Raw genomic sequence first — 57,671 nt, forward strand, 5'->3', positions numbered from 1 at the left:
GGAGTATACTGTTCATTTTTGCAACATAATAAAATATGAGAAAAATAAAAATATTGGGAATCGCTCCCTATGAAGGACTAAAAAATGTAATGGATACGATTGCATCCCAGAGAAATGATATAGTCATGACCACTTATCACGCTGACCTTGACTATGCTCCTACACTACTGTCCGGTCTCGATCTGGAAACTTATGATGCCATCCTCTCCCGGGGCGGGACAGCCTTGACTCTTCAAAAACTGACAACACTTCCTGTTTTTGATATGGAGTTGTCTTATTATGATGTGCTGAATGCAATCACACTGGCAGAAGGCATTACTGAAAACTTTGCAATTGTATGTTATCCCAGCATTGCTGCACTCGCAGAACAGCTCGGAGATATATTAAATTATGACCTGAATATTCTGATTACGTATTCATGGGAAGATACAGTAAAACATATTGATACTCTGAGAAAACAAGGATGTGAGCTGGTCATCGGCGACATGAGTGCCTGCAGATATGCGAGAGAGTGTAATATTCCAAACATGCTTTTTAATTCCGGGAGTGAAACCATCAAAAAAGCACTGAACCAGATTGTAGAATTTTCAAAATATTATCTGAACTATCAGATTGAAAACCGTCTGATTAAGACAAAGATGATTGCAAGAGATGAAATGTATCTGATCTATGACGAAACCGGAATATTGTCTTATTCCTCCGTCAAAGGTCCTTCTCATTTCCTTACAACAGAAACCAAAAGATTAATATCAGATGTAAAAAAATACGGACATACTGTGTCAATCAAAAAAAGCAAAGGAAATACCTACAAATTCACCGGTGAAAAAGCTGTTTTGTCCGATACCCACTACTATCACTTTTTCATTGAAGTAAATAAGAAAGCAGAACTGGAGCTGACCGGAAGCATAATCAAATCAGAAACCACCGAATCTTCTTCCCAGTTTTTCTCTTTCCTCTATCATCACGAAGCATACCATGCAATCCGCCGGAAAATCGAAGATATCAGTAAGACCAGTCTTCCGGTATTCCTGGAAGGAGAGGGAGGCACCGGCAAAGACAGGCTCGCACAGATCATTCATAAAAGCAGCCGCCTCCAGTCATATCCGCTTTTTACAATCAACTGCGAATCCCTTACCGACGCCGAGATGAAAGAACTGGCAGGCAATACCAATTCTCCATTTTATGATAATGACTATACATTTTATTTTAAAAACTGTAACTATCTCAGCACTACTCTGATTGAACAGCTGATCACATTCATCACATCTACAAATATGTCAAGGCGAAACCGTCTGATTCTGTCCTGGCGGGCCGACGCCAGCAGATCGGACACTTCGACCACCCGTGAATATCTGATCAACAAGCTGTCCTGCATTCATATCGTGCTGCCAAACCTGTCTCATTTTATCGATGAGATACCAAAACTTGTAAATATGTATATTCATCAGCTGAACACCAGCCACGGCATGCAGCTGGCCGGTATCGAACCGGAAGCAATGAGTCTTCTCCAGGGATATCGATGGACAAACAATCTGGATCAGCTGAAGCGAGTGATCAACGAAGCGTTCTCCGGCACACATGGAGCTTATATCAAGGCTTCTCTGATCGCAGATATTCTCCGAAGAGAGACTGTTCTAAGTTGTAGGAATGGAACCGGCGCCATCGATTTTGACATTCATCGTCCCCTGAAAGACATCACATACGACATCATCATGCGCGTCCTCCAGGAAGAAAACTATAACCAGAGTGCCACCGCCGCAAGACTCGGAATCAGCCGAACCACTCTGTGGAGACTTCTGAAGCAATTCTGACATAAAAAAATTTCCACAAGGTAAACGCCGAAGCGTTCTTGTGGAAATTTATTTATACAGTTATATACAGTATTGAATATTATGAATTCGATTTATTGGTTATGTATCCTGCTGCCATAATGACGACTGTCACTGCAATTCCCAAAAACAGTGGATCAAACGGAAGATTCACAAAATTTCCTCCCAATACCGCTATCGGTCCTGCCGCCATAGAAACCAGTGTTACTCCAGATGAAACTTTTCCTTTTGCAAACAATGCGCAGGTAAGAGGGATAAACACAACGGTTCCCCTGATTCCCATAGATAAGAAACCAAAATCATTGATCACGCCGCCAGGAACTACCAACGCGATAATTGCTGCCAACACCAGAACAGCCACAATGGTAAATCTGATTGCATATAATTTCTTCTTAGTATCTGAAAATTTCTCAGATATCTTACATACGATATCATTTACCAGGATAGACGCAACTCCCATGGACAGACCTGCTCCGCCTCCGATTACCGTGATCAGCAGAGTTCCAAGCACGATTCCGCCTATAAACTGAGGCATATAATAGAGTACAAATGAAGGAAATACCTGTGAAGAATTCGCAATTTCCATCATTCCTTCCGGAATCTTTTTTCCTGCTTCCGTAAGTGCTGCAATCTCAGCTTCTGTCAGACAGTGATTTCGCATAAACATACCAATGAAAATACACGCAATTCCAATAGGCGGGATAAGAAGAGCACTTAACAGCGCCCCTTTTCTTGCCTCGCTGTCACTCTTAGCGGACCAGATTGCCTGTGCATAGGTCTGTGTTGCCAACACACCTAAAAGCAGTGAGATTCCGGATCCCATATCCTTAAGAAATCCTCTGGCAAACAGATTCACATATCTGCCGCTGATATCGCCTTCTGTCACTAATCCACTGATATTGCCCAGATCCGTACCTGCAAGCAAGTTATTTAATCCACCCAGGATTCCGGATAAACCGCCGCTTCCGGTAAGTACAATCACAAGCCCCAAGATAGATGCCACATAGAGTAATACCAGCTTCACTACTCCGCCCATCCCGGCTCCCCATGCACCGCCGAATACTACGTAAAATGCCATGATAATAATAGATATCGCTGCCGCAAGCCAGAATTGCATATGAAAAATAGTTGTAAGCAACGCACAGCTTGATAAAACCTGCGCAATGACACTGATAAATATACCAATGGAACATAATACTGACCCCGCATACTCTGCTTTTGGTCCATATTCTTTGCCAATTACTTCTAACAGCGTTACACTTCCACTATGCCTTAAAGGAATGGCATAACCAACCGCCAGTACCAGACAGCCGATTCCTGCCCCTAATGTGAACCACCATGCCGACAGTCCAAAATCAAACGCAAGCTGTGCTGTTCCGATTGTCGCCTGTCCGCTTACCAGACTTCCCATAATCGCGCCACAGACCATCAATTTTCCGCCTTTACCGCCGCCGGTATCAAAGTCACTTGCATCCGCCACCATCCGGCCGGAGTATATTCCTACTCCCATAATAAGAAGAATAACTAATATGATTCCAACTATATTCCATACGCCTATATCCATGACTCTCTCCTCTTTTTATAATCTGTTATACAGAACATCAAATCCCGGGAATACTGGTTCTCCAGTATAGGATTTTGGTTCCTCTTTTCCGTCAAGCACACGGATTGCGCCTGCTGCCAGCGCATCCATCTCATATTCACCCGGATACAATTTCACAGGTGCGATAAATTCGACACGCTCTCTGATCATTTCATCCATAATGTCAGAATATGCAACTCCTCCTGTAAGAATAATCGCATCCACTTTTCCTTTCATTACGGATGCCATTGCCGCAATATCTTTTGCAATCTGATAAGCTGTAACACGATATACCAATGCAGCAAACTGATCGCCTTCTTCTATCCTGCGTTCTACCTCGATGGCATCTGAAGTTCCAAGATGAGCTACCCATCCTCCGGTCTTCATGATCTTGGTAAACATTTCCTGCTTTGTGTATTTTCCTGAATAGCAAAGTTCTACAACATCTGCAAGCGGTGCCGTTCCGCTTCTGGTCGGTGCCATACGTCCTTCCCCGCGTGTACTGTCGACCGTATCGATCATCTTTCCCTGACAGTGTGCGCTGACAGAGATTCCACCTCCAAGATGTGCTACAATCAGATTTAATTCTTCATATGGTTTCCCGCAGTCAGCAGCATATTTTCTTGCAGCTGCTCTCTGGTTCAGCGGATGACCACGGCTGGTACGTATAACTTCAGCAAATCCCGTCATACGGGCTTCTTCTTCAAATTCATCCACACTGCTCGCGTCTACAATAAATGCACGTCCTTCAAATTCCTCCGCAAAATCCTTCGCAAGCAGAGGGCCAAGGTTTCCAGGGTGCTTGCTTCCCGGACCAATCTGACCGTCAGCATACATCCTGTCATTCACCTCATATACACCGCCATCCATCGGCAACAGACCGGTACAGATTGCTGAAAATGCATCTGCTGTCCCCGGATCTACTCCCTTTTCCTTCAGTGTCTTGATAATAATCTCCTTACGATAAGGAAGCTGATCTACGATATTGGGAAATACCGCCAGATCACTTGCAGGATGCGCAATATTTTCCGAAAAAATCTTCTTATCTCCCTCATACAGTGCTACTTTTGTTGAGGTTGAGCCGGGATTTAATACAATCACTCGATACATACATACTGCTCCTTAATTCTTATTCATTTCCTGTGCTGCAAGAACCGCAAGTGCAATCGAATTCATCTTAGACTCATCGGAGCTTGCACGTGAGGTAAGTACCATTGGTTTCGCAGCGCCCATAATACATCCGGCTTTTCTGCATTTCGCAAAATATTCCATAGATTTATTGAGAATATTTCCGGCTTCAATGTCCGGTGTGATCAGAACATCTGCATTTCCGGCTACCGGATGATCGATTCCCTTATGGTGTGCAGCCTCAGGAGAAACTGCATTATCCATTGCGAGCGGTCCTTTTACCATACATCCGGTAATCTCACCTTCTTCATTCATTCTGGTAAGCTCTGCCGCATCCAGTGTTGCCGGCATCTTCGGATTAACTTTTTCTACGGCACAAAGAACAGCAACCTTCGGATTCTCATTGCCCATTGCGTGTGCAATCTGTGTGCATGCTTTGATCAGATCTACCTTCTGCTCCAGTGTCGGTGCGATCGTCATAGCAGAATCGCTGAGCAGGAACATACGGTCAAATCCCTGTACTTCCATCAGACCCACATGGCAGATCAGATTTCCTGTACGAAGTCCGTATTCTTTATTCAGCAAAGCTTTCAATGCAACAGACGTATCCACAAATCCCTTCATTGGAAGAGATGCTTTTCCTTCTTTTACCAGCTTGATCGCTGTTGCACATGCTTCCGGTTTTTCTTCTTCATTTACGACTTCAAATTTTGACAGATCAATCTCATGCTCTGCCGCGATTTCCCGGATTTCTTTTTCATTCCCCACCAGATATGCACCCTTAATGATGCGATTCTGGTATGCATTCCAGACGGACATAAGAACGTCTGCATCCTGGGCAACAGCCACAGACAATGTCTGTGGCTCCCCATTTTGTACTTTTTCAATCAATTCTTCAAAACTACGAATCATAACCCAGTCTCCTGTAGTGCCTATTCTGCCCAGATCTCTTCGTCTGTCGGAATCGGTCTGTCTGGTAATCTATATGCGACTCTTGCAATGTTAACAAGATTATGCCACCATAAGTTCTCAGAGATTGAGTTGTTGCCCCATGTTCCGCATCCAAGTGTAGCTGTCGGATTCAGACCATTATCAAGTCCTCCTCCAAGTCCGGATGATCCGATCATGTTAACACCAACACGAGATACCGGGAGTAACTCTGCTGCATATTCTACATGTTCTTTTGTATTGGAATGTACTACTGCACTGTGTCCTGCACCTTCGTTCTTCAGGTTCGTAACAGCTACATCTACGGCTTCTTCCCATGTATCGTATGGTCTGATTGCAAGTACCGGACAAAGTTTCTCTTTTGCAAGATATTCATCTGCACCATATTTTTCAATCTTAACAAGGAGCAGTTTTGCATCTTCCGGGCACTCAAGACCTGCTGTCTTTGCGATAAATGCCGGTGAAGCACCAACAACATCTTTGTTGATTGCACCTGTCGGGAACATTCCCTTTCTTAAAGCATCTACATCTGCAGGCTCACTGATATAATGAGCTCCACGTTTTACGATCTCGCCTACCAGTTCATCAAACTTCTCAGCCGGAACGTGCACACACTGTTCACAAGTACACAGAACACCATTGTCATAGATACGGCTAACCACAACCTTGTCAGCTACATCTGCAATATCAGCGTCTCTGTCAACCAGTGTCTGAACGTTACCAGCGCCTACTCCAAATGCCGGTTTTCCGCTGGAATATGCAGCCTTAACCATTCCAGGACCACCAGTAGAGATACATGCGTCACATTCTGACATGAGCAGTCCGGAGATCTCAACAGTTGGTTCCGGTACGATCTGGATCAGATCTTCAGGAGCTCCAACTTCTTTCAATGCCTGTCTCATCAAATTAACAGTCTCAACACCTGTCTTCTTTGCACGTGGATGTGGTCCAACGATGATTGCGTTTCCACCTTTTAATGCGATCATTGCATTCTGCATTGGTGTCATGGTCGGGTTGGTTGTCGGAGACACAACACCGATCACTCCGATCGGTTTTGCAACCTTTACAATACCCTCTGCATCATCATATTCGATGATTCCACGGCTCTTAACACCTTTTAATTTTGCCCATACAGCTTTTGCTTTTCCTTTGTTTTTCTTGATCTTGTCTTCATAGACACCCATACGTGTCTCTTCTACCGCCATCTTTGCAAGCATTTCGCCGTTGTCATAGATAATCTTTCCGATTGCACGTACTGCTTTATCGACGTCTTCCTGCGAAAACTTTTCAAATACCTGCTGTGCAGCTCTACCTTTCTGAATCAGATCTAATACATATTCCTTTGCTTCCATTTCTACTCCTCCTTAAGCATAAGCTCTAAACGTTATATGTACAATGTACTACATTGTACATATCATTTCAATCGGCATTACATAAAAAAATAGTCTCGGTAAATTGTGCAAATTGTACAATTTACCGAGACTATTTATGTCTATTTTTTAACACTTTTGCTATTTTTTTATCAATTCGTGTCCTTGTTACATTCTTCAAAAGCTCTATAATAACAATTCCTGCCACAATTTCAGGCGTTCGTCCATGAAGTCTGCAATTGCTTTTTTATCTCTTGCCTCCAGAATATCCACCTCTTTCAGATAATTATCCGGAAGTGCATTCAGCATATTTCTCTCCACAGACACCTCGATTGCCTTATGCCTGGTAAACGACGCAATCTTCCGCACAATACTGTCCAGCTGATACAGCATACGGTTCTTGGATATCTCACTCAGATATTCGTTAAATCTTTTACTTGCCTGATACATTCTTTCAATGTCCGCAGGTTCTTCATTCATAATCTTCTGAAATTCCAGTCCGTACCCTCGAAGCTTACGTATCTCTTCGTCGGAGGCATTTAGAATTGCCAGATACAGCACCGAATTTGCGACTGCAATCTTCACTTCCAGAAGTTCTTCCATCGAATGCTCTGACAGAATCAATCCGTACAACAGAGGATCCAGGAGCTTATTATTATACTCTTCCACAACAAAGGTACCTTCCGAACGCCGGATCTCAAGAACACCAAAAGCAACCAGAACCTTCAGCGCCTCTCTGACTGCGTTACGACTTACCCCCAGCTTTTCACTGAATTCCACTTCTGTCGGGATCTTGTCGCCCGGCTTCAGTTCTCCGCTGATCAGCGCATCCGTAATTCTCTTCACGAGGATCTCTGAAATGGATCCCTTCGGAAGCTCCGCAAACAAATTATTATTTCCCATGTTTCATCACTTTCCATACCATATTCTCATTCATGTCCCCGCCCGGAACATGCAACATTGAGTCTATTATAGCAGACTGTTCAGACGATTTACAAGTAATATCCGAAATTATCTTAATATCCATACTCATCATTGAGTTAAGAACCCTGACTTTTATTCACCATACAGATGCCGACACAGACCAGAATCAGAGCCGTAACTCCCCGAACAGTAAATGCCTGATTCTTTTCTCCCAGCAATATTGCAGACAAAATCACTCCAAACATCGGATTACTGAACCCGAAGATCGCAACTCTTCCCACCGGATTACAGGAAAGCAACAGACTCCAGAGCGAGTATGCAACCGCAGATATCAGCCCCATATATACAAGGAGCATTGCAGACGCAGCTGTAAAACCACTCACTCTTCCGCCGCCGACAAGTCCGATTGCAGAAAGCACAACACCTCCAAACAAAAACTGATAACCACACAGGGTAAATGTATCTTCTTTCGCCGAATACCTTTTGATCAATACTGAAGATAACGCGGATGCAAACGCCGACAGCATAATGGCTCCTTCTCCTGCTAATGACAGATTCAGATCGATTCCGGCACCTGTAAGATTGATCAGCACAACCCCTGCGAATCCGATGATACACCCTGCCATTTTGCCGGGAGTAATCTTTTCACGAAAGGCCACTGCTGACAAAAAAATAGCAAAAAACACATTGGAAGCTGTGATGATCGAAGATTTCACCCCTGTTGTATGTGCCAGTCCCATATAGAAAAAGACATATTGAAAGATTGTCTGCACCGCTCCAAGCCTGATCACCATAGACCAGGAAGAACGCTTCGGACAAAGAATACGTCCGCTCATAAGGCTGCCAATCACGATCACCATGATTCCTGCCAGCGAAAACCGGTATCCGGCGAACAAAAGCTGTGACATCGAATCCCCTTCTGCAATCTCAAAAAGCCTGTACCCTATTTTGATGCTTGGGAAAGCACTTCCCCAGAGCAGGCAGCACAGCAGAGCTACAGCACAGACCATACCCGGTTTTGTAATCGTTAATGTATCTTTTTTCATAAGCTGAACATCCTTATCATTTTCGTCTCTATTTCGTCCCATAAAAAATATATATGGAAAACAGTGTTTTTTCAACATCTTTCTTGCAACAAAATTCTTTCCCTGTACATTTTTACTGCCGATGTAGTACAATAAAGTGGAAAAGGAGTGAAAAAATATGAACCAAACATTATTAACAGATAAAAAAATCGCCGTTGTCGGCATCGGCGGAGTCGGCGGATATCTTGCGGGAATGCTTGCCAAACACTATCCGCATGTCACATTTGCCGCAAGGGGAAAACGAAAGGAAGCCCTCCTGAAACACGGACTAATCCTTCACAGTGATTATAACGGAGAGATTACTGCATTTCCGGAAAAAATAGTCACGGTAGAAGATATGGAAGAACAGGATTACATTTTTGTATGTGTGAAAAATTACTCTCTGGAAGAAGTATGCCGGAGCATGGCCCATGCTATCACAGATCATACTGTGATCATTCCTGTTATGAACGGAACCGATCCGGGAGACCGGATCCGAAACATCCTGCCCCAGGGAACAGTCGTGGACTCTCTGATCTATATCGTTGCATTTGCCAATGCCGACTATTCCATTACTCAGCAGGGCAAGTTCGCCAATCTGTACATCGGAATCAAAAATGCCGACGCTTTACAGGCGCAGGCAGTCTCCGAAGTTTCCGGTGTTCTTACGGGTGCAGGTATCGACCACAAATGTGCTCCTGACATTGAACAGGCCATCTGGAGAAAGTATATCTTAAACTGTGCATACAACGTTGCAACCGCTGCCTATGACAACACTATCGGTGAATTGCGCTCAGACCCAGAAAAAACGTCCGAATATGAAGCTCTCGTGCAGGAAGCCTACCAGATTGCCCTTGCAAAACAGGTAGACATCCGGCCAAAACACATCGAGATCATCATCGACAAATTTCACAATGACTATTCCGACGATGCTACCAGTTCTCTCCAGCGGGATATCCGTACGGGGCTGCAGGCAGAGCTGGATACCTTCAGCGGATATATTGTACGAGAGGCAGAAAAGTATGGAATATCCGTACCGGTTTCCAGAAAAATGTACGAGATACTGAAAGAAAAAACAGGACTTTTGTAAATATCAGAAACTCGGCAACTGATTATTCATTGGGTATGTCGGGGAAAACGCTGACTTCATGGTTCGATACCAGGATATGTATTTTGGGCGTATTGAGAAAAATTGAACGATTCCCCCAAAAAATCTTGGGAACAATTAAAAGTAAGTCTATAATTGGGCATTGATATGATATTATGCAAAGATTGCCCAATTATAGCGCAAACAACTTGAAACATTCTAAATAAAATCGAAAAAAGAGGATGTAAGAAGAAAAATATATTGTATATGCCCATCAGAGCACTCTATTAAGAAAGATGCAACGAGACAGATTCTCCGGAGTCTGTCTTTTCATTTTGTATAAAAAGGCGCCTCCCAAGCTATCTTATCTTGAGAAACGCCTCATAATTTTAACTTTCGATTCAGTTTAGTTTGCAAGCATCATACGGTCATTTGCGAATTCTCCGCCACTTACTTCTTCAAATTTCCGAAGAAGATCTGCCACCTTCAGATTCTTCTTTTCTTCTCCGCAGACATCGTAGATGATCTTTCCTTCATGCATCATGATCAGACGATTGCCGTGTGCAATCGCATCTTTCATGTTATGTGTGACCATCATAGCGGTCAGATGATGTTCTTCAATGATCTTGTCAGAAAGCTCCAGTACCTTTGCCGCCGTCTTTGGATCAAGTGCCGCTGTATGTTCATCCAGAAGAAGGAGCTTTGGCTCTTTGATGGCCGCCATAAGAAGAGTAATCGCCTGTCTCTGTCCACCGGACAACAATCCGACTTTACTGCTCATACGGTCTTCCAGACCAAGATCCAATTCTCTCAACTGCGCTTTGAAATCTTCTCTCTCTTTTTTTGTGATTCCCCATCCCAGGCCACGTTTCTGCCCGCGCCTTGCGGCAATCGCCATATTTTCTTCGATTGACATGGTCGCTGCTGTTCCGGTCATCGGATCCTGAAATACACGTCCAAGACAGGAGGCTCTTTTATGTTCCGGAAGATCTGTAATATCTACTCCGTCTACGATAATATTACCCTGATCTACCGGCCATACTCCTGCAATCGCATTCAACGTCGTGGATTTTCCCGCGCCGTTTCCACCAATGATCGTAACAAAATCTCCCGGATTCAGCTGAAGATCCACTCCGTCCAATGCAACTTTTTCATTAATTGTACCTTTATTAAATGTCTTATGAAGATCTTTGATTTCCAACATATATGCCATGCCTTATGCCCTCCTGCGTTTCGTAGAATATTTTTCCTTCAGATACGGAATTGCAAGGAAAACTGCCACAACGATTGCAGAGAATAACTTCATGTAATCAGACGGCATCTTCAGCCATAATACAAGTGTATATGCTATGTAATACAGAATTGCACCCACAAATAAAGAAGCAAGTGTATATGCAAAAGCAATCTTTTTGCCTGCACACAGCTTTCCAAATATGACTTCGCTGATAATCACGGCTGCAAGACCGATGACAATTGCTCCACGTCCGGAGTTTACGTCAGCAGATCCCTGATACTGTGCATAGATTCCTCCGCACAGACCCACCAGTCCATTTGAAATCATAAGTGCAATTACTTTTGTAAAGTTGGTATTGATGCCCTGTGCACGGGCCATCTGCTCATTACATCCGGTCGCACGGATCGCAGACCCAATCTCTGTACCGAAGATCCAGTACACCACTGCCACCAGTGCAAGGCAGATCACGATCAAACGAATAAAGAACAGATAATTGTCTTGTGCAGACACAAATCTCAGGGAAGCTACCAGTCCTTTCTGTCCGATTCCGATACTCTGGTTTGCCTTCCCCATAATTCCCAGATTCACCGAGTACAATGAAATCTGAGTCAATATACTTGCCAGAATTCCCGGAATTCCAAGAGCGGTATGCAGAAGTCCTGTAGCAAGTCCTCCGAGCATTCCTGCCAGCGTTGAAAATATCAGAGCCAGTGCCGGATGCATTCCTCCCTGTATCAACATAACTGCCACAGCGCCTCCTGTAGCAAGGGTACCATCAACTGTCAGATCCGGAAAATCCAGAATACGATACGTGATGTACACACCCAATGCCATGATTCCCCATATCAGACCCTGTGCCACATTACCCGGCAGTGCACGGACCAGCGTCATCGGATCTAATGCTGCAAAATAAGCCACCATTTTATCTTGTTCCTTTCTTTTTATCTTATTTTTATAACCTTAAGTACGCCGAAGCAGATCTGCCGCGGCGTACTCAATATTATCTCTGTTCTTTTTGACTATTCAGCTTCAATTGCTTCGTAATCATCCGGTACTGTGATTCCGAGTTCATCACAGATTTCTTTATTGTACATCTTTGTTACTTCAGGTGCAAATTCAATTTCCATTGTAGAAATATCAGCACCATTTGCCAATACTTCATAAGCCATTTCCCCGGCTCTGTATCCGATATCATAGTAGCTGATGGATAATGTAGCAATACCACATCCGGTACAGATTCCCTGCTCACCTGCGATTACAGGAATTCCTGCAGGCACACATACGTTCTTAACGATCTCTGTATTTGCTGCCATTGTATTGTCTGTCGGAATGTAGATCGCATCTACTTCTGATACAGCGCTTGTAACAACGGACTGAATCTCATTGGAATCAGCTGCTGTATATTCTTTGTATGCAATGCCGTCCTTATCAAGAGCTTCCTCAAACTTCTCTGCCTGATATTTAGAGTTTGGCTCTGCTGAACAGTACAGGATACCCACTGTCTTGGCATCCGGAAGAAGTTCTTTTAACATTGCTTCCTGCTCATCAATCGGAGCCAGATCACTTGTTCCAGATACGTTAATTCCGGTTGCTCCTGTCCAGTCTTCAATCTGAAGAGCAGTTGCATAATCGGTGATGGAAGTTCCGATAATCGGAATATCTGCTGTTGCAGTCGCTGCTGTTGTAAGTGGATCCGTTGCATTTGCAAGAATCAGATCAACATTATCAGATACAAACTGATTAATAATGGTCGCACACATATTGTGCTCGCCCTGTGCATTCTGCTCATCAAATGTTACATTACCTTCGCCGCACAGTTCTGTGAGCGCATCTTCAAAGCCCTGTGTTGCCGCATCCAGTGCATCATGCTGAACCAGCTGGCAGATACCGATGTTATATGCCTCGCCGGATGATTCTTCTTCAGATGAACCTCCTTCGCTGCTGTCTGAGTTACCTCCGCATGCTGTCATGGAAAGCACCATTGCAGCTACCATTAAAATTGATACTAATTTCTTTTTCATTGTCTTTCCTCCTCAACGATCTTACTCTTTCTCAGTTTAAAGCGTCAAGTTTTTACACTTCAACTCGCGAAAGTGTTTTTCGATATTCCCTATTATATTCTTGTGCCTCGTATTCGTCAAGAGTAATTTATTTTTCTTTTCCTCTTTCAAACTCATCTTTCTTATCTTATAATATTTCCAGAAAAACTTACGAAAAGGAGATTTGAATTACCTATGAACCCAACTGCAACCATATATATGGCAAATAAATCTTGCATCGTGATTGAACTCTTTCCGGAAATTGCACCAAACACAGTCGCCAGCTTTATCTACGCCGCCAGCCATGGTATCTTTGACGGTCACCCGATCGAACGAATCGTTCCAGGTCACTGGGTTGACATGAGCTACACCGGATTTCGCAAAAAAGAAGGACAATATCTGATTCCGTTTGAATATGAACTTCATCCTGAAATTACGCCTCTGGACTCTGAAGTCGGATGTGTATGTATGGGTGGATACGATGATCTCGGAGAAGCCGGCTGTGAATTCTTCTTTCCACTGCGTCCGTGCCCGGAACACAAAGGCCATTATCCGGTATTTGGGAAAGTGATATCCGGAATCGAGGAGATCCTTCGTCTGGAACACGTCGATATCCGACCTGTAGACGACTTCCCGATTCCCGGCCTCGTGGTAAATACCCCCGTAGAACCGGAGATCATAGATTATGTGGAACTCGACCTGAAGGGACAGACTTATCCGGAACCAATCCGTATACATGAGGGTGTTCTGACTCCTTCCTGGGCTCAGTTCTGGGAAAGATAGCAGGAACTATACCCCCTCCATTCGTCAAAGTTTTCTATAATTCTTGACGAACAGTTTTATTGCCTATATAATAATTGTGTATTAGGCAGTGCCTTGATCCACGTTTGTTAGGGAAAATCTCTCTGACAGACGTGTTTTTTATTTCACAAAACCCTCAGGAGGTCTTTTCATGAAACAAAAACAAGATTTTTTTCAAACGTTATCCTCTTTGTTCTTTGTAATTGCCGGTAATTTTCTGTATGCTCTGACGGTAAAATTATTCCTGCTTCCATCCGGTCTTGTGACAGGAGGGACCACCGGAATCGCGCTCACGATCCAGCATTTCTTCGGGGTTTCCGTCACACAGTTTGTGCTTGCTTTTAATGTCATTATGCTAATTGCAGGCTATCTGATCCTTGGTCGGCAATTTGCTGCCACAACTCTGGCCAGCACTTTTCTCTATCCATTCGCACTGGAGATCTTTGACCGTGTATTTGGAAACTACATCATAACGGACGATCTGCTGTTGTGCACCATTTTTTCCGGACTTGGAATCGGAATTGCTCTCGGAATTGTCATTCGTTCAGGTGCATCTACCGGAGGTATGGATATTCCTCCGCTGATTCTGCATAAGACTTTTCGCATTCCCGTCTCCGGCAGTATGTATGCCTTTGATGTTCTCATACTGTTAGGGCAGGCTCTGTTTCGCCCGGCAGAAAATATACTGTACGGTATCGTATTAGTTATGATATACACGATTGTACTGGATAAGCTGCTGCTGATTGGCACAACAAGAACCGAACTTAAGATTGTCAGTCAGAAATCTGACGAAATTCGAAACGCAATTCTGGAACAGATCGACCGAGGAGTTACTTTACTGGATGGCGAAAGCGGTTACTTTCGTGATAAAACTCAGGTAATACTCAGCGTAATATCCAAACGTGAACTTCCAAAAGTCGAAAAACTTGTCCGCTCTATTGATCCGGAAAGCTTTATGGTAGTCAGCCGTGTCAATGAAGTCAGTGGGCGCGGATTCTCCATGAAAAAGAAATACAGATAAAAGTCGGGAGGTCAGCTGACCTCCCGTCTCTCTAATTCCAGTTCATTCGTCCATAGATTTTTGTAGTCTTAAGTATCTCTTCCCGAAGTTCCTCCGACAGATTTTCCTCGGTCAGTCTCCAGCGCCAGTTTGTTCCTATCGTAGACGGCTGATTGATTCTGCTTTTATTATTCATTCCCAGGTAATCCTGTATCGGAATGATGCAGGTTCTGGCATTACTCCTCATAGCCAGAGCAACAAATGATCTGTGCAGCCATTTCTTCGGTGTATAATGGTCACAGAGATAATCTCTTGCGGATGCCAGTTCTTCCTTCGTAATACTGTCCAGCCATCCATTAATCGTCTCATTGTCATGCGTTCCCGTATAAGCTACGCAATTTTCCGGATAATTATGCGGAAGATAGTCATTCGCCGAACTTGAATCACGGGAATCAAAAGCAAATTCCAGCACCTTCATTCCCGGGAAACCACTTTCTCTTACGAGCTGCCGTACAGAATCTGTCATATATCCAAGATCTTCCGCGATGACTTCATGCCATCCGAGGCTTTGCTCCACCTGGCGGAACAACTCAATTCCGGGCCCCTTCTCCCAATGTCCACCTGCAGCAGTCTTCGCTCCAAACGGAATCGAAAAATACTCATCAAATCCACGGAAATGATCAATTCTTACCACATCATAAAGCTTAAAACAATACCACAGTCTAGTAACCCACCACTGATATCCCGTATTTTTATGATAATCCCAGCGATACAACGGATTTCCCCAGAGCTGTCCGTCTGCGGAGAATCCATCCGGCGGACAGCCCGCTACTGCTGTCGGCATGTTATTCTCATCCAGTTGAAACAGTTCCGGATGAGACCATATATCTGCACTGTCCATTGCGACATAAATCGGAATGTCTCCGATAATCCGGATTCCCTTACTGTTCGCATAACTCTTTAACTGGTACCACTGTTCAAAAAACTTAAACTGAAGATACTGATGAAATTCAATATCAAAATACAGCTGTTCCCGATAGTAATCGAGAGAATATCCATATCTCAGACGGATATCCTCCGGCCACTCTGTCCATGCTTTTCCGCCAAACCAGTCTTTCAGAGCCATAAATAACGCATAATCAGATAACCACCACTGATTCTCTTTTACAAACTTCTGATACTCGGAATTCTCACTGATATTACTTCTTTCATACGATTTTCGTAAAAGTGGAAAACGATGATCATACATTTTTTTATAGTTAATATCATCTGCTTTCTCTCCGAAGTCTGCCTCATCACATTCTTCTTTTGTTAAAACCCCTTCTTCAACCAGCGTTTCCAGACAGATAAAATACGGATTGCCCGCATATGTAGAAAAAGACTGATAAGGAGAATCCCCGTAACTGGTAGGTCCCAGGGGGAGAATCTGCCAATAAGTCTGTCCGGCCTCTTTGATCCAATCCACAAAACGATACGCACTTTCTGAAAAACAGCCAATTCCATACTTTGATGGCAGGCTGGATATCGGTAATAATATACCTGCTGCTCTGTTCATAACATACTCCTTATCACGCCGGACATCATCCGTCGGCTCTTTGCTTATTTTTTGTATTATACTATTACCATAAACTAATTTTCTCCATTTTTCTTGTAATATCTTATTCAATTATAATACAATAATACGATTTTATAATCCCTCTTCCCTTTTTCTTTTATAAACTGCAAGAACACGCGTCCCTACTACCAATGCCAATCCTATGAACGCAGTTGCGTACAGTACTTCGACACTTTCTCCTTGTTTTATCATATCCGCAATATCATTAATATAAAAAACGTAAAACACCATAATAAGAAATGCTATACCTGCATTCAATGCTTCAATCCAGATATTCGAGGAACGATATCTTCTAGCCGGAAGCTTTGCATCCAGATAAATCGTACAACCCATTAAAAGAACCACGGCAAGCCAGCAAAAAACATTCTCCACCGTCATATTCGGGATCCCTCCCTGAGCAAGGAAAAAAGGAACATAAAATGCCAGAAGTGCACTGATTTCCAACAAGTGAAGAACGACCTGAAATCCGTACAATTGATTTTCTCCGATCGTCCGAATTAACATCTGCTCCGTTTCTTTTTTGTAATCTTCTTCTTCTATTTTTCCTCCCGCGAGGAGTTCACTCACCTGCAGATCAAATAATTTGCAGATATCTTCTATCAGACATATATCCGGCAAAGAACGCCCCGTTTCCCATTTTGAAACAGCACGATCCGTTACCCCTAATTTTTCACCAAGCTGCTTCTGCGTCCAGTTTTTAGACTTTCTGCATTCGGCAATAAACAGTCCGACTTTTTTCACATCAATCATCGCCGTGACCTCCCTCCTCTGTTATATGTTAATTATGGCATATCTTTCTAAAAAATGCACCATACTGTCAGTAGAGTCGGAGTTTTCCCGTCATCGGATGCGAAAGTATTTTCTACAACTTTATTCTTCCAGACCTTTGATGACATTCCAGGCTTCTTCGTCGAATTTTCTGTCCCGGTAATAATATTCTTTATCTTCTTCTTTAATACTCCGAATCACCCTGCATGGATTACCTGCTGCCACCACCCAGTCCGGAATATCTCTGGTCACTACACTTCCGGCTCCGATCACCGTATTGCTCCCGATATGTACTCCCGGAAGGATCACAGTGCTTCCTCCGATCCATACATTATCTCCGATCGTAACTTCAATTCCATATTCGTACATGGAATTCCTGGATACCGGATGCACCGGATGCCCAGCCGTATAGATTGCAACATTCGGTGCCAGCTGGCAGTTATCTCCGATCTTTACCCTCGCAACATCTAAGATCGTGCAGTTATAGTTCGCATAGAAATTCTTTCCAACCTCGATATGAAATCCATAATCGCAGTGAAAAGGCGGATTGATAAATGCATTTTCCGATTTCCCCAGCAGTTCCTTTACAATTTCCGCAATTCCTTCAAAATCAGAACAATCTGCCGTATTTAATCTCTGCAGAATTTTTCTGCAGGCTTTCTGCTCTTCCATAATCTGTTCATCTGAGATGTATGCCATCCCCCGGTCTCTTCTTTCGGCCTGATTCATTGCACGCCTTCCTTTCCTCTGAACATTTGTCATATTAGCAACAAGACACATTTTATGATCATTATTTCTTATATCCGGTCGCAAAATCAACGACATTCCTAAGTGATCGGCCATTCAGGTATGCTTCCAGATTCTCAGCCGCAATATCAACAATCCGTTCAAATGTCTCCGGAAGATGATACTGTCCGGAAATATGAGGTGTGATCATCACATTGTCCTGCTTCCACAGCGGATGTTCTGCAGGAAGAGGTTCCGGATCCGTCACATCAATCCCTGCCGCCATGATCTGATGATTCTTAAGAACTTCATATAATAAATCCGTGTCAACGGCGCTTCCTCTTCCTCCATTCAAAAAGATTGCCTGCTTTTTCATCAGCGCAAACCTTTCTTTTGTATAGATATGATGCGTCGCCTTTGTTCCCGGCAAAAATGAGACAATTACATCTGCTCTCGGCAATACTTCATCCAGCTGCTCCATCGTATATAATTCATCCACTCCATCCGGGCATTCACATTTTCTGCGTTTTATGCCAAGTGTATAAGCTCCCAGTGCTTTTGCCATACGAGCAAAATGAAGTCCGATATCCCCCAGGCCGACAACCAGCACCGTTGCATCTGTAATAGATACTACTGTTCCCTCATCTGTCCATTCAGTTCTCGCCTGTGCATCCCGGTAAAGATGAAGCTTTTTCTGTAACATGAACATCATACCAAACATATGCTCCGCAACAGCTTTACTGTATGCTCCGGTTGCATTCGTCAAAATGGTTCTGTCACTTAAGATCCCAGGTATTACATATGGATCCGCTCCTGCAGAATTCAGCTGCAAAAACTCCAGTCGATTCGATGCCCTGATTTTTTCTGCCGGAACATTGCCGATGATGACCTCTGCATCGGCAATCACAGACTCTTCCACCTCCGTTGATGAAGAATAGATAAATCTGCATCCTTTTCCTGCTTTCTCCAGTTTTTCTTTATGTCTTTCCTGTACCGGTATTACAACCAAAACCTTTTTTTCCATTTCCCTTCTCCTCCTCATCATTCACTGTATCGCTCAAGCATCCTGCCAAGTTCCGTCTTCATTCTCTCCGCCACATGTTCCGGCCCGATGATCTTCACTCCATCTCCCAGCGCGAATACCCAGCTCAGGAACTGACTGCTCACCTGCACATCCACATTTACTGTAAAATGCTCTTCATCTGCCGGGATCATCATTATATCCTTACCAAACCGGTCAATCATAACTCCCGCAAAACTGTTTTTTACCAGAAGTCTGACACGTTCTTCCCTTCCTCCATACATTCCAAAACTCTTCTTCGCATAAGCCGCCATATCAAGCTTCTGAAAGAGTTCCTTTCCTTCCCGCATTTCCTTCGACATCCGGATATGAAGCATCTTATCCACCCGGTAATGTTTGATCATGCCTGCATCAGAATCATAGCCGATCAGGTAATAGTTCTCATTATCCCAGGACAGCCCCCACGGACTGATATGATAATAAGCTCCTCCATGCCGAAGTTCCATTTCTTTTTTTACATTCCACTGAAAATATTGAAAACGAATCTTTCTGTTTTCCGCAATTGCATTGTGAATCTCATCCACATTGTAATAGATACTCTCATTCATGGTCTTGATGCGACCGGATACGAATACCTGCCGCTGTAGCTTTGCCGCATCGAATCTGCTGACCAGCGCCTCCAGCTTTTTGATCAGTTCATTGGATTTTCTTGCAGTAATGAACTTCGAAGACTGAATGGCATCCACCAGCAGTTTCAGTTCCGGAAGTTCAAACTGACGATCCACCACATGATAATGATAGCGGTTGCCGATCGGCTCTCCTTCCACTTCAATTCCCAGTTTTTCCAGATCTTTCAGATCATTATAGATACTCTTTCGTCCGGCTGTCACCCCATAGTTTTCAAGACTATCTATAATCTCCGGCATCGTAATGTAATGCTCCTCATCTGTCTTTTCCGTCATGATTTTCGCCAGATAATATAATTTAAATTTCTGATTTGCTCCTTTAGCCATATCGCACTCCTGTTTACACATTACTTACACATTTTTTCTTAGTATAACACATGTGGACAGTTTTTGTGATACAATAAAAGGCACCGATAGAAAGGACGAAATCCGTATGAATTCTCAACAAATAGACTTTGGTGGCAGCAATGTCAGGCACAATATCCTTTCTGTAGCTGCCCCAATGCTGGTCGCTCAGATCCTAAACCTGCTTTACAATATTATTGACCGTATCTATATCGGAAAACTTCCGGGTGAAGGCACCGTTGCTCTTGCCGGGCTCGGTCTGTGTTTTCCTGTAATTACCATGGTAACTGCATTTGCCAATCTGTTTGGACAGGGCGGTGCTCCGCTGTGTTCCATCGCGAGAGGAAAACGAGACACAAAAGGAGCCCAGAAAATAATGAATCATGCATACTTTATGCTGATACTTACCGGAATCATAATTACAGTTCTGGGAATTTTGTTCCACAAACCCATTCTCTATCTGTTTGGTGCAAGTGATACTACTTATCCATATGCCGCCGGCTATATGGTGATCTATCTGCTGGGGACAGTTTTTGTCATGACCGCTCTGGGCCTCAACCCATATATCAACTGTCAGGGTTTTGCCAAAATCGGTATGAAGACAGTAACACTCGGTGCGATCAGCAATATCATCCTCGACCCGGTCTTTATCTTTTTACTGCATCTGGGTGTAAAAGGTGCGGCTCTCGCTACGATTATCTCTCAGCTTTTTTCCGCCCTATGGGTGCTCCGGTTTCTGACCGGGGCACAGACAGAACTAAAGTTAACTTTTCATGAATTCCATCCGGACTTTACCTGCATCTGTGAAATCACAAAACTGGGAACTTCTTCTTTCGTCATGTCCTTCACCAATGGACTGGTGCAGGTTGCTTGCAATTCCATGCTTCAGATCTTCGGAGGCGACATCTATATCAGTGTCATGACGGTAATCAATTCGATTCGCGAAATTGCACAGACTCCTGTCATGTCTCTTGCCGAAGGGTCTTCCCCTGTCATCAGCTATAATTACGGTGCCGGGCAGACAGATCTGATGAAAAAAGCAATCCGCTTCATGACTATTACCTGTTTTGGATATACTCTGTCTATCTGGGGAATGATATCCGCTTTTCCCGAATTGTTTATCAGAATCTTTAATCATGATGCGTTACTCATTGAAAAAGCGGTTCCGTCACTGCATATATATTTCTTCGGATTCTTTATGATGGCTTTTCAATTTACCGGACAATGTGTATTCAAAGCACTCAATAAGGCCAAGCAGGCTGTATTCTTTTCCATATTGCGAAAGGCGATCATCGTAGCACCGCTTACTTTCATACTCCCTCATATTGCAGATCTCGGTGTCGTCGGAGTATTTCTCGCAGAACCTGTCTCCAACTTTATCGGAGGACTGGCCTGCTACATTACCATGAAAAAAACTGTGCTGGCAAAATTATAATGCCAGCACAAATTTTTCTAATATTCTTAGCAGTCTGTTTTTCCCTTCTCATGACGAAGTGCATAGTCTGCCCGTATCTCATCCGCCCAGTTGTCATCTGCTTCAAATGCCATTGCAGCGGTCTTTGCCGCGCAGGAGCGCATCCTGGATACCGCTTCACTGAGCACCTTATAATTTAACTGAGTTCCCTCTCTGTCACACTCATACTTGACTGCTCGATTCGCCTGTATTCCAAACCTGCCTGCAACAGCAATTGCATCAATATTGGCTCCAAGAAACAGGAATTCCCAGCCATACTTTGCTTTCTGACGCTCTAACATATGCTTTACTTTCTCATAGGTATATCTTCGGCTTGCATTTTCCATACCATCTGTTGTAATAATAAATAATGTTTTTTCCGGGCAATCTTCTTCTCTCGCATATTTGTGAACATTTCCAATATGATGAATTGCTCCTCCGACTGCATCCAGAAGTGCTGTACATCCCCGCACATAATATTGTCTGTCATTCATTGGTTCTATTTTGTCAAGCGGCACTCTGTCATATAATACTTCTGTCGTATCATCAAATAATACAGCCGAAATAACAGCCTCTCCTTCTTCCTTTTTCTGCTTATCAATCAGAGAATTGAATCCTCCGATCGTGTCACTTTCCAGACCCCTCATGGATCCGCTCCTGTCTAATACAAATACTAATTCTGTTAATCCTTTTTTCATGTGTATGACTCCCTTCTGAAATACTGTTTTCCTATCTGATGTCAGAATCATAACATACACAGAAAAAAATAAGGTCGCCACACAGGCGACCTCAAAAATATCATCATGCGTTAAACTATGAAATCAGACAGGGAAGTCCATGTTCCTCCAGCTGTATATCCAGTTCAATCATGTCATAGATCTGATTTTCAATAAAATAGGAGAAGATCACATCCGTCTTATCACAGGGCGATAATGCATATCCTGCCCTGGCAAGAAGATCTCTTGTTTCATCCATATTAAGCTTTGCCCCGATACACAGACACATCGCTGTCATTTTCTGCGGGTGTGCATTCGGATTATTCTTAATCTTGGAAAATGTCTTCTTATCCACGATGGCACGTTTATAGACTTCTGCATTCGTCATTCCTTTGGATTTAATCAGGTACAGAAGATACTGCGAAAATGTATCCGTCAGATGCTTCATCCGTTCTTCCAGTGCGCTTTCATGTGCTTCACCGAAGGTATATTCATCAACGGATTCCCGGATCAGTCCCCCGCTTTCAGGCTCTGAAGCCCTTGCCGCCCTTTGTCTTGCCGCAGGATACATATTTCCCGGGAAGGAAGGATATACATATTCCTCTTCCCGCTTTTTCTGCACATAATTCCGGTCAATGTAGGATTCCAGATCCGGACAGATCTGCTTTCCAAGTCCGGTTGCCTTTCCATCAAATACAACCAGATAGATCATCATTTCCTGATGAAGCAGAAATGAATGAATCTCATCGACAGCAATCCGCATTCCCTCTTCTTTCGGATAGCCGAATCCACCGGTTGAAATCAGCGGAAATGCAATTGAACGAATCTGATTCTCTGCCGCAATCCGCAAGCTGTTCCGGTAACAGGATCTGAGTTTGCGTTCTTCTCCCAGAAATCCACCCCGATAAAGGGGACTGACCGCATGGATAATATACTTTGCCGGAAGCCGGAAGCCCGGAGTCAGAAATGCTTCCCCTTCTTTTACATAACCAATCTTTTTCCTGCATTCCAGAAGCTGTTCATATCCCGCAGCTTTATATACCGCATAATCACAGCCTGTTCCTACGGTCGGATGATCATTGGCCGTGTTCACAATTGCGTCCACTTCCATATTTACAATATCATTTCGAACGATTTTAAATGGCACTTTTTCACCTCATTTGCATATGCATTTTTCTCAGGAACAGGTACCTTTTCCGGATCCCGGTCGTGGAGGATTGCTTCTGCCTGAAGACGCCCGCTTTCTATAGCGTAGGAGATTCCTTCCCCACTTTCGAAACACGAAATATATGCACAGTCTCCGATCCGTGGAATCTTCGTTCCATCCGTCGGCATATGCCGGGTCGCACCGATCACCGCTCCTTTCGGCTTCCTCTCATAGCTGCAGTCTGAAAAATAAGTCTTTTTCATCTGCTCTTCAAACTCCGCAAATAACCGCTTCACCTCTTCCCGGCGGTCTGCACTCCACACTCCGTAGTTCCACAGACGTTCTCCCACCGGAAAGAGCCAGGCATAGCCTTCTCCATACTGCCAGTCATATTTGAAATAAAAGGTATCCGAAGGAAGGCGACAATCCCCATATACTCTGGCCGACATTCCCACCGGCACATCATCCGGTTTTGCAACACCAAGCTTCTGCCCTCCGATTGCCCCACAGGCAAGGACAACCCGGTCTGCCGTAAGACTTCCATCCACCAGATAACCGGATCCGTTCTTTCTTACAGATAAGACCGTCCTGTCCGTCATTACCTCACATCCGGCCTCCCTTGCAAGCCGCAGAAGATACCCATCGAATACATCTCTGGATAATCCATAGGCATAATCTTCATATCCTTCATTTCGGCAATAGCGCCTCTCCTCTATCTCTCCAAAGTTGGAAGTAACATTACGATATATTTTTTTCCCGCCAAGGGATATCAGGTCCTTTTCCTGAATATTGATGTTCTTCAGTACCTGCATACAGTGGCTTGACAGTCCGTCTCCGCAGACTTTCCCGGTCAACTCTCTTCGCCGTTCCAGAATCAGGCATTTTTTTCCTGCCCGCGCAAGCGTAAGTCCACATGCAAGTCCTGCAGGCCCGGCACCTATAATAATTATATCATAATTCATATCTCTGTCCCATTCAAGTGCATACACATCACGTTGCAATTCTTACCAAAACAGGCTGCCGCCTATATATTGATCACATGTGCCTTGATGCTTCCATAATATTTCCCGAGCAGATGCCAGGTCAGCTCCGTCAGATTCAGCCTTGCATTCGGCTTCTTCGTGAACAGACCACGGAAATTCTGTATCCACATTTTGTATATGTTCAGATCATAGTTAAACCAGGATCCGTACCGTTTCTGCAATTTACTGCTTGACACCCCGTTTCGGAAGCTTTTTTTCCGGATTCCGTTAAGCGTATTGACACTGTGTGCCCGGATAACAACCGACGGAATATACATCAGCTTCGCTTGCTGTTCCAGTGCACGCCAGCACAGATCCACATCTTCCGCATTATTGGCAAACCACAGGTCAAACCCTTTGATCTGCTTCAGAAGCTTTCTGGTATAGGCACAGTTTGCCGTGACAAATGCATCATTCAGTTTTTTTTCTTTTACCTGATAAGCCTCATCCCCAAAACTCATGATCAGTCTCCAGGCAAGTGTTCCCCAGTATTCCTCATATTTATTCTCAAAAGGAGCCGTTGTCACTTTTCCTCCCAGACCGTCCAGCTCGTATTTTACAAATGCTTTTTCTATCTCTTCCAGCCAGTTTTTCTCAACGATGCAGTCTCCGTCTGTAAATGCAATGATATCTCCTTTTGCACGTCTGATTCCGACATTTCTTCCCGCAGCTGCCGTCTTTTTCGGATTTTCCAGTATCGTCACCTCCGGAAATCTGGAGGCCAGCATACGGGTGCGATCTGAAGATCCCCCGTCTGCAAGCAGGATCTCATCTGGCTTGCGCGTATTGTGAACCAACGCATCTATACATGCTGTGATATGTTTTTCTTCATTATAAACCGGAATTACTACTGATATTTTCATCTCTGCTCTCTTTCCTTCAGTCTGTGCATCTGTTCCAGACATACGTCATAATTCTGTGCATACAGAAGATCCGGGGATTCTTCTGATTCCACATAGACATACTTCTTTCCCAGCATATATCCATCCACAGACATATCCAGACTGAACTTTTCATTTACCATGTGCTGCTTTTCGTCAAGACAGGCCCGTCTGCAGTCTGTTCCATACAGATTGTTCTCATAAGTATAATAACAGAGCCGGTTTACCGTTGCGTACGTAATTCTTCCATACATCAGCATCGCATCGATTCCCTGCTCCCGCAGAAGCCGGCAATGTCTTGGCTGATCCGTCGCAATCACTACCGGCGCCAGTGATTCAAGGAACTGATAATGCAACAGATTCACTGCACGATTTCTGGCTATCCCCATATAACTCCATACAAGCAAAAGCCCGGTATCCAGCTTGCCAAGCCTGCGCAGAAGTCCGATATCCTGAAGAAATACTCCATCGAGCAGACCCCGATGATTCCAGTAACAGATATGCTGAACCACCTGATCGAACACCGTATCCGTCAGATAACACGGGGTCTGGTAATAGATCTTTTTCCCGCTTTCTTTCAACTGTCTCATCCGGTCTTCCAGCTCTGCACTTCCTCCGGGGAACATCCGGTAATTACAGTACATATCTCCCAGAACGACACCATCAATCTCTATATTGGCACCAATTTTGGCCACCGTATTCTCATCATATGTTTCCAGCGCAATAATCATTGATTCCACCCCCTGTTTCCACGGGTAAAGAAATGCAGATAAGCATCCACGCTCTCTTCCTTCTGATATTTTTCAAGATTTTCTTTCAGAGCATGTACCATCGGCACTCTGAGTTTTCCCGGTACCGTCCGCCCTTCAATCTTATAAGAATAGATTCCGATCGCCAAAAACAGTCCCGCCACTTCCGCAGTACGTGTCGGAGGCTCCGAGATCGGCTTTGCCTCACCGGTCACTTTCCCATCTTCCTGCAGTACGAAAGGTTTTCTACAGAAAAGGATGTGCTCTCCATTCTGAACCCCGTGCGGAATCCTGCACTGCCTGATATCATTAAAGCAGGTACCGCCTTCCGCAACCAGTTCATATTCCAGATCCGGTTCCGCACTGATGATCCCGGCCATTTCTTCAAAGTACAGATTGGCATAAAAGATGATGCGGGTCACGCCTAACTCTTTCAAAAGTCTGACTGTCTCTATGTTGTAGACCCCCATCAGTGTACTCGCATGCATGTGGGCATGTTTGAGTCGTCCCGAAAAATACTGAACCAGACCGAATTCCGAGAATATCACTGCATCCACACCCATCCGGTCTAATTCAAAGATCTGCCCAATCAGACGCTCCATCTGATCCTGCCCCACATTTGCATTGATTGCAACATATAACAGAACGCCTTTTTCATGACAGAATGTCACTGCCTCCTGAATCTGTTCCAGGTTAAAGTCCGCGCTGTCCGGACGGGAACTGTATCCCTCAAGCCCGATATAAATGGCATCTGCGCCCTCCCGGATCATCAGTTTCAGATCCTCTAAGTTTCCTGCCGGAGCAAGTATTTCGTATCGTTTCATTCTTTCTCCTCCCTCACAGATCTACTGCGCATGGAAAATATTATAAGAACATCCCTCCGCTGTTTTGTACCGGTTTATCTGCTTCTACAAGATACTTTGGCTTCAGTCCCCGCAGATTCATGTGCTCCAACAGCATCGGTCGGGCAGAAACAGTATCGCAGGACAACAGTTCTTTCAGCTGGCACAATAACTCTTCTGTCGGCGAAACGCCCGCTTCATCATATATCAGACATACTCTTCCATCTTCATGAAGCTGTACCTGGCAATGTACAAGGCCTGCCGGCAGTGTAATCTCTTCCACCTGTTTCGGAGAGATCCATGTCCCGTCCGGCAATTGTACACAGTCATCCATTCTTCCAAAATATTCAAACCGTGGAAGCCTGCTGCCACACGGACATGGTTCCTGCATGATCCGAATCAGATCTCCGGACCAGTAACGAAGCAATGGGAACCCCTTGTCCCAGAGAGTTGTATACACACCGATGCCGACCTTTCCCGGCTCTACCGGTTCTCCCGTCTCCGGAGACACCACTTCGATATAAAGATCCTGATCAAAATAGTGGAAACCGTTCTGTTCCATGCATTCATTGCCAATCGGACCAAACACCTCACTCATTCCAAAGGAATTGTAGACTTTAGCATCCCATGTCTCTTCCAGCAGCTTCCGTCTGGCTTCTGAGAGAAAATCTCCGCCCAGAATCAGACGTTCCACAGAAGACTTCGCGGCAATCTCCCTCCACTCGGGACTTGCCGCCAGAAAAGAAGCTACCTGTGGAAGCGTTGCAATGTCTGTCACCGGAAGACTCTGGATCACATCTATGATATTCTCCGGAGACGGCTGCGGGCAAAGTGTCATCCCCATCTTCATCGCATGAAACTGCCATATCATACAATGTCCCATCACCGGACTTCCGATCGGCCCAAATACAGCACCCAGACCTCCCGCTTTCATTCCCAGCGCGGAATAAAAGGTCCGGACATATTCTGCCTGTTTCCTATGATCCAGTTGGCTGTGGACATAGAATGTTTTTTTCCCGGTTGTTCCGTTGCTGGAATACAGTCCATAGATCTCCTCAGGTGCCGTTCTGGTTCTGCTGTATGCAGATGAATTCCGCAGGTCTTCTTTTACCGTAAATGGAATTTTAAGAAATTGTTCTTCCGTACGTACTTCTGTCAGATTTACCCCACTCTTTTTACAGTGTTCTGTATAAAACGGCAGATCAAAATATCCCTTATGTATTGCCTCAATTGCTCTTTTCATCATTTGATCAGACTCCTAACATTACAAGTATATAAGTTATCAACAGAAACAGGCTGTATATCACAGCAGTAACCACATTCTGATAACAGGTTCCGTCCATCTGTGGTTTAAAATAAATGATCTGTTTCCCCATACTGGAAAACTTCCTTTTCCGGATACACTCCCACAAAAAACCCGCTTCATTCCACAGAAGCAGTGCCTGTACAACAAACTGTTTTCCAAAAGTGGTTCCTTTGTATTTCATAAGATGATTGACACACAGACTTGTCATTCCCATTTCCCACAGTGGAATGACCACAACTCCGGCAAAAAACCACGGATTTACCATACATCCCAATATCAGATACAGCAGGATTCCGTACAAAATCATCAATATCCTCCTCGGCATACAACAGCATCCCATCTGCGGATACCGTTCCAGAAGATACAGATCTCCGGCTCCATAATGGAAGACTCTGCGGAACATGGATTTTACCGGGCTCCAGGTGGATTTACTGTGATACACAAGCGCCTCCGGGACACTGTACAGTGTATACCCTGCCTTTGAGAGCCGAAGTCCCATATCCACATCTTCGCCTCCCGGGTTCTTTGGAAATGACTCATCAAACCCTCCGACAGACAGGAATGCATCCTTCTTTACCGAAAAATTAGCCGTCGGGGACCAGGTCAGCGTCTTCCCCCACTTCGGCGTGGAAAAGAATATGGTATAAGGTGTTTTTTCTACCACCTTCCAGAACCAGGTATCCTCTCCGACAAATTCCAACGGGCCGGCTGCGCCTCCGGCCTCGGGATATTCCCTGTATATTTCTGCATAATGCTTCAGTATCTCCGGAGTTGCCAGACAGTCTGAATCCAGAAACAGTATGACCTCATACTGACACTTCTTCGCTCCATAATTTCTTTTTGCAGACACTGTGATGTCCTGATAAAAATACTTTGTATGATATTTTTCACTGAGTGCACGCACATTCTCTATGCTGTCTCCAAGACTGCTGTCCACCAGGATGATCTCTGTCGGAAAATCCACCTGCTCCTGTGCCTTTTGTACTGACTGCAGAAGCTCATCCAATAATTTTTCGCGTCCGCGCGAAATGATCACTATACTAATACCGTCCATATCTGCTCCTTTATATCAACCGTCGGATACATACGCCCAGCAGCATGACTGCGAATGTGATCAGGTAGATGGAAAACATTGCAATCTCACGCCGCTGCATATACTTGGTCTGCTCCAGTGAGAATGACATCTCCTTATGCAGACACCGGATATCATGATTTTTTAAACCTGCAATCTGATAATAAAGTCTGTAAAAGGTACGGATCATCTTGCCCATAGCATAATACAGCGGATGTCCGCCCTCCTTGTGAACACAATCATAGACATACACGGTTATCACATGCAGCGCAAGCCAGATCAATACACAAAGCAGCGGTTCAAGGCTTCGAAATCCCGCAGACAGGATCCCACCTGCCAGAAACGAAGCGGTAAACAACACTCCGCTCTTTGGTATACAGTCTACAAAGATCTCCGGATGTCTCTGACTCAGGAAGTAATCCATACTTCCCCAGCGATGGGTACGGTCATAGATTGCCTTCGGGTGATTCCAGGTCTCAGTTGAATGCAGCGTAACCGCCTGCGGACAGGACTTGATCAGATATCCGGATTTGGTGATCCGATAGGTCATATCAAGGTCATCCCCGCCCAGCGGAAATGGAAAATTCACTTCAAACATTCCGACTTCAAGCAGCACCCGTCTGTAAAACGATACATTATTCCCAATCGTCCAGGAATTATAGGGGAACCGCTCAGCAAAAGAAAACGAATCCAGATAAGTGGTCTGTTCTACGACCTTCCACCACCATGTCTTTCTTCCGACAAATCGGGTAAGGCCGAAGACGCCTCCGAGATTTTTCTCTGTGGCATTCAGGAATCCTTCTGCGTGGTATCTCAGCAGTCCCTCTTCGGCCGCAACATCAGAATCCAGAAACAGTACTACTTCATACTGTGCCTTTTCGATTCCCAGATTCCTCTTTTTCCGGACACTGTTTTCTCCCGGAATGAATATCGCCTGATAAGTTTCACAAAGTTCTTCTATCCGTGTGGCATCTTCTGCCTTGCCACTGTTTACAATCAGAACTTCGGTCTCTCCATATGGGTAAGACTGTCTCTCCGGAACCAGGCTCTGGAGCAGCCGTTCCACCAGATTCGTTCTGCCGTTTGTCGGAATCACAATTGAAAGGTTTAATCTCTGTTCCATGTTACATCTCCTGGTCTAATAAAAACATCGTCACTTCTCCGGTACACAGATACCAGCAGCCGCTGCAATCACAGTTCATCATCTGTTCCCTCGCCTCCTGGTATTCCTCACTGTTCCAGATCTCCTTCAGAGAACGTTCCTGCAGATTACCGATCGGTTTGAAGCATCCGTCCCAGCAGCAGTGTACATTCATGTACGCATCGACAAAGACGTTCGTATATCCGATCAGACAACGATAATCAGAAGGGACCCTCTGATCCTTCAGGAAAAAGTCCGGAAGGTGTGCGATAAATCCTTCCGAATTGGCGATCAGCATTCCTTCTCGTTTCATTTTTAATAAAGTTCCCGTCAGAGTAAATATCTCTTCCGGATCCGTAATACGCAGTTCATTTGGAACCGACGGATTGAAATGATGATATGGGCTGATCTGCACATAGATTCCACGACTCGTCATATACTCGATGAATCCAGGCAGTTCTTTTGCGTTGTTCTTCGTAAGTACGGTCGTTACATGAATATGCGCGTCTCCATACTTTTCCTTCAGCGCCACTGCAGCATCGATTCCCGCCATGGCATCCTGAAAATCCGCACCCCGCTGCTTGTTATATGTCTCCGGATCCAGAGAATCAAAAGACATGATAATATAACGAAGTCCTGCCGCACCCAGCTCATCCCAGCGTTTCGGAAGCAACAGCCCGTTTGTCATCAGAACCGGCGTAATATGCTCCGCGATCAGAGCACGGATGATCTCATCGATATCCTGGCGCACCAGCGGCTCTCCTCCATTGATAGATGCTGCTGTCACGTGCATATCTCCTGCCTCCCGGATCGTCTTTTTTATCAGATCCAGGCTGATGTCACTCTTTTCTTCCTCCTGATTCGAATACGCATGAGAGCAGTACGCACAATTGGAATTACATCTGTTGGTAATCTTCATCATCAGATACTTCGGGCCTTCCGGCACTCTGTGTTCCAGAATACACTGCCGGACTTCCCTTCGCATGCTGCCTTTATCACTGTCACCAAACAGGATCTTCTCCACCTCATATACTGCACTAAACAGATTATCTTTCATATTTCCTCTCCTCACTCTTTCCTTTTCGTTGATCCGTCAGTATCTTCACCGGAAATTCCAGATGTCTGACTGCCGGCCGCAGCAGAATCAGTATCCAGGCTGCAAGCAGTACCGTCCACCACGGATTCTGCTGCATCAGCAGGATAATAAATATAAGCGGCAGGTAATGATTATAAAAATCCTCCAGCGGAACCTGATCAAAAGAATACAATCCGCCGTGTCCATATACCATCCTGCATCCTCTCCAGCGAATCAGGGAGAGGAGGGCATAACCTGCCAGAAACACGATCGTCCATCGATGAAGTCTGCAGACCGGCATCAGCAGGACTGCAATGATCAGCAGTTCTACCACAAATGACCACCGGATCAATACAGCCACCTGTGACTGATGCGCCAGTGCAAATGTCTCCACACCTGCCCTGCGGTCGTTTTCTGCATCGATATATTGATGTACCAGTATGTACCGGATTCCCACACAGAAACTTAACAGCATCCACAGCACATATCCTTTATCGACCGGCATATCCAGAAGTATCGGAATCAGCAGAAGCGGAAAACACCTCTGCGCTGTCGATGATACCAGAAGCCCGAGTACTCCCCGCTCTTTAAAACGTAACGGCGGCGCGGAATAAGATCCGCCAAAAAAATAGATCACAGCCAGAATCAGTATCGTCTTCCATCCATGTGAAACGAGCAGAACCGGCAGACACCCGAGAACCACGGAACCCACAACCAGCAGAACCGGCACATGTTTCGGCAGGCGATGCATGATCTTCTTTTTTCCTGCTTTCTGATCCACTTCCATATCCGCATAATCATTGATCAGATATCCAAATGCCAGAAAAACACTATCAAATACAATCATCAGAAGCACCATCTTAAGCCGGTCTGCCGCATAGATCTCCTGCGAAGCTATCGTGGCATATAACACCGGGAGCATCAGCATCGGTACCTTTGAATCATACCATTCTCCCACACGGAACAGCTGATTCCATTCACTCAGCATCTTCATCGGGAAACCTCCTCACGGATGACTGCGTTTACCTTTGGTGCCGCGATCATAAACCACGGTGTAAATGTATCCGGAGCATCCATCATCTGCTGTTCCATACGAGATAATTCTACCCATGCCGTCTCCGAGATCTCCTGCGGATCCGGTATGACCTCATCTTCCCATCTTCCGACAAATACATGGTCATATTCAAATTCTGCGCAGATATCCGAAAATCTGTGATAATACGTAAAGGAAAAAACTTCCTTTACTTCCGTCCGGATTCCCAGTTCTTCTGCCATTCGTCGCGGCACTGCATCTTCCAGTGTCTCTCCTCTTCTTGGGTGAGAGCAGCAGGCATTCGTCCACAGACCGCCGGAATGGTACTTGCCTTCTGCACGCTTCTGCAAAAGCATATATACCTTTTTGTTCACTACTTTATATAAAAATACAGAAAATGCACGATGCAGACTCGCAGTTCTATGAGCTTCCATTTTCTCCTGATGACCAGTCTCTTCATCTTTCATATTTACCAGTATCAATTCATCACTCATATTACATATCCTTTCTCTTTACATCTGCAAGCGCCAGTGTATGGTTCATTACATAAGAACACTGGTCACAATAAGCCGGAACTTCACCGCGGTAAAACTGTTCCCGCATCTTTATCAGTGCAGGTGCATTGTAAAATTCACTGTTATCCATCTCGAAGAGATTTCCCACCTTTTGCAGCGTATTCATGCAGCATGCATATACATTTCCCTCCAGATCCAGGTTCGTACGCCCAAGCAGAGAATCGCACATACCTGTACACTCATATTTTCCCGGAATCAACGATGCATCATCGCTTCTGAGAAGCACTGCATTGTGAATCATCATCTTCTGATCTTCTGCGCAGAACAGCGGCTCCATCTGAAACGGAAGCGCATCTGCTCTCTTTCTTTCCTGTTCCATGACTTCCGCGTCTTCTTCCCGTAGCCATTCCACCGGATAATATACACGGATTCCAAGCTTTCTTCCGAGCTCGATTCCCTCCCTGAGATAATGGCTGGTCAGATGCGGATAATAAGTCAGGCAATCCTTTTCATTATTCAGAACCGGATGACTTCCCAGGCGATTCAGGCTGATCTGGGAAAATCCATGCTCCCATGCAAACCGAACCATCTGCGGAATCTGTATAACATTCTGACGCATGATCACGACTTCCATCATCAGTTCGATCTCCGGTGCATATTTCTGAAGCCGGCTCAGGTTCTCCAGGAATGTTTCAAAGGAAAGTCCCGGTCGGATTCCTTCATAGAGCTCCTTCGTCACCGCATCACAGGAGATCCGCAGATGCTTCGTTACAGGAATCAGATGCTCCAGGATATTCTGCGGAAGATAGGAAAGGTTCGTATTCGTCGTTACTTCAATCTCATACTTTCGGTATAACTCCAACAGTGCATCCAGATTCTTCGTCATCAATGGTTCTCCATATCCATGAAGAACCATAAGCTCACAAGACGGCAGCAGAGAGGTGATCCGCTCCATCATATGCTCCGATATATGCTGCGCTCCCCGGTTCCCATAGATCGCATGTCCGCACATGATACATCTGGCATTGCAGTAGGAAGTATGTTCCAGCTGAATGTGGCTTGGCAGCGCATCCATCACCGGTCTTCGAAGAAGATAGGATCTCAGCATACGGAAACGGTTGGCTTCTTTGTGCCATCTCCAGTTGGTATTGTGACGAAGCTTCTCTTCCAATACATGGTCCGCATCCGGATCACTCACCGAAAGGATTCCATCACATACCGGAAAACAGACTTGTTGCCATCCTTTTTGGTAAAGGAAACGCAAAACACTCATATCCGTTGTATCCAGAACCAGAATCTCCGTCTGCGGATCCGACAGCTTTTTCAGTCTATCTACTTCTGACAGAATCTGATGCTCCCGGCTCAGCACATCACGAATCTGCATATTCGTTTCCCCGAATTTTAAAAATCGGGAAACCTGTTTTTCTTCTCCATATATCAGCATCTCTGCTTCCTCCCATACCTACCGCATATACCGGAAATCCCATACATTCTCTCTGACGCTTAAGGCCTCGAATTCCGGCCAGGCCGTCACAATCGCCAGTCTGTCACAATTGTCAAGCATTGCATCCAGACTTCCGGGACAGGTGACCTGAAGTTCCGGATAGTGCTTTAAAAATTCCTCTTCTGCCAGCGGATCATATGCCATAACGGAGGTCACGCCCCGCCTCTTAAGACATGCAATAATCCTGGCGGCCGGTGTATCCCGCACATCGTCGGTAAACGGCTTAAAGGCCAACCCCAGGATTCCAACCGTCTCTCCCGGTTTACTTTCTTTCAAAATCCGCTCACAGATCCGTTCCGGCATATCCTGATTCGTCCGGATCACAGACTGAAGGATCGGCATATCAGCACCCGCCTGTGTTCCCGCGTACCACATTGCCTGCGTATCCTTCGGAAGACAATAACCTCCATATCCGCATCCCGGATACACATAAGAAGACATCATGTTCTGCTCCCATCGCCGATCCTTATGCAAAATATGAAAGGCCCGTCCGATCTCCACATCCCGGATCTGATCTGCGGCACCTGCCATCTCATTCGAATAACTGATCATCGTCGCGAGCATCGTATTCGACAGATACTTGATGAATTCCGCCGTTGTCGGATTCACTCTCTCGATCGGTGCAGAAAAGTTCTGATATACCTTCGCTGCCTGCGCATATCCTCTGTCTGTAAATGCACCGATCACGAGTCGATCCGCATTCATGAAATCCTCCCAGCATCTGCCCTCCCGCAGGAACTCCGGATTGTTGGCAAGCTCCACATCTACTCCCGGCACCAGCCCGCATCTGTTAACAAGCGGCCACACCTGATCTCTAAGCGTTCCCGGGGGAACGGTAGACTTCACGATCAGCGTTGTCCCGGAATGTTTGGGAAGCAGCGACAGTGTCTCTTCTATTGCCATTGTAAGATAAGTAAGATCTGCACTTCCGTTTTCACCAATCGGGGTTCCCACACAATAGAACACACACTCGCTTTTCTCTGCGGCACCCTTTTGTTCCCCCTGCATATACAGATTTCTGTTCAGTGTCTGTTCCAGATACTCCTGCATTCCCGGCTCATAAAACGGAAGTTTCCCACTTTCAATCCGCTTTCTTCTATTTTCATCTTTTTCAATTCCATACACCTGATGCCCTTTTGCGGCAAACCCCACCGCAGCAGTCAGACCTACGAAACCCATGCCGACAACCGTAATTACCATGTCCATTCCTCCTCAAGATGCTCTCTGTATTCCGACAAAAAAGTCAGGAAGCGGTACATCCCTTCCTCTGTTGAAAAGACCGGACGATACCCCAGTTTTTCCTGAGCATAAGACAGATCCGGGCAACGTCTCCTCGGATTGTCCGTCAGGAAATCCGGATCTTCTGAAGTCCTGAAATCTACGCTTCCATGATAGTCAAAAGATTCCTTCCCGATCGCAGCACAAAGCTTCGCATATTCCAGAATCGTAAGTTCAGGAGAATCCATTCCTATGTTGAAAACATCAAATGCTCCCTGGGCGGCTGCTTTCAAAATCCATGTGATTGCATCCGATATATAACAAAAAGTTCTGGTCGGAGTTCCGTCAGAATAGACCGGAATATCCTGATCCAGAATCACTGCCTTTACACAGTCGGTCGGAATTCTTCCATCATTCAGTTTCATTCCCGGGCCGAAGATATTGAACGGCCTTAAGATTACACACGGAACCTGATATCTGCCTGCAAACACCTGACATAACGTCTCTGAATATCGCTTTGCCTCATCATAACAGGCTCTTGGCCCCACACAACTGACTCTTCCCCACTGTTTTTCGCTGGTCGGAATCTGAGAATCATCCGGAGAACCATAGATCTCACTGCTTGAGAAATAGCAAAATGTCCGAAGGTTTTTATCCTTGTAATATTCCAGAAGATTTCGACATCCTTCGACATTGGCGTCCATAGTGAGAAGCGGATTCTCCCGGTACGCAACCGGAGACGCCAGTGAAGCCATGTGAAATACATGCGTTACTTCTTCTGCATCCTCGATCTCCTCAAGATCCATCACAGCGATGTCCCTTTGATAAAATTCCAGTTTTCCTTCTTCTACCAGACGCCTCATCCAGTTTGGATAGCCAAGCCAGCAATTATCAATTCCAATAATTCTCCGGGCGTCAGCATACCGGATCAGATAATGCAGAAACTCATATCCGATGGATCCCGCACATCCTGTAACCAATATTACTCCGCCCTTATAAAACTCTTTTTCCTTCGTACTCAATGAACACCGTATGGTATTCAGATCTTCTTCCAGTATTCTCATATCTATCTGTCCTTCTTCTGATTGATCCAGGGAGCATTTCCCTTCTCCCACAATGCACACAAATATTTTTTCTCCTGCAGGGTATCCATACACTGCCAGAAGCCATCATGATAGTATGCCATCAACTTCCCGGTCTCCGACAGCGGCACCAGCACATCCTTTTCCAGTTGTTCCATCTGATCCGTCAGGAACTCAAAAATCTCCGGTTCCATGACCATAAACCCGCCATTAATCAACGGTGCATCCTTCCGCTCCTTCTCTCTCAAAGCATTGACCCGGCCATCCTTTGCAATCTCGAGTATCCCGAACCGGGGTTCCGGTCGCACTGCTGTCAGAGTCACCATGCCGCATCGCTGCCTGTGAAATCTGATCACATCTTCCATCTCTACAGAACACAGACCATCGCAGTAAGTCAGCAGGAACGTCTCATGCTCCAGATAAGGCTCTGCCATACGCAGCCTGGCTGCACTTCCTGTATCCTCCCCTGTATCCAGTATACGAACACGGGCATACGGAAGATCCACGGTCATACATGCACCTTCCGACTTACAGGACACTACTTCCTGTCTTTTTCTGAAATATTCTGATATCATCTCGCTCTTATAGCCGGTCAGAATCAAAAAATCCCGATAGCCCTGGCTCTGAAAGCCTTCCATGATATGTTCTAAGATCGGTTTTTCTCCGACTTTCGTTAATGCTTTCGGACGAAACTGCGTCTCCTCCAGAAGGCGCGTCCCTTTCCCACCTGCCAGTATCACTGTCAGCATACCCTCATACTCCTTTTTTCGTCATCCTTCAAACACACTTACACAAATTATATCCCTCATTTTCATGCTTTGCAACAAAGTAGAAACTAACCAAAAAGCGCCGTCAGGATTTCTCTCGACGGCACTTTACTCTTGCTCTGTAATTTCAAGTACGCCACTTAGCGCTCTTCGCACTTGAAGCGAGGGACACCCCATCTGAAAGTTGTAAGATATCTATGTGCTTCTTCCTGATATTTCTCCTCTTTTTCTGTCCGAATAATTCCATAACAGCACCTTTGAATCTCTTCCGCAAGATTTCTTCTCTCTTCAGAAGTAATCACATCTTTTTTCTCTTCATATATCTTTCCATAATAGTGAAGCAGGTCTGTCAGACGGCAGATCACACATTCTCCTTCCATCGCCAGTGTTCCAAAGATACGGATTCCCTTCGGACCGCACCATGCTCCTCCTACTATTTCTCCTATATGATCAACCAGCTCGACATCTGACTGCACGTAATCCGGATAATAAGATCCTGTTCCCTTTTCCTCATTTACTTCAACGATCATGTCATCTACTTCCTGAAGCGTTGCAGTTTTCGGGTCTTCACTCACAATCGGTACAAGTGCCGGATGCATCTTCATCAGATAATTCTGATTCTTGAACTCTTCACAGTATCCTTCATAACACGCCCGGATATCCTCCAGTGAGGTGCCTCCTCTGGTCGACAGATGCCACCCCTCTGTCCGGACATACGCCATCCATCTCTCATGCTCCAGATTATAGAAATCAGCGCATTTTCCCGATGCTTCTCTGGAAAAATTCACAGGCCGGATCCAATCCGTGTACAACTTCTTCTCATCCCGACCATTCGGCACTCGAAGGACTCCATACCCCATTTCCCATAACTTACTGCTGATATGCATTCCATTCGCGATACTTGATCTACGGTTACACTGCTTCTGGTAAAAGTTCTGGACCGCATATCTGCGCTCCTTCTCGTCGGAATCTCCCGTCAGCCGGAAGTAGTGTGATTGTACTCCAAGACCCAGATATTCAGATACAAATGCCGCATCCGAACAACTTCCGTAATACATGCCGCTACTTCCAAACGGAACAATATCGTAATACAGCCGTGTTTTATTTCTCGTATTTTCACACATCTCCCATACTGCAGCTCTTTTTCTTCTACTTCGTATATGAGCACAGATAAATGGCTGATCCTGCCGGCGTGACGAATAAAAATATCTTCTCAGCCGCACAGCAGCCCTGATAGTATCTTCGTCGTCTCCCAGTGCTGAGACACAATAACTGATGTTCTCCAGCGTATCCAGATACGATCTGATCCTGCTGCTGAAAATATTCCCTTTGTGAATGTGAATCTTATAGCCTGCGGCCTCTGAAAATAACTCCGGACATTCTTCTTCCAGTTTTTTCCGGATCAGATTGCCCTTGAGATCAATCAGATGAATCTCAAGATCATATGCTTCCATCTGGCCACACCATACCGCCGCCTTTAAGAATTCTGTTCCCGCCTTTCCTCCGCCTATGATCAGAAGTGCAAGTGTCTCCTTTGCCCCATTGTCACGATGCGGATACAGATTTGTATACAGCGGATGCTGATAAAGATGTTCATACACAGCATCTCTGACTTCATCCACCAGGACCACCCGCAGTTCCTGCTTTTCTTTTGCATCCAGCAGGATCTCCGCTTCTGCGCTCGTCGCATAACAGTGAATCTCCACATTTCTCTGATTCAGCCTTGCAGTCGTATACCAGGCAGCAGCGCCCGTCATGTTATCCACCATCTGCAGCGTATGTTCCACATTCTCATCTTCGTTATCCGAGATCAGGAAATATGTAATAAAACGTGCCTGATTTCTGAGTCTGAGATGCGTGATCTCTTCCGGAAGAAGAATGGCATTCAACTCCCTTGCGCTCTCTTCCAGATCCATATTCAAACTGTCCTTTTTATCAGAGCAGCAAAATACAATCTCTACCTTTTGTCCTTCTTTTCTCGCATAATTCCACATATCCGACGCAATTTCAATGGAATGCGTATTCAGCTCGGAAAATACGAACAGATTCCTTCTGCTCTTCATCCGCAGGCGAAACCGTTCAAAAGAGTTGGAAAAATACTGCAGAACGACCGTCAGTGTAAATACCGGTGCAAGCAGATACAGTCCGCATACCAGCACCTTGTACGGCACCAGCAGATTTCCCAGCGTCTGCACCGGAAGCTCCCCTGCAATATCCACCACTCCCGTATCGACTACAAACATGCGGATGCTGTGGGAGATACTCATCGCAAGTGCAAATCCCACATGCTCTCCTCTTAACATAACCGGAAAACACGTCACAACCGAAGCCAGGAATACACCTGCTCCAAGATACTTTACCTGATTCTTTCCACGATTTCGACTGACCAGATATGTCACAGCTCCTGCTGCCACCAGCATCAGCGCCAGTCCGAAACAAACTCTCCATATCATCTGTACATCCTCCTGTTACTCGGATATAAAATACTGCCTTTTCTCAGCATCACTTAATGTATCTCCGTCCAGCACCTGTTCCGCACGTGCCCTCAGTTCCCGGTAACTGTAGAACGGGCTGTAGGAACCTCCCGCGTTCTTTACAAATATTTCTCCTGCTTCAAAACTTGCACATCCATACGGGACATCCGCATAATGGTAGAAGCGTCCCTCATCATCCACATAGTACAGGCTGATCTGAGAAGTTAAAAAATAATCGTCACTGATCATATAGCCGTCAAATATAATTCCGAAATAATGCTCATTTCCATCCACATAGATGTCATTTCCCCAGTTCCTCTGGTTATCCGTGTTCTGCATCCGGACTTCTCCGGTATCAACGTCCCACAGCGTCAGATACTGATCATCTCCACAGACCACCAGATATCTGTCATGATTCATATATTCAAAATCAATCTTATCAAAATACCCTACCGGAATCGACTGTGTGCGTATTCCTTTCTCCAGATCATAGATATCAACATTCCCTTCTCTGGAATAGACTGCAAGCGTAGAGCTTTCCTGTCCAAGTGTAACATCCTCGTCTGAAACAGGAATGGTCTCTTCTCCTTCGATGCTCTGCCACGACTCTTCTTCCACATTCCAAACCTTCAGCCAGTATTCTTCCTGCTCCATATCCTCCATTACCAGTATCAAGTACCTGTCGTCTGTCGTAATCTGTACATCCTGTATATATTCCTCTACAGTAATCACCCGTTTATCATCCGGAACAGTAATTCCATCCGCTGTAACCTCTGTAATCACAAACGCTTCCCCCGCATACAGAGCCATCTGATCCACCATATGAAAGCTTCGGCTATCCCAGACCTGCCATCCTGTATCTGCCAGTTTCTTCTGCTCGACGAGTGTTCTGCCGGTATTCAGATCCGCAATAATCAGAGAACTCTCTATTCCATCAATCTTTTCAAACAATATACATGGCACTCCTTCAATATTTTGTGCCTGCAGGTTGTAAATCCAGGAATCATCCTCCTGGCAGACATATTCATATATCATTTCAGAAGTTCCCGGTTCATAGATACGCAGTCCCGAATCATCTATATCCCCGTGCGCAGCATAGAAAACACAACGATATACCCTGGTATCCCCGGAGCCTTCCGGAACAGAGAGATATTCTACTTTATTGATCTCTTTTTCCATGGACAGCGGCTCCATCTGCTCATCCCGGATGGTTCTCAAAAACACCACATTCCTGCTGTCTTCCACAAGCTGGATCACGCAATCCTTACTCTGACTGTATAACATACATAGCGTCTCTGAAGAAATGTCTCCTGCTCCATAATCAGTCGTTGTATTATCCATCAGCGCAAGATAGATCCGACCATCCGAAAGCCCGATCAGGTACCGGTTTTCATCGTATTTTTCTACTCCCACGATATCTTCAGGATAGCTCTTCTCCCAAAGGATCTCTCCACTTTCCGGCCGAATCAGGATCAGACGGTCTTTCAACGACACCGCAAGAACCTTCTGCACCTCTCCATCAACTTCCATATCCGTCACCACCATTGTACACGGTTGGGAATAGGCACGAATATTGTAACTTTCCGATGTCCAGAGACACTGACCGGATTTTGCATCATACACAGCGATACGGTAACTCCGATCCGGATCATCTACTATCTGCTCCTTACCATTGACATACTGGTAATGCACCGCTGCGATCCGTTCATTGTTGATCCATACCATAGCTGCCGTTTCAGCAGATGACAACATCCGGACACTTCCATCTTCCAGCGAAAGCAGGAACAGTCCTTTTTCCGGCAGTTTTGAATAATCCGTAGAAACCCCGATTGCCAGCATCGTTCCGTCGTCACTGAAGGAAAGCGCATTTGATGAATAGCAGCCATATGTTTCTTCCTCTGTATAATCCACCTTTTGCAGACAGCTTCCGCTCTCCAGATCATACACCCAGACTGTCTCTCCGTTGCTCAGTGCGATGCAGGAATCATCAACCGTGCACAGAAAAGATCCTGCGTAAAAGGCAGCTCCATCTTCCTCCCGAATCACCTTTTCCACACATTTTTCCTGCCAGTTCACACAGCGGATCTCTTGCTTCGATACCAGAACCGCCTCTTCCTCAGACCTCGGTGCAAACCATACAAACTCGCCGTCGTCGTAATCTTCCAGATCTTCCGGACGTATCTTCCAGATGCAGTCTCCCGATTCCGTATCCAGAACATATGCATTTCCCATCTGATCCAGGCAGAAATATGCGGTTCCTTCCGGACTCAGCATCTGAGATTTGTCACGCATCAGATTCACCGTCTGTCCTTCCATCTCATAAGATTTATCTGCTTTAAAATCTATCATAAGGGTATTATTATAGGAATACAGAGCATTATTGAGTGCATACATCTGCTCCGGTACCACCGGCTCTTCGGCATCCTCATCCTCCGGCACTATGGCAAGCGCCGTCTTCAAAGCTCCCGTCCTGTCTCCGGTATCCAGAAGCTCTCCCGAAATCCCCGCCAGATATCTTGCCTGGTTACGCCTTGCCTCCTGATACTGTTCATCCGTAACTGCCGCCTGATGAAATGCGTAGATGGTAAATAAGATTGCCAGTACTGCAATTCCTCCTACTGCCGCAAGAATTCTTCGAAACACATAGTCCCGGTGCCGCTGCCTTAAAGTATCATATGTACAGGAAAGCATCGGCGCAAGGATCCGCAGGAATTCTTCTTTTAACTTCTTTTCTGTCTCCTTCCTGTCTTTCCCTCTGACATCTGCGGCCATCGGCTCAATCTTTTTTCGCGCAACTTCCTCTGTTCCGTCCATCCGAAGAATCCGCTCCTCTTCATAACAGAGAATCTCCGGAAATGCCTCTTCCGGCTCCCCCTCCACCAGAAGCGTCAGCACCTTCTCTTTTCCATGGGTCAGAAGAAATGTCTCGATCTCTCTCTGCACCCATTCAGATCGCAGAGAACGCGGAGAACAGATCACGATCAGATACTCGGAATGCTCCAGCGCTTCGCAGATATTGGAAGCAAGATTCGAAGCCAGAGGCAGTTCTTCTCTGTCCCGGAACACTCTTTCAATCTTCTTTTTTCCGGACAATTCCTGTATCTTCTTTGGCACACGGTAACGCTCCAGCATCGAATGCAGCTTCTTTGCCACAAAAGCATCCGGTTCACTGTGACTGTAGCTGATGAATGCATCATAAGTAACCGCTGCTTTTTCCGGAATCACTTCATATGTTTTTTCAAATTCTTCCCTGTCCACAAAGTTAAACTCTGCATCACAGATATTTCCTTCCGAATCCCGCTCTGTCTCATAAAACACCAGCACAGCATCCCTGGCCGCAGACAGCTTCGTCCCCCAAAGCGGTGCCTGAAAGAAGCATTCCGGATGTCCCGGCTCCAAAGTAAGTCCCTTTTCTTCCATTAGAAATGTGATTTCCGGACACATCTCATCCTCCGCCGTCCAGATCATAAGATCTTCCGGCAGTTGTTCATATGTTTCTTCTTTCAAATGCCTGTGATGTTTTTCAAAATATTCTGCACGGTTCGGGTATGGCGTTCCGGAAGAATCAATCTTAATATAATCTCCGGGATAAGCGATCTCTCCCTCTCCGCTTTTTGCTTCCTGTGAAAATACTTCAAAGCTTCCGTCTTTCTTCTTTCTGATTCTGCCTTCCGCCATCAGTTTCTCTATCTCTTCGCTCTTTTCACCAAGTCTGAATGCCCGGATCACCAGAGCCTTTTTCCTTGCTTTCTTCATAGCACCCTCCTCAGATTCTCTGTTTCCAGTATACCATGTTGCTCATGCTCTTACCAGCAGAAAACCCAAGCCTTTTCTTTCATCTTGATAATGAATCTTTTTTCCTTTTATAGTATAATATGATTAATTATGATAACGGTCGTATATTGACCAGGAGGTGTTTCGATTGGGAAATTTATATGATAATCCTGTCTTTTTTCAAAATTATCTGGATCTTAGAAACGATGAGGAAAATTACAACGATCTGTTCGAGCAGCCGCATATGATGGATATGCTCCCGGATGTATCCGGAAAACGCATTCTGGAACTGGGCTGCGGATATGGCGCAACCAGCATCAAATTCATCCAGGCAGGTGCCAGATCCGTATATGCTTTTGATATCTCCGAAAAGATGATTCATAAAGCAATCACCGAGAATCAACGGGATCGCATTGAATATCACTGTATGAATATGGATGATCTTCATCTTCTGGATCAGACCTGGGATGTTGCGTTCAGTTCTCTTGCATTTCACTATATCCAGGATCTCGACCTGCTGTTCACCAATATTTACCGTGTTCTGAACCCGAAGGGTACGCTTCTGTTTTCCATGGAACACCCAATTGTTACTGCTGCAATAAAGGAATGTGTATGTGAATTTGATGCCAATCGGGAACCTGTGTACTATAAGCTGGATCATTATGCAGATACCGGACGAAGAGAAGTCCTCTGGCTGGACACTACGGTAATCAAGTATCACCGTACGGTTTCAGATATCATGAACAGTTTGATTCGTGCCGGTTTTCTCATCGACGAGATCAGAGAGCCTCTCCCTGATCCAAAACTTCTGCAACAGATTCCGAGAATGCACCAGGAGATCCATCGTCCAAGCTATCTGATGTGCCGATGCCACAAGGCCGGATAAAAGGAAACATTATGTATGATTTTTTTATTTCTTTTAAATGTACCGATAACGGAAAGTCAACTATAGACCGAGAGATTGCCGAAGCCCTATACAGACAGCTCGAAGCAGAGGGATATCACGTCTTTTTCTCAGAACAGATTCTGGAAAAAGACGGAATCACCAAGTATATCGGAGAGATCAACCAGGCACTGAATGATGCCCGTACCTTTCTCCTGGTGTGCAGTCAGAAGCAATATGTCTTAAGCGGGTGGGTTGCCCAGGAATGGAGCGCTTTCCTGAATCTGATGATGACTAATGAAAACAAAAAACTCTTTTCTTATCTGATCGATATGAAGGAATCCGATCTTCCTGCTTTGCTGGGACCTTTTCAGTCATTCCAGCACAAAAATGGCATGGACAGAGCGATCCGATATCTGAAAACAGCCAGCCCTCTCTCTGCATCCGCACATGAGTCCAGAAGTCTGCAGACACCTCAGGAAATCCTGGATGGAGAATTTGGCATCTTCGGACATCTGAAATCCATGGATTGTACTTCCGTAAATGCTTATCTGGATAAATATCCGGAAATGATGCATTTTGTCCAGGCAAATTACTATTTCAGACAGAGAAACTTTGATCAGTGCTGGGCTGCTCTTCAGGAACTGCTTCGTCTTCATTCGGTAAAGGGAGGTTATCTGGCTTCCATAATGTACAGGCGGGGATACGGCACTTCCAGGGACATCCGAAAATCCAAGGAACTCCTTGGTCAGGCTTATCAGTGGTGGAGTAAAGATATTCTCTCTGCCCCGCAGAACGGTAATATCCTGCTCCTTGTTTTCGAAGAAAATAACCTGCGGATATCTCCGGTTGCATGTATGGCTGTCTGCATCCGGGACATCCTGAAGTTCTTTAACCTGGAATGCACAATCCGTATCCTGAACCGGGACACCAGCCTTGAAGAAGCAAACAGCTACAAAACCTGGTCCCAGATCCTCCTGCTTGCCAATACTCTGGAGGCATTTTTCGAAGAAAGCTACCGCTGTCCGCAGATTCCGGAACTTCTCTCGGGTATGGATCGTCATGTATGCAATCTGGGGATCAATAACATCCGGCAGATTAATATGCCCAGACCTTTCCGAAAGTATAAAGTGTTTGAATTATTACGAAATGGGATCGGAAAATACTGCCAGTACATTCTCCGACAAAACGCAACTTTAATATTAAACGACGAAAAGGATACCTAAAAGATATGAAAACACAAAAGAACATGTTTGAATGGAATATCTCCCGGGCTCTGAACTGGCTGTTCGCAGTTCAGGATGAAGATAATTTCGGGTGGAGCTGGATCTCCGACGTATCACCCAACTCACAGAATACTGCCGAAGTCGTAAGCGTATGTTCTCAGTTATCTGAATTTCTCGATACCAACCAGAAGATACTGCTCTGCGAGGCCATAGAAAACTGGCTTTTGGAGCCTTCAATCAATGGTGCGATCGTAATTGATTATGTATGGATCATGTATGCTCTGATCCAGTTCAGTGAAAAATACACTGAATTCGAACCTGAATTCCCTCTGGAAAAGATCTATATCGCTGCCACAGAATGTGCAGATCTTATCACTGACCTGCAAAACGAAGATGGTGGATGGGCCGATGATTACGGTGAAAACTCCACCTCCACAAGAACAGCCCTCGTTGTATATTGTCTGAAGTCTTATACCCTGCGTCTGGGAACTGCCGACAAATACGACCATGCAATCGAAAAAGCGGTTGACTGGCTCATTCGTTCGCAGAACGAAGATGGCGGATGGGGCAATCAGCCCGTTCAGCAGATTGTGAAAGAGTTCAGCCAGATGGAAAAATCATTTTCCCGGAAAGCAATCTCTGAACAGTATCTCTCTCAGGCTGTTTCTACCGGCTATGTACTGATGGCACTTGGTCATACCTTTCCCCATCAGTATCATCAGAATATCCGCCGTGGAGTCGATTATCTGCGCTCTGCCCAGAATCCGGACGGAAGTTATGACATCTTTTATGAGATCGGAATCCGGAAAGATGTAGTCTTTACTTTCCGGCATTTTGGAACTGTATGGGCCTTAAAAGGTCTGCTGCGTAATACCGAAGTATCCTTTTCAGATCCCTGCATCTCCAAAGCGATCTATTATCTGATCCAGCTGCAGGATGATGCAACCGGCGGATGGAAATGTACCCCGGAATCCGATGTATACACATGGTCTACCGCTAACGCGCTGTCAATTCTTTCAAAGCTTCTGTATATCTGTGACAACGCATTCTGTGCGGAACTTCGGGATTACGTAAATGATGTTGTTATTCAGTCCATCTATCTTCACGCAGATAAAACATCAGATGCCAAAGAAGCATCCGACGGTGCCCAACAACAGAACGAACACATCCGCTTCGGAATAAAGCCTTCATGGATTGCTCTGATTCTGAAATATCTTCTTCTTCTGGCAGCCATATGGATCAGCCCGAAAGCCGCATTGCTGATTGGAATCCTGGTTCTGATCGACACCATCATGATATTAATCAAAGGAGACACTTAGCCTATGAAAGCAAAAATATGTGGAATGAATACTCTTGAGGAACTGAATATTGCCCTCGGCGCCGGCTGTGACGCCATTGGTTTTCTTGTAGGCATCACACATCTGGCAGAAGACAAAGTCAGCGTCCCGAAAGCCAGAGAGCTGATCCGGTCAATTCCTCCCTTCGTTACAAGGGTTGCGGTCACTCATCTTCAGACTGCTCCCGACATCATCCCAATGCTGGAGGAGCTTGCTGTCGACACCGTCCAGCTGCATAACGACATCCCGCTGGAAGAGATCCGGAAAATCCGGGAAACACTTCCTTACCTTAAAATTGTAAAGTCCGTCAGTGTTACCGGAACAGAAGCCATTGCATACGCCGAACGTTTTGTCGGAGAAGTGGACGGCATCATTCTTGACAGCCGTACCGCTGACCGTCTAGGCGGTACGGGACTGACTCATGACTGGAGCATCAGCCGCAGGATCGTCGAAGAATTGCCGCTCCCGGTTATTCTTGCAGGCGGACTGACCCCGGATAATCTGGAAGCAGCCATCAATGCGGTGCATCCTTATGCCGTCGATGTCAATTCCGGAGTAGAAACCGATCAGAAAAAGGATCCGGAAAAGGTGCGCAAGTTTATTGAAATTGCACATCAATATTAATCGACATACGAAGAGGGACTGCTGCAAAATATAGAAATATCATTATGGATATACAATTTCCATAAGAAAAGCTGAGGTAAGCAAGTGAGCGTCGAAGCGTTCTTGTGGAAATTGTATATTTTGAATGAAATACATCTATATTTTACAGTAGTCCCTCTTTTTTTATCTTATTCCCAGTACACAATCAAAATAGACGTGTTATCCCTGTACGTGTACCAAAGTTCACCCAGTGATTTTCCTTTTTTGGATTTTGAATACTCTCGCACCTGCTGTAAGGTTGAATCAATCTGTGCCACCGCCTGATCTAACGCATCTCCTCCGGAAAACTGGATCTCTGTCTGTTTCTCATCGTTATCAATATCTTTTTTCATAATCTCCAGAATCGCATTCTGATCTGCGGACTCCAGATATCTGCCCGCCATTCTGTAATACTCCAGGGAATTGTCTGTACATTCCGGAAGCGTAAACTCCTCATCCGGAGTATGTGTTCGGAACAATAACTCCCCGGTACAACACAGATATTCATAGGCAGTTCCCTTTTTTTGCATCTCTTCGCCCTGAGTCTCCTGATACAAAGGGTCTCCCCAGGTCGTGTCCACATAATAATACTGCCCGTCACATTGCACGATATTCCAGGCATGAGGTTCTCCATCAGCCAATCCGGTAACATAGAAACACTCAACTCCTGCACGGTCCAGAAGATACTTGGTTGCTTTGGCGTATCCGGCACATACCGTTGTCCAATTTCCAAAGACACTGTAGATATTCTGATTGTCCGGCGCATCCAGCTCATATTTCGTCATATCCACCAGTGTCTCAAACACATATTTTACCTTATCATAATCCCCCGCACCGGCCGGAAGTCCCGCAAGAATCGCTCCTGCCTGTTGTTCAATCTCTGCTTCTCGTTTTTCTCTTTCAGATCCGGTACAGTTATAATTAAAGATCAGTTCCATGCCCTCATCAGTACTTTTGTAGCTGTAATAATATTCAAGCCAGAAATATTCCGGATAATCATAGTAAACACTTAAAAATATCCGTTTCAGTTCCTCCTGATCCATTACGTCCAGGACAACTGAATTTTCCTCTCCAGCAACAGCCTCCTGAATCCTGTCATAATTCTCCTTTTCCGAATCGTCCATCAGCGAATAATAGTATCTCGTGTTGATCTGATTATCCGCTTCATCCTGAACAACCGCATCATCCTTATCATCTGAAGCATCTTTACTGTCATCCGCCTGATCCTGATCGTCAATATCTATCTGATCCTGAACCACCTGCCTGACAAGATCCGACGGCGATACCTCCAACATCACGCCACTGAAAAAAAGGGCTATCGATATGAAAATATATGAGATAACAGATAATAATCTTTTCATCACATTTCTCCTCTTACAGCGGCGGGAATTCCTGGAACGGAGTGCGTTTTCTTTCCTGCTGATAAGACAGCGAATACTTTTTCAGATATTGAATAAATCCTCTTCCGTACTCGTCCTGCCGAAGCATCGTCCGAATCTGTTCCCGTTTTCCGTAAGCAGTCTCATTCAGGTACAACAGATACTGTATCTCGACCCATTTTGCCATTCCTTCGTATACTTCCAACCTGTTCTGTGGACCATATGCCGCAATAATTGCCTTGTCATCCCAGTTCTGGTACTGCCAGATATGTGTCAACTCATGGGCAATCGTCGCCATTGCTGCCAGCCTCGGAGAACCGTTTTCAATATACAGACTGTATCCGGAAGCATCCTTCTGTGCAAATCCAAGTGTTCTTCCATCCACACCCGGTGTCGGAACGAATTCTTCTCCAAAATGCTTCGCAATACTCTTTGCATCCGTCATACGTACTTTGATTGCAGCATTGATCTTGATTCCATAGAAGATCTCCATATTGCGAAGTACCATCTTAAACACTTCTTTGAAGTCCTCTCCAGTACGAAGTGCCGTAGAGGAACAGTGATTACAACGCTCTCTGCCGTCTTTTAACACTTCATACTCTCCACCTGCAAGCTCGACACCACAGAAATCGCAGAAATGAGCGCCTGCCTTATTCGGATCGTATGCTTTTGCATATTCTTCCGCAGCTTTCTCATTGTCCCGCACCTGCTGAAGCGGGTTGCGGTCATATCCGTATGCCGCCAGATAGGCTGCGGTTCCGGACAGATCCAGGAAGCTGTCGACCTCTTCATATCCGTATTTCAGGAAACAATGCTTCTGATATTCTGTCTGCTCACTCTCCTGAGGCATCAGTTCTTCATCCTCTCCTTCAATATCAAGCTTCTCTGTTGGGCTGACATCGCGCATGCTCATGGATCTTCCCACTTTTTCTGTCGCTTCATCTTCTTTCGGTTCTTCTTTTATCTCCTCCGCTTTTGGCTCTTCCTCTTTTGGCTCTTCCGTCTTTGGCTCCTCCACTTTTGGCTCTTCCGCTTTTGGCTCCTCTGACTCTGGCTCCTCCGCTTTTGGTTCTTCTACTTTTGGTTTCTCCGCTTTCGGTTTTCTCTTAAAGAAGGATTTTATCTTCTCCAGGATACGTCGGAAAAAGCCTTTTTTCTTTGTTTGATTCTCCGGTCTCTCTTCTTCCGGCGGAAATTCCGGTACAAACTCTCCTTCCGGCTCTTTTTCCGGCTTCTCCTGCATCTTCACATCATGCCAGTTCAGAAGCTCCGAGATAATCTCAAAGTATCGTTCCAGATTTCTTTCCACAGAAGCAATCAGACCAAGGTCTATCTCACTATCCTCTACAATATAGATTCCAGGAGTCTCGGAATCACTTTCCATAGAATACATCGCATATTTCAGATTCTTTGGAATCTCATTTTCCATACCAAACGGAGTTACCGCGCAGATATACGGGTATGCATCCGGATAAGTGGTCCGGAATATCTCATTCATCATCAGTGCAATCGTATAACGAATCTGATCAGAAGCCCCCGGGAATTCTACTTTCATCACGAGCTTATTGCGATAAGAACGCTTCGGAATACTGCTGACATAGACGTGACGTCCGTGTTTCAGATCGTGATAATCCGACATTTCCAGATAACCATCAGTCAGAACTTCCACCTGACAGTATCCCTTCAGAATCCGGATATCTCCCAGTGTCTTCTGTCCTCCGACACTTGTATCATCTTTCCAGTTTGTAACCGTGATATGCCGAATCTGCCGGTAATACTTTCTCTCTGTAATATGATCAGCAGCTCTTCTTACTACTACGCCGTTACGCGGAGTGATAGACTGCACCTCATAATATTTGCCCGCGTAAGTCAGGAACTGTCCGGGAATCAACGCCTGGAACACATGTCCATAAAGCTTCGCTCCGATATAATAAGTCTCCCCTTTTTCATCTTCCGCAATATAATATGCATTCTTCAGATTACGGACAAATTCTGCAATCTCTGTCTGTTCTTCAATTGCATAGTATTTCTTTGTCTCTGTCCTCAGACCGTCTGCCAGAAGCTCATCACGGAAATAAATCCTGATGTTAATCTCCTCAATATCACAATGCTTGTAGATCAACATTTTCAATGTTTCAAGAGGCGCTTCCGCATCAAATGCAATACCGCTGACCATCAATGTCTCTGCGATCTCATCTTCACCGACCTGCTCTCCTGACATCCGCATCAGAAGCTTCATTACAGTATTACGCTCCGAACGGGTATAATCAGCCACAATCGTCGGAATCGCCTTTGGATCTGCAAGAAACGTCTGTGCATTTTCAAACATGTAATCACGAAGAAGATAGTTCTCACTGATCACATTGATAAATCCCTGCTGTTTTGCCCTCGTTGCATACAGGCGCACCATCTCAAACAGATTCAGGAACTCATCTTCCACAACCAGAAATGCATTTTCCTGCAGTCTCGGACTCCAGAGATTCGAATCCACCTGAAACGCTCTGTTAAAGCTTTCCTGGCTGATCGGAAGATCCGTATAGCCGCAGATTTTTTTATAATACTGCCCCGCAATCCACTTCATGTCCAGTACGGGGAATTTTTCTCCGCTGATCCATCTCGTATTGGCAATCTGATATTTCATGGCCACGGCATTGATCTCTGTTCCGATACCCATATATCGGGATACATTGGAAAAGATTCTGTGATGCATATATTCTCCATCGGCATCCCAGCACATGATCGAAGTAATAGAACCGCTCTGACTCGTCGCTGCCACTTCCGTAATATTGGTCCGCAAAGTATGTGACAATGCATCCACCAGTCCGTCACAGTTTCTGTCACAGGCCGCATAGACTACACTGTCCTGCCGGTCGAATCTGCCAATCAGAAGATTCAGTCCCATCTGACCGGTCGCCAGAAGCTTTGATGGCTCCACAATAAATACAAATCCGACTTTTCTCAAAAATTCTGCATTGTTTTTCTGTATCTCAAGGTTAAACAGATCACTGAACTTCAGAATTCCAATGTCTGCCTCTGTGACATTCTGATCCAGAACCTCAACTTTCCAGAGACTGTCTGTATTGATCTGTTCGACAATTCCTTCATTCAGCCACTGCACCACATCATCAACAGCCGAATCCCTGCCCATGACGATCAGACTTTTTCGATTCTTCATCAGCTGCCTGGTCATCGGAATCATAAGGTATTCTGTCAGATCCCGGTAAAATGGATCGCAGAACAGCACACTTTGTCCTTTCATGAGCTTAATGCAACTCTTCACATAACCCGGTTCAATCTCTTTTCCACTTTCCTTCAAAGCGCGGAAGTACTGACCCAGATTCGCAACCGAAGCATCTTTGCTCTCGCACATCTCCTCAAGCGTCTCATAGGTAGCCGGTACGCCAAGTCCATTGTCCACCGTAGAATCATACAGCACATGATCCCCGAACAGACTCTTTAATACATCCCGAAGCAACCCGTAATTGGCTACTTTATAGGACTCCTCATCTTCACCCAGAATATCTTCAATAAATTCGCTTTTCGTAAGTCCGGATAAAAAGCATACCACTTCTCCCAGCACAAGTAACCCGAAAATCGGATAAAATGTTGTCTGAAAAGCCGGCATTTTCGGATAATACTGTGACAACACAAACACAGCACTTGATACCGCAACTGCTGTGAAGTATATCCCTTTACAATAAAACTTGATCTGTCCATACTCCGGCTTTACAAACCATTTATCCAGTTCTTTATCATACTCATAACATTTTCCTGAGGTTGCTTCTGTCAGTTCCTCCGATCCTTCCCATATCCGTTTCAGAATCGGAAGAACAATCAGCTTAACCAGCAGAAATCCGGCCGCCATCAGGACATTTGCTATATATATCAGATACTTCTGCAGATTCAGCCCGCTGACAAATGGAAACATTCCACTGATAAGCCGGATCACTCGCGTTATCGCTACAAACATCTGATTCAGGAAGATCAGTGCAATCACACAGTATACCAGCGCAATCACCGGCATCAGAAACTGCTTTGCCCTGTCTGTCCGATCCAGATTAATCTTCATTGCAGCCGTACAGAGAAGGATGAAGGATGCTGTACAGAGCACGATTTTTATCAACTGTAATATCCCTGTCATGAATCTTCTCCTTTCGCTTCTTCGTACAGATCTTCTCTTTCAATCACCAGACCCGCGATAAACTTATACGGCGCACGGATCGTATCGCCTGCCGTATTCAACGGAATTTCAGACTTTCCTCCATCCGGCTCATAATAATAGAGTCTGTTATCCTTTGGCAGCTTATCCTCATCAAAGAAACGGGTCACATTTTTTTCAAAGTCTGCAATTCGCTTTACACCAAATGCAGATGCAAATTCCTCATCCCGCTCAATCGACATTTTAAGTGCCTGTTTATGTGTTCTAAGCCTTAAGGTTCTCTCGGAAACCGCATCATTTTTCTTTGTCAGACCTGCATAGATCGACTGTGCCTTCATATAAGTGCACAGCGTGGAAAAATATCCTTCAAACTTCTTGGCAGATCCGTTCACACTGTTGATCAGCTCTCTCATAAGATCATTAAAACGTTCCATACTCGCAATGATCTTCCCGCGAAGCAGAAACAATGCCACAATTCCACCGATCGATGCAAGGACAGTTGCCCCCAGAGTAAGACCCAGAGACGCAAAAAACTGCTGTTTTCCAAGCTTTAGCGAATTAAAAATATAAGGGAAATATCCAATCATGTAGATCAGCAGGATGATAACGCCTGTGCTGATCACAACATTTCTTCGCATGCGCACTGCAATATCCTTTTTCACCTGTCTGTCAACCCTGTTCATTTCCTTCCGGATCCGCTGTTCGTCAATCACACTACGTGTATCACTGGTCAAAATCTCCAGTTCCAGCGTATCCAGCTCGTCCTGGAGTTCTTCAATCTGAAATCGATCCAATTCATATTCGTCATCGAAAAAGCTGTCCGCACGCCCTTTTACATGCGAGGAAGCCCGATCGATCGCACGTCTTGGCATCTTCAGGAAACGTTCTACACTTCCCTGCTTTTCACGTACCTGCGTATTCCAATACTCCAGCTCATCACTCGGATAATCCCTGCTCAGACCGACATGCCCTGTATCAATATACAGGTTTTTGCCCGAGCTTTCCGAAAAAATCACCGGAATATGTTGCTTTTCTACGATCTTTACACCTTCCTCAAAGGTATTTTCCGGTTTCATCCGAAGCCTCTGCTGAACGAAGGTCAAAGCTGCTTCCATCTTATTCAGGTGACTGTTCAACAGATCTGACAACTCTTCCTTTGACACATTTACCCCAAATCGATACAGCTTATAAGCCTGCAGTGTACTGGCCGGAATCTTATTCACAGATACGGACAGAACCGCCAGCCAGAATTCTGTCAGCTCTTTCATATACCTGCTGTTCTCCGGATTCGTAATACTGTAACACAGAAAACGACAGATTCCGGGATAATTATTCCTGCGGCAAAAATCAGAACTTTCGATCTCGAACGGTGATTTCCACGATTCATATATATAATTTTCATCATCCGGATGCCTGCGCATGGAGATCAGATATACTTCCTGCGGGCGTACATCCGTAAAAGAATACTTCTCTTCCAGTGCTTTTCTGGTCTGTTCAATCTCTTCCGATACTTTTTCCTTCAGATAGATCGGTCTAAGCCCGTCCTTATACGTCTCTGACAGCGAATAGAACTCCTCTTTCGATAATTCCGATGCTCTTACTCTGCAGGTCTTCCCGGTAATCTCATCTGTATACTCATAGCCCTCTTCAAAATTTCTGACCAGGGCTGCCGGATAACCACAGATCATATGCGACAGTCGGATAATCGGAACGGTACTGTCACGCGGGATGGGATCTTCCGATACTTCCCCCGGAAAATCAAACGGATTCTTCTCATCCGGCACCGGCCCGGTTCTTTTCCCGTATACCGGCTCGGCACTGATAATGACAGCTCTCCACTCTGTTCTTCCCTTAATCAGCTTATACAAGTCGGGAACAGATGTAGAAAGATCTGTTCCTGACTCATTCCAATCACAAAAGCTTATGGTATCATTGTTGATGAACGGTTGAAAAAGAAATCGAAACTCTCTCAGCAGATCCGATGAGTGCCTACTCAGTATAATTACTGTATGCATTACTTTCACCGCCTTTATTATCAGCTAATTACGCTCTTCTTTCTCTGGCAGCCTCAATCAGCACCTGCATCTGTTCACAAAGGTCATCCTGTCCTTTATTCTCAAGTTCATTTGCCGCAATCTGCATCAGGTCATCTACATAATCGCTGAAATTATCTCTCCAGTTTGTAAAGTACCAGTCTACATTTTGATCAAACAGCTGGATCTGTTCATATACAAAATTGCCGTATACCCAGTCAAGATCATCTCCCAGAACGATCGTCTTCATATAATCGTAGATCATCTGAAGCGTCTCTTTCATGATGTCCTTGCCAACTTTCTTATCAAATTCTGCAGCCGGAGTAGATACTTTGAGCAGAAGTGCAAGATCAAAGATGGACAGGTGATCCTTCTTAAATTCTTCACTCTTTAACTTGCCAAGATTCTTCATGAGAAGACTGGTCTCCAGTGTAATCTTTCCTGCACTGTTTTTCTCTGCTGCAAACTTCTTATCCATATAGTTAATGATCGTTCTGACCACAACCGGATTGATGATCAGTGCGTCCAGCACCTCATAATAATGGTCACAAGGTGTACCGTTGGACACTACAAATTCTTCTGTTTCGATGCCATTCAGCTGTAATCTGTACAGATATTTGCCTTCTGCAATCTTTCTGTAACTGATCAGATTGAAGATCAGACCCAGAATGAATGCGCGGTAAATCCTTCTTTCCTGACGTTCCTGATTCTCATCGTCCAGATCCGGCAGGCAGGTAACTATATGCCAGTTGCGGTCAATGTGCGGCGTGATGACCGGTGTCTTATCGGACTTCGGCTTGATCTGGTTCACCAGTTCATAATATGCTTTGTAATACTCGCCTTCGCATCTTCCGTCAGCTTCACTTCCCGGTGAGAACTTGGATAATCCGTTCGCGCGGAGTCCATAGATCGCCTGATAGAACATAATCATATTCAACGGAATATCCTCATCCGGATTACCGCCGTAATTACCCAGTTCCTGAGCAATCAGCATAGATCTCGGTGAATCATCCTTCGGATCCAGCTGTTTGCTGTATGTACATGCGGCAATTGGTTCTCTCTGTTCTCCAAGCGGACGCTCGATGAACGGGTTCGACAGATTTCTGGTCTCTGCGATTACACGGCGAACATACTGCTCAATTCGGCCATAATCATACTCATTTGCCTCATATTTTGCTTCTCTTTCCAATGCAGAAAGAACATCCATATTAACAGTGCTTCCGTAGATCTCCATCAGGGAATCTTCAAAGTAACCGATGATACCGTCTTCAAACAACTCTTCAAAGTAGCCGCCGTTTTCCGGTTTTTCCTTCATCATGGAGTAGCTGCGTACTTTTGCATAGATACTTTCTGCCAGTTCTTTGTCGATCGTAATCGTATTACCGGTATATGGCATCTCCTTTAACAGTCGTGCGAAGCAATTCGGAGAAGCGCAGACATAACGGGTGGTCTTTCCTGCGGTATTGCCATATTTCTTCAGAAGAGAAGTGATTCTTCGATCCAGCTTTCCGATTCTGTCTTCAAAGGAAGCATAGAAAGTCTGGAATGCATCACAGAGACTGGCGATATAGTCAATACCTTCACGGAATACCTCTGCAAGAACGCTGCTGGTTCTGTACTTGTCCACTTCACTTAAGTAGAAGCGGAACTGATCCTTCATCTCCTGCTGCGTCTTCTTGTCAAGCTTCCTCTCTGTCAGCTGATCTACCGTCTCTACTTCATCGCTCTTCGGATCATCAAAAATATTATAAAAATCTTCAAAGAATTTTTCTTTCTTCTTATTCTCCTTATCTACGAGCACCTTCTCCTGCTTCATGAGTTCCAGTGCCTGATACAGAAAATATCTGACTGCGTTCGGGTGAACAAATTCCCCATGCTGATCTCTTAAGTAGGTCTCCATCTGGTGTGGCAGTCTGTCTTTGGTCGCAGAATCGTTCTTTGCCTTGAAGATCGTATAGGCGATAGTCCTTCCGGAATCCTCACTGCGCTTCACGACCATATCTTTATACTTTTCCACTTCTCCGAACGCTGTCTGCAGATCTTCTGCCGTCTCCTTCTTTCCAACCTCAATATC

Annotated in this window: 45 protein-coding genes (1 of these 45 running past the window's edge); 9 read left to right on the forward strand and 36 right to left on the reverse strand. The window is 45.1% G+C overall.

What is annotated here, in order from left to right; all coding sequences use genetic code 11:
- Positions 1 to 35: 35 nt before the first annotated feature.
- Positions 36 to 1,811, forward strand: a complete 1,776-nt coding sequence (locus tag JQM82_RS00680) for a sigma-54-dependent transcriptional regulator (RefSeq protein ID WP_235247922.1) — start codon at positions 36 to 38, stop codon at positions 1,809 to 1,811.
- A gap of 79 nt (positions 1,812 to 1,890) precedes the next feature.
- Here the strand turns inward: JQM82_RS00680 and JQM82_RS00685 are convergent, their stop codons facing one another.
- The 6 genes from JQM82_RS00685 to JQM82_RS00710 form a co-directional block, all read right to left on the reverse strand.
- Entirely contained in the window at positions 1,891 to 3,393 is a 1,503-nt protein-coding gene (locus JQM82_RS00685) for a sodium:solute symporter family protein (RefSeq protein ID WP_235247923.1), read from the reverse strand.
- A gap of 15 nt (positions 3,394 to 3,408) precedes the next feature.
- Positions 3,409 to 4,521 carry a butyrate kinase gene (gene buk / locus JQM82_RS00690; RefSeq protein WP_235247924.1) on the reverse strand — a complete coding sequence of 371 codons (1,113 nt, stop codon included), beginning with the start codon at positions 4,519 to 4,521 and terminating at the stop codon, positions 3,409 to 3,411.
- A gap of 12 nt (positions 4,522 to 4,533) precedes the next feature.
- The gene (locus tag JQM82_RS00695) at positions 4,534 to 5,451 is read right to left on the reverse strand and encodes a phosphate butyryltransferase (RefSeq protein WP_235247925.1); all 918 of its coding nucleotides are present in this window, start codon (positions 5,449 to 5,451) and stop codon (positions 4,534 to 4,536) included.
- A gap of 20 nt (positions 5,452 to 5,471) precedes the next feature.
- Positions 5,472 to 6,839: an aldehyde dehydrogenase family protein gene (locus JQM82_RS00700; RefSeq protein ID WP_235247926.1), complete on the reverse strand. Its 1,368-nt coding sequence runs from the start codon at positions 6,837 to 6,839 to the stop codon at positions 5,472 to 5,474.
- A 204-nt stretch (positions 6,840 to 7,043) separates the two neighbouring features.
- Positions 7,044 to 7,760 carry a FadR/GntR family transcriptional regulator gene (locus tag JQM82_RS00705; protein WP_235247928.1) on the reverse strand — a complete coding sequence of 239 codons (717 nt, stop codon included), beginning with the start codon at positions 7,758 to 7,760 and terminating at the stop codon, positions 7,044 to 7,046.
- Positions 7,761 to 7,897: 137 nt separating this feature from the next.
- Entirely contained in the window at positions 7,898 to 8,827 is a 930-nt protein-coding gene (locus JQM82_RS00710; protein ID WP_235247930.1) for a DMT family transporter, read from the reverse strand.
- Between the two features lie 157 nt (positions 8,828 to 8,984).
- Here JQM82_RS00710 and JQM82_RS00715 point away from each other — a divergent pair, with 157 nt between their 5' ends.
- The gene (locus JQM82_RS00715) at positions 8,985 to 9,935 is read left to right on the forward strand and encodes a ketopantoate reductase family protein (RefSeq protein WP_235247932.1); all 951 of its coding nucleotides are present in this window, start codon (positions 8,985 to 8,987) and stop codon (positions 9,933 to 9,935) included.
- A 403-nt stretch (positions 9,936 to 10,338) separates the two neighbouring features.
- Here the strand turns inward: JQM82_RS00715 and JQM82_RS00720 are convergent, their stop codons facing one another.
- From JQM82_RS00720 to JQM82_RS00730, 3 genes are all read right to left on the reverse strand, one after another.
- The gene (locus JQM82_RS00720; protein ID WP_235247981.1) at positions 10,339 to 11,136 is read right to left on the reverse strand and encodes an ABC transporter ATP-binding protein; all 798 of its coding nucleotides are present in this window, start codon (positions 11,134 to 11,136) and stop codon (positions 10,339 to 10,341) included.
- A gap of 12 nt (positions 11,137 to 11,148) precedes the next feature.
- Complete coding sequence (locus tag JQM82_RS00725) at positions 11,149 to 12,087, reverse strand: ABC transporter permease (protein WP_235247934.1); 939 nt, start codon at positions 12,085 to 12,087, stop codon at positions 11,149 to 11,151.
- Between the two features lie 98 nt (positions 12,088 to 12,185).
- The gene (locus JQM82_RS00730; protein ID WP_235247936.1) at positions 12,186 to 13,187 is read right to left on the reverse strand and encodes an ABC transporter substrate-binding protein; all 1,002 of its coding nucleotides are present in this window, start codon (positions 13,185 to 13,187) and stop codon (positions 12,186 to 12,188) included.
- A 213-nt stretch (positions 13,188 to 13,400) separates the two neighbouring features.
- Here JQM82_RS00730 and JQM82_RS00735 point away from each other — a divergent pair, with 213 nt between their 5' ends.
- Positions 13,401 to 13,988, forward strand: a complete 588-nt coding sequence (locus JQM82_RS00735) for a peptidylprolyl isomerase (RefSeq protein WP_235247937.1) — start codon at positions 13,401 to 13,403, stop codon at positions 13,986 to 13,988.
- A gap of 169 nt (positions 13,989 to 14,157) precedes the next feature.
- Positions 14,158 to 15,027: a YitT family protein gene (locus JQM82_RS00740; RefSeq protein ID WP_235247938.1), complete on the forward strand. Its 870-nt coding sequence runs from the start codon at positions 14,158 to 14,160 to the stop codon at positions 15,025 to 15,027.
- 31 nt (positions 15,028 to 15,058) lie between these two features.
- Here the strand turns inward: JQM82_RS00740 and malQ are convergent, their stop codons facing one another.
- From malQ to JQM82_RS00765, 5 genes are all read right to left on the reverse strand, one after another.
- Positions 15,059 to 16,561 carry a 4-alpha-glucanotransferase gene (gene malQ, locus JQM82_RS00745; protein WP_235247939.1) on the reverse strand — a complete coding sequence of 501 codons (1,503 nt, stop codon included), beginning with the start codon at positions 16,559 to 16,561 and terminating at the stop codon, positions 15,059 to 15,061.
- Between the two features lie 132 nt (positions 16,562 to 16,693).
- Positions 16,694 to 17,371 carry a helix-turn-helix domain-containing protein gene (locus JQM82_RS00750; RefSeq protein WP_235247940.1) on the reverse strand — a complete coding sequence of 226 codons (678 nt, stop codon included), beginning with the start codon at positions 17,369 to 17,371 and terminating at the stop codon, positions 16,694 to 16,696.
- A 120-nt stretch (positions 17,372 to 17,491) separates the two neighbouring features.
- Positions 17,492 to 18,118 carry a sugar O-acetyltransferase gene (locus tag JQM82_RS00755; protein WP_235247941.1) on the reverse strand — a complete coding sequence of 209 codons (627 nt, stop codon included), beginning with the start codon at positions 18,116 to 18,118 and terminating at the stop codon, positions 17,492 to 17,494.
- A 61-nt stretch (positions 18,119 to 18,179) separates the two neighbouring features.
- Complete coding sequence (locus tag JQM82_RS00760; RefSeq protein ID WP_235247942.1) at positions 18,180 to 19,139, reverse strand: D-2-hydroxyacid dehydrogenase; 960 nt, start codon at positions 19,137 to 19,139, stop codon at positions 18,180 to 18,182.
- A 17-nt stretch (positions 19,140 to 19,156) separates the two neighbouring features.
- Positions 19,157 to 20,149, reverse strand: coding sequence for a helix-turn-helix transcriptional regulator (locus tag JQM82_RS00765; protein WP_235247944.1), 993 nt, complete (start codon positions 20,147 to 20,149; stop codon positions 19,157 to 19,159).
- Between the two features lie 106 nt (positions 20,150 to 20,255).
- Here JQM82_RS00765 and JQM82_RS00770 point away from each other — a divergent pair, with 106 nt between their 5' ends.
- Positions 20,256 to 21,602, forward strand: coding sequence for an MATE family efflux transporter (locus JQM82_RS00770; protein WP_235247947.1), 1,347 nt, complete (start codon positions 20,256 to 20,258; stop codon positions 21,600 to 21,602).
- Between the two features lie 26 nt (positions 21,603 to 21,628).
- On the opposite strand, the gene JQM82_RS00775 is transcribed toward JQM82_RS00770, so the two are convergent.
- From JQM82_RS00775 to JQM82_RS00860, 18 genes are all read right to left on the reverse strand, one after another.
- Positions 21,629 to 22,318, reverse strand: coding sequence for a vWA domain-containing protein (locus tag JQM82_RS00775; RefSeq protein ID WP_235247949.1), 690 nt, complete (start codon positions 22,316 to 22,318; stop codon positions 21,629 to 21,631).
- Between the two features lie 115 nt (positions 22,319 to 22,433).
- A complete protein-coding gene (locus tag JQM82_RS00780) occupies positions 22,434 to 23,483 on the reverse strand; it encodes a macro domain-containing protein (RefSeq protein WP_235247950.1) in 1,050 nt (349 codons plus the stop codon).
- Positions 23,450 to 24,472 carry an NAD(P)/FAD-dependent oxidoreductase gene (locus tag JQM82_RS00785; protein WP_328284189.1) on the reverse strand — a complete coding sequence of 341 codons (1,023 nt, stop codon included), beginning with the start codon at positions 24,470 to 24,472 and terminating at the stop codon, positions 23,450 to 23,452. Before JQM82_RS00785 ends, JQM82_RS00780 begins: the two co-directional genes overlap by 34 nt.
- Positions 24,473 to 24,507: 35 nt before the next feature.
- Entirely contained in the window at positions 24,508 to 25,368 is an 861-nt protein-coding gene (locus JQM82_RS00790) for a glycosyltransferase (protein WP_235247952.1), read from the reverse strand.
- On the reverse strand, positions 25,365 to 26,117 hold the full coding sequence (locus JQM82_RS00795) for a hypothetical protein (RefSeq protein WP_235247953.1): 753 nt from the start codon (positions 26,115 to 26,117) through the stop codon (positions 25,365 to 25,367). Before JQM82_RS00795 ends, JQM82_RS00790 begins: the two co-directional genes overlap by 4 nt.
- Positions 26,114 to 26,959 carry a peptidase U32 family protein gene (locus JQM82_RS00800; RefSeq protein WP_235247954.1) on the reverse strand — a complete coding sequence of 282 codons (846 nt, stop codon included), beginning with the start codon at positions 26,957 to 26,959 and terminating at the stop codon, positions 26,114 to 26,116. Before JQM82_RS00800 ends, JQM82_RS00795 begins: the two co-directional genes overlap by 4 nt.
- A gap of 40 nt (positions 26,960 to 26,999) precedes the next feature.
- Positions 27,000 to 28,223, reverse strand: coding sequence for a phenylacetate--CoA ligase family protein (locus tag JQM82_RS00805; protein ID WP_235247955.1), 1,224 nt, complete (start codon positions 28,221 to 28,223; stop codon positions 27,000 to 27,002).
- 4 nt (positions 28,224 to 28,227) lie between these two features.
- Entirely contained in the window at positions 28,228 to 29,337 is a 1,110-nt protein-coding gene (locus JQM82_RS00810) for a glycosyltransferase family 2 protein (protein ID WP_235247956.1), read from the reverse strand.
- Between the two features lie 10 nt (positions 29,338 to 29,347).
- Complete coding sequence (locus JQM82_RS00815) at positions 29,348 to 30,478, reverse strand: glycosyltransferase (protein WP_235247957.1); 1,131 nt, start codon at positions 30,476 to 30,478, stop codon at positions 29,348 to 29,350.
- Position 30,479: 1 nt separating this feature from the next.
- Positions 30,480 to 31,553 carry a radical SAM protein gene (locus JQM82_RS00820; RefSeq protein WP_235247958.1) on the reverse strand — a complete coding sequence of 358 codons (1,074 nt, stop codon included), beginning with the start codon at positions 31,551 to 31,553 and terminating at the stop codon, positions 30,480 to 30,482.
- Complete coding sequence (locus JQM82_RS00825; protein WP_235247959.1) at positions 31,543 to 32,565, reverse strand: UbiA family prenyltransferase; 1,023 nt, start codon at positions 32,563 to 32,565, stop codon at positions 31,543 to 31,545. Before JQM82_RS00825 ends, JQM82_RS00820 begins: the two co-directional genes overlap by 11 nt.
- A complete protein-coding gene (gene idi / locus JQM82_RS00830) occupies positions 32,562 to 33,098 on the reverse strand; it encodes an isopentenyl-diphosphate Delta-isomerase (RefSeq protein ID WP_235247960.1) in 537 nt (178 codons plus the stop codon). Before idi ends, JQM82_RS00825 begins: the two co-directional genes overlap by 4 nt.
- Before the next feature lies 1 nt (position 33,099).
- The gene (locus JQM82_RS00835) at positions 33,100 to 34,563 is read right to left on the reverse strand and encodes a radical SAM protein (RefSeq protein ID WP_235247961.1); all 1,464 of its coding nucleotides are present in this window, start codon (positions 34,561 to 34,563) and stop codon (positions 33,100 to 33,102) included.
- A gap of 18 nt (positions 34,564 to 34,581) precedes the next feature.
- Entirely contained in the window at positions 34,582 to 35,823 is a 1,242-nt protein-coding gene (locus JQM82_RS00840; RefSeq protein WP_235247962.1) for a UDP-glucose dehydrogenase family protein, read from the reverse strand.
- Positions 35,817 to 36,905: an NAD-dependent epimerase/dehydratase family protein gene (locus JQM82_RS00845; protein WP_235247963.1), complete on the reverse strand. Its 1,089-nt coding sequence runs from the start codon at positions 36,903 to 36,905 to the stop codon at positions 35,817 to 35,819. Before JQM82_RS00845 ends, JQM82_RS00840 begins: the two co-directional genes overlap by 7 nt.
- 2 nt (positions 36,906 to 36,907) lie before the next feature.
- Positions 36,908 to 37,672: a sugar phosphate nucleotidyltransferase gene (locus JQM82_RS00850; protein WP_235247964.1), complete on the reverse strand. Its 765-nt coding sequence runs from the start codon at positions 37,670 to 37,672 to the stop codon at positions 36,908 to 36,910.
- Positions 37,673 to 37,830: 158 nt separating this feature from the next.
- Positions 37,831 to 40,143 carry a hypothetical protein gene (locus JQM82_RS00855; RefSeq protein WP_235247965.1) on the reverse strand — a complete coding sequence of 771 codons (2,313 nt, stop codon included), beginning with the start codon at positions 40,141 to 40,143 and terminating at the stop codon, positions 37,831 to 37,833.
- Between the two features lie 15 nt (positions 40,144 to 40,158).
- On the reverse strand, positions 40,159 to 43,920 hold the full coding sequence (locus JQM82_RS00860; protein ID WP_235247967.1) for a TIR domain-containing protein: 3,762 nt from the start codon (positions 43,918 to 43,920) through the stop codon (positions 40,159 to 40,161).
- Positions 43,921 to 44,086: 166 nt separating this feature from the next.
- Between JQM82_RS00860 and JQM82_RS00865 the strand changes: the two genes are divergently transcribed.
- Genes JQM82_RS00865 through JQM82_RS00880 form a run of 4 tightly spaced genes read left to right on the forward strand, consistent with a single transcriptional unit; the run spans position 44,087 to position 48,008 of the window.
- Positions 44,087 to 44,824, forward strand: coding sequence for a class I SAM-dependent methyltransferase (locus tag JQM82_RS00865; RefSeq protein ID WP_235247969.1), 738 nt, complete (start codon positions 44,087 to 44,089; stop codon positions 44,822 to 44,824).
- 11 nt (positions 44,825 to 44,835) lie between these two features.
- Entirely contained in the window at positions 44,836 to 46,047 is a 1,212-nt protein-coding gene (locus JQM82_RS00870; protein WP_235247970.1) for a toll/interleukin-1 receptor domain-containing protein, read from the forward strand.
- A gap of 5 nt (positions 46,048 to 46,052) precedes the next feature.
- Positions 46,053 to 47,366 carry a prenyltransferase/squalene oxidase repeat-containing protein gene (locus JQM82_RS00875; RefSeq protein ID WP_235247972.1) on the forward strand — a complete coding sequence of 438 codons (1,314 nt, stop codon included), beginning with the start codon at positions 46,053 to 46,055 and terminating at the stop codon, positions 47,364 to 47,366.
- Between the two features lie 3 nt (positions 47,367 to 47,369).
- Positions 47,370 to 48,008, forward strand: a complete 639-nt coding sequence (locus JQM82_RS00880) for a phosphoribosylanthranilate isomerase (RefSeq protein ID WP_235247974.1) — start codon at positions 47,370 to 47,372, stop codon at positions 48,006 to 48,008.
- Positions 48,009 to 48,175: 167 nt separating this feature from the next.
- Here the strand turns inward: JQM82_RS00880 and JQM82_RS00885 are convergent, their stop codons facing one another.
- The 4 genes in view from JQM82_RS00885 to JQM82_RS00900 are tightly spaced (at most 28 nt apart) and all read right to left on the reverse strand, a layout consistent with a single transcriptional unit that may run on beyond the window.
- Positions 48,176 to 49,387 carry a transglutaminase domain-containing protein gene (locus JQM82_RS00885; protein ID WP_235247975.1) on the reverse strand — a complete coding sequence of 404 codons (1,212 nt, stop codon included), beginning with the start codon at positions 49,385 to 49,387 and terminating at the stop codon, positions 48,176 to 48,178.
- Between the two features lie 13 nt (positions 49,388 to 49,400).
- Positions 49,401 to 53,546, reverse strand: a complete 4,146-nt coding sequence (locus JQM82_RS00890) for a hypothetical protein (protein WP_235247976.1) — start codon at positions 53,544 to 53,546, stop codon at positions 49,401 to 49,403.
- Complete coding sequence (locus JQM82_RS00895) at positions 53,543 to 55,579, reverse strand: hypothetical protein (protein WP_235247977.1); 2,037 nt, start codon at positions 55,577 to 55,579, stop codon at positions 53,543 to 53,545. The genes JQM82_RS00890 and JQM82_RS00895 overlap by 4 nt, the downstream gene beginning before the upstream one ends.
- 28 nt (positions 55,580 to 55,607) lie before the next feature.
- Positions 55,608 to 57,671, reverse strand: the 3' portion of a protein-coding gene (locus tag JQM82_RS00900) for a tubulin-like doman-containing protein (protein ID WP_235247978.1). Its footprint extends 1,344 nt past the window's final position; only the last 2,064 of its 3,408 coding nucleotides appear in the window; the start codon falls outside the window, past its right edge; its stop codon occupies positions 55,608 to 55,610.

The organism is Faecalicatena contorta (assembly GCF_021531995.1).
Taxonomy (GTDB): Bacteria; Bacillota; Clostridia; order Lachnospirales; family Lachnospiraceae; genus Dorea_A; species Dorea_A contorta_A.

Bases quoted from the DNA above. Each gene is read 5' to 3' on its own strand.
- JQM82_RS00825 (WP_235247959.1), bottom strand. From the start codon at position 32,565: ATGAAGATGCTGAGTGAATGGAATCAGCTGTTCCGTGTGGGAGAATGG.
- JQM82_RS00855 (WP_235247965.1), bottom strand. From the start codon at position 40,143: ATGATATGGAGAGTTTGTTTCGGACTGGCGCTGATGCTGGTGGCAGCA.
- JQM82_RS00885 (WP_235247975.1), bottom strand. From the start codon at position 49,387: ATGAAAAGATTATTATCTGTTATCTCATATATTTTCATATCGATAGCC.
- JQM82_RS00740 (WP_235247938.1), top strand. From the start codon at position 14,158: ATGAAACAAAAACAAGATTTTTTTCAAACGTTATCCTCTTTGTTCTTT.
- JQM82_RS00870 (WP_235247970.1), top strand. From the start codon at position 44,836: ATGTATGATTTTTTTATTTCTTTTAAATGTACCGATAACGGAAAGTCA.
- JQM82_RS00725 (WP_235247934.1), bottom strand. From the start codon at position 12,087: ATGGTGGCTTATTTTGCAGCATTAGATCCGATGACGCTGGTCCGTGCA.
- idi (WP_235247960.1), bottom strand. From the start codon at position 33,098: ATGAGTGATGAATTGATACTGGTAAATATGAAAGATGAAGAGACTGGT.
- JQM82_RS00720 (WP_235247981.1), bottom strand. From the start codon at position 11,136: ATGTTGGAAATCAAAGATCTTCATAAGACATTTAATAAAGGTACAATT.
- JQM82_RS00890 (WP_235247976.1), bottom strand. From the start codon at position 53,546: ATGACAGGGATATTACAGTTGATAAAAATCGTGCTCTGTACAGCATCC.
- buk (WP_235247924.1), bottom strand. From the start codon at position 4,521: ATGTATCGAGTGATTGTATTAAATCCCGGCTCAACCTCAACAAAAGTA.
- malQ (WP_235247939.1), bottom strand. From the start codon at position 16,561: ATGAACAGAGCAGCAGGTATATTATTACCGATATCCAGCCTGCCATCA.
- JQM82_RS00685 (WP_235247923.1), bottom strand. From the start codon at position 3,393: ATGGATATAGGCGTATGGAATATAGTTGGAATCATATTAGTTATTCTT.
- JQM82_RS00875 (WP_235247972.1), top strand. From the start codon at position 46,053: ATGAAAACACAAAAGAACATGTTTGAATGGAATATCTCCCGGGCTCTG.
- JQM82_RS00680 (WP_235247922.1), top strand. From the start codon at position 36: ATGAGAAAAATAAAAATATTGGGAATCGCTCCCTATGAAGGACTAAAA.
- JQM82_RS00750 (WP_235247940.1), bottom strand. From the start codon at position 17,371: ATGATTGATGTGAAAAAAGTCGGACTGTTTATTGCCGAATGCAGAAAG.
- JQM82_RS00840 (WP_235247962.1), bottom strand. From the start codon at position 35,823: ATGGTAATTACGGTTGTCGGCATGGGTTTCGTAGGTCTGACTGCTGCG.
- JQM82_RS00895 (WP_235247977.1), bottom strand. From the start codon at position 55,579: ATGCATACAGTAATTATACTGAGTAGGCACTCATCGGATCTGCTGAGA.
- JQM82_RS00820 (WP_235247958.1), bottom strand. From the start codon at position 31,553: ATGAAAGATAATCTGTTTAGTGCAGTATATGAGGTGGAGAAGATCCTG.
- JQM82_RS00735 (WP_235247937.1), top strand. From the start codon at position 13,401: ATGAACCCAACTGCAACCATATATATGGCAAATAAATCTTGCATCGTG.
- JQM82_RS00705 (WP_235247928.1), bottom strand. From the start codon at position 7,760: ATGGGAAATAATAATTTGTTTGCGGAGCTTCCGAAGGGATCCATTTCA.
- JQM82_RS00795 (WP_235247953.1), bottom strand. From the start codon at position 26,117: ATGATTATTGCGCTGGAAACATATGATGAGAATACGGTGGCCAAAATT.
- JQM82_RS00730 (WP_235247936.1), bottom strand. From the start codon at position 13,187: ATGAAAAAGAAATTAGTATCAATTTTAATGGTAGCTGCAATGGTGCTT.
- JQM82_RS00760 (WP_235247942.1), bottom strand. From the start codon at position 19,139: ATGGAAAAAAAGGTTTTGGTTGTAATACCGGTACAGGAAAGACATAAA.
- JQM82_RS00790 (WP_235247952.1), bottom strand. From the start codon at position 25,368: ATGAAAATATCAGTAGTAATTCCGGTTTATAATGAAGAAAAACATATC.
- JQM82_RS00775 (WP_235247949.1), bottom strand. From the start codon at position 22,318: ATGAAAAAAGGATTAACAGAATTAGTATTTGTATTAGACAGGAGCGGA.
- JQM82_RS00880 (WP_235247974.1), top strand. From the start codon at position 47,370: ATGAAAGCAAAAATATGTGGAATGAATACTCTTGAGGAACTGAATATT.
- JQM82_RS00815 (WP_235247957.1), bottom strand. From the start codon at position 30,478: ATGGAACAGAGATTAAACCTTTCAATTGTGATTCCGACAAACGGCAGA.
- JQM82_RS00695 (WP_235247925.1), bottom strand. From the start codon at position 5,451: ATGATTCGTAGTTTTGAAGAATTGATTGAAAAAGTACAAAATGGGGAG.
- JQM82_RS00810 (WP_235247956.1), bottom strand. From the start codon at position 29,337: ATGGACGGTATTAGTATAGTGATCATTTCGCGCGGACGCGAAAAATTA.
- JQM82_RS00800 (WP_235247954.1), bottom strand. From the start codon at position 26,959: ATGAAACGATACGAAATACTTGCTCCGGCAGGAAACTTAGAGGATCTG.
- JQM82_RS00845 (WP_235247963.1), bottom strand. From the start codon at position 36,905: ATGAGAATACTGGAAGAAGATCTGAATACCATACGGTGTTCATTGAGT.
- JQM82_RS00710 (WP_235247930.1), bottom strand. From the start codon at position 8,827: ATGAAAAAAGATACATTAACGATTACAAAACCGGGTATGGTCTGTGCT.
- JQM82_RS00700 (WP_235247926.1), bottom strand. From the start codon at position 6,839: ATGGAAGCAAAGGAATATGTATTAGATCTGATTCAGAAAGGTAGAGCT.
- JQM82_RS00805 (WP_235247955.1), bottom strand. From the start codon at position 28,223: ATGATGAAAAGAGCAATTGAGGCAATACATAAGGGATATTTTGATCTG.
- JQM82_RS00860 (WP_235247967.1), bottom strand. From the start codon at position 43,920: ATGAAGAAAGCAAGGAAAAAGGCTCTGGTGATCCGGGCATTCAGACTT.
- JQM82_RS00835 (WP_235247961.1), bottom strand. From the start codon at position 34,563: ATGCTGATATATGGAGAAGAAAAACAGGTTTCCCGATTTTTAAAATTC.
- JQM82_RS00770 (WP_235247947.1), top strand. From the start codon at position 20,256: ATGAATTCTCAACAAATAGACTTTGGTGGCAGCAATGTCAGGCACAAT.
- JQM82_RS00715 (WP_235247932.1), top strand. From the start codon at position 8,985: ATGAACCAAACATTATTAACAGATAAAAAAATCGCCGTTGTCGGCATC.
- JQM82_RS00850 (WP_235247964.1), bottom strand. From the start codon at position 37,672: ATGCTGACAGTGATACTGGCAGGTGGGAAAGGGACGCGCCTTCTGGAG.
- JQM82_RS00765 (WP_235247944.1), bottom strand. From the start codon at position 20,149: ATGGCTAAAGGAGCAAATCAGAAATTTAAATTATATTATCTGGCGAAA.
- JQM82_RS00755 (WP_235247941.1), bottom strand. From the start codon at position 18,118: ATGAATCAGGCCGAAAGAAGAGACCGGGGGATGGCATACATCTCAGAT.